Genomic DNA, 55,348 nt, shown 5'->3' with positions numbered 1-55,348 from the left:
GACGAGCATCAGCGTCGACGTCGCGAGAAACGCGCGGTAGATCTGCATCGCGCGACGCACGAACCGCCGCTGCGCGGCGCGCGCGCCGTGCCGGTCGGCGATCGCGCCGTACGCGCTCGCGGTCGCGAAGCCGCCGAGGAACACGAACACCTCGGCCGCGTCGCACAGCGCGAATGCGTGGAGCGTCACGCGCGACACCACGCTCGCACCGATGTGATCGACGACGATCATCAACAGCACGATTCCGCGGAAGAAGTCGACTTCGATCAGGCGGCCGCCGCGCGCCGGCGGCACCGTGGCGGCGGGCGGCAAGCTCAACGACATGGCCGCACCTGCGCGACGACGGCGCGGCACGCACCGGTGGAGGATTCGGCAGGGAGAAGGTGAGCCTGATCGGCGGCGATACGCGTATGCTCGCATCGCGCCAACCCGGCCGGCCCGGCACGGAGATGACCGTTCATGGAAAAGCCGCATACGAAGAGAAGACGGTCAGGTCAGTCTAGCGGCCGGTCGGGGGATACCCTAAGTAACAAAGTGCAACGGAATCTTCTGTTCGATTACAGGCGTGACATCGACGATACGAAGCTGGCGACGCGGCCAGCCTGATGTCAGTGCGTCGCCAGTTCGACGCCAGGATCGCAGGATTCGGCGCAAGGAACGCGCGATGCGCAGCACGTTCCTTGCTGCCGTCGCGCCGCGCGCGACGACGCTCAACGACGTGGGGGCAGGCGCCGCATCAGCATCGCGCTGTGCCACGCGGTCAGCGCGACGGCGACCCAGATCGGCCCGTAGGTCGCGAGCTGCGCGACGCTCAGTGTCTCGCCGAGCAGCAGCAGCGACACCGCGACGAGCAGCACCGGCTCGACGTAGCCGAGGATCCCGAACAGCGCCATCGGCAGCATCCGGCTCGCCTTCAGGTAGCTCGCGAGCGCGAGCGTGCTGAGCACGCCGAGCCCCGGCAGCAGCGCGGCCCATAGCAGCGGATGGCTGGCGACCGGCGTCGGGCTCGTCGATACCATCACGAACGCGACCGGACACAGCAGCGCGATCTCGAACGCGAACGCGGCCAGCGAATCGGCGTTGATCCGGCGGCGCAGCACGAAATACGGCGGATAGCCGAGCGCGACGACGAGCGTCGGCCACGCGAACGCGCGCGTCGCCCACACCTCGTGCGCGACGCCGAGCGCCGCGCACGCGACCGCCGCCCATTGCAGCGGGTCGAGCCGTTCGTGATAGTAGAAGCGGCCGACGAGCACCATCGTCAGCGGCAGCAGGAAATAGCCGAGCGACACCTCGAGCATGCGCCCGTGCAGCGGTGCCCACAGGAACAGCCACAGCTGCAGGCCGAGCAGCGCCGCGCTCGCCGGCAGCGCGATCAGCAGACGCCAGTCGCGCACGCTGCGCCGCACGAGCTCGACGAGGGCCGGCCAGCGGCCGCGCAGCGCGATCAGCGCGAGCGCGCCCGGGGCGGTCCACAGGATGCGCCACGCGAAGATGTCGAGCCCCGTGAGCGGCGCGAGCAGTTTCGCGTAAGCGGACATCAGCGCGAACAGCGTCGACGCCATCACCGACAGCGCGATGCCGCGCCCGGCCTCCGGATACCCCGTCATGTTGTTTTGCCTTACTGCTGCTGGAAGCGCTCGAAACGCTTTTCGACCTTCCGCTCCTCGAACGTGACCTCGGTCACGCGCGCGGACGGCGGCCCGTGGCGCAGCCACGCGAGCATTCGGTCGATCTGCGCGCCGGGGCCCTGGATCATCGCCTCGACACTGCCGTCCTCGAGATTCGCGACCCAGCCGCGCAGCTTCAGCGCGTGCGCCTCGCGCACCGTCGCGTGACGGAAACCGACGCCCTGCACGACGCCGCGCACCCGCACGTAGTAGGTCTCGATCCGTTCGTCCAGTTCATTGCGGCTCATCACGTCGCCCTCCCGTTGCATTCAAGCCCGGCATTGTAGTCGCGTCGGCCGCTTCGCACACGGGCCTGGCGGCCTCGCCATCCGCCGCCGCCGCTGCCCGGCTCGCGTCGCCGTGCGCGCCGACCACGTACAATCTCGCCGACGCACAACCGCCGCGCGGCCCGCGCGCGGCCCTGAAGGAAACGCATGACTGACACTTCCCGCGATCTCGTTCTCGTCACCGGCGCGTCCGGTTTCGTCGGCTCGGCCGTCGCACGCATCGCGCAGCAGAAAGGCTATGCGGTGCGCGTGCTGGTGCGCCCGACCAGCCCACGCACGAACGTCGCGGATCTCGACGCCGAGATCGTCACCGGCGACATGCGCGACGAGACGTCGATGCGCGCCGCGCTGCGCGGCGTGCGCTACCTGCTGCACGTGGCGGCCGACTACCGGCTGTGGGCGCCGGATCCGGACGAGATCGAGCGCGCGAACCTCGAAGGCGCGGTCGCGACGATGCGCGCGGCGCGCGCAGAGGGTGTCGAGCGGATCGTCTACACGAGCAGCGTCGCGACGCTGAAGGTCACGAGCGCCGGCGATCCGTCGGACGAGAACCGGCCGCTGACCGCCGAGCAGGCGATCGGCGTGTACAAGCGCAGCAAGGTGCTGGCCGAGCGCGCGGTCGAGCGGATGATCGCCGACGAAGGGCTGCCGGCCGTGATCGTCAACCCGTCGACGCCGATCGGCCCGCGCGACGTGAAGCCGACGCCGACCGGCCGCATCATCGTCGAGGCCGCGCTCGGCAAGATTCCCGCGTTCGTCGATACCGGCCTGAACCTGGTGCACGTCGACGACGTCGCGCACGGCCACTTCCTCGCGCTCGAGCGCGGCCGGATCGGCGAGCGCTACATCCTCGGCGGCGAGAACCTGCCGCTGCAGCAGATGCTGGCCGACATCGCGCAGATGACGGGCCGCAAGGCGCCGACGATCGCGCTGCCGCGCTGGCCGCTCTACCCGCTCGCGGTCGGTGCGGAGGCCGTCGCGAAGTTCACGAAGAAGGAACCGTTCGTGACCGTCGACGGGCTGCGGATGTCGAAGAACAAGATGTATTTCACGTCCGCGAAGGCCGAGCGCGAGCTCGGCTACCGCGCGCGTCCGTACCGCGAAGGCCTGCGCGACGCGCTCGACTGGTTCGGCTCGGCGGGCTACCTGAAATAGCACAATGCGGCGTGTTTCACGCCGCATTGCGCACTTTGTTACACGTCGCTGACGGACCGGCACCGGCGCAGCGGTTAAAATCGCGGGTCTTACGCAGAGAAGACACGCATGAACCTGAACGAACAGATCGATTCGCTCAACGCGGGCGTCGATCAGCTCCTCCACGATCACCACGCCGCACAGCAGGCGGCACGCAGCGCGGAAGCGTTCGCGCGCGCCGCCGCGGCGGAAGCCCAGGCCGCCGCCGAACGTCACGCCGTCGCGGAGACCGAGGCACAGGCCGCCGCGCAACGCCACACGGCCGCAGCCGCCGACGCCGATGCCGCGCAGCAGCGCCACGCCGACGCCACCGCCGCGGCCGAAGCCGCCGCCCAACGCCACACCGAAGCCACCGCGCAGGCTGAAGCCGCCGTCCAGCGGCACACCGAAGCCACCGCGCTGACCGAAGCGCTCGCGCAGCGTCACGCGGATGCCGAAGCCGCGTCGCAACGCCATGCGGCCGCGATCGCCGAAGCCGAGGCCGCCGCGCAGCGTCATCACGCCGCCGCGACCGAAGCGGATGCGGCCGCGCAGCGTCATGCAGCCGCCACCACGGAGGCCGAAGCCGCCGCGAAGCGCCATGCGGAAGCGACCGCCGACGCCGAGGCCGCGACGCAGCGCCACGCGGCCGCGGTCGCCGAGGCCGAGGCACTCGCGCAGCGTCACACGCAGGCGATCGCGGAAGCGGAAGCCGCCGCGCAGCGCCACGCCGATGCGATCGCCGAAGCCCAAGCCGTCACGCAGCGCCACACCGAGGCGATCGCGCAAGCCGACGCGGCCGCGCAACGCCACGCGGAGGCAACTGCTGCGGCAGAGGCCGTCGCGCAACGCCATGCCGAAGCGATCGCACAGGCCGAAGCGGCCGCCGAACGTCACGCGAAGGCGATCGCCGACGCGGAAGCGCTGGTCGAAGCCGTCGTGAAGGACGCCGCGACGCACGCGGCAGCTGTGGCAACCGGGCCGGCCGTCGCGGCTGAAGTCGTCGAACCGGTTGTCGAGTCCGCCGTCGAGCCGGTGGTGGACGCAGCCGCGCCGGTAGTCGTCGATGAAGTCGTTGCAGCGCCGGCCGACGCGACCACCGCCGTCGTCGCGACGAACGCCTCAGACACCGCGATCGAAGTCGCCCCCGCCGACGCAGCGGACGTCCCCGCGGACAAGGCGACGCTGCACGTCGCGCGCCCGTCGCAGAACGAACTGACGCTGACCGTCAACGGCCAGTCGATCACGCTGAACCCGGAGCAGCTGGGCCAGCTGATCGAGGAACTCGCGCACGCGCGCGCGTCGATGCAGCCGGAACCGCCGCCGGGCATCCCGGCCGGCTGGCGTTTCGTGACGACGAAGAACCCGATGATGGCCGTGCAGAAGCAGTCGAACGGCGACCGCCTGCTGGTCGCGCGCCACACCGGCTACGGCTGGGTGCCGTTCACGTTCTCGCCCGACGTCGTGATCCAGATGTACATGATGCTGACCCAGCGATAAGCACGCTCGGCCCCGCCGCAAACGAAACAGCCCGATCGGCTCGCACCGATCGGGCTGTTTGCTTTCCGGGGTCCGGCGTGACGGCCGGCATTCGCCGGCGTCGTCCGGTTCAGCGCTCCACCGGCGCCTGCACGCGCGCCTTCCACTGGCCGCCCTTGCCGCGCCAGTAGCGCCACGCGGACGCGAACGTCGCGCCGACATAGAACAGCGCGACGAGCGGCAGCACGGGTGCCCACAGCGGCGAGCGGCGGTAGTAGCGCAGCATCGGCGCATACGCGGTGCACATCGACGCCCATGCGAGCCACGCCGGCCAGGCGCGCGCGCCGTAGACCAGCGCGGCCACGGGCGGCACGAGATAGATGATCGTCATCCCGAGCAGCGTGCCGGCGAGCAGCAGCGGCGAATAATGGAGCTGCGTGAACGCGGTGCGCGCGATCATGTTCCAGATGTCGCGCCAGCTGTCGTACGGACGCAGCGACACGCTGCGGTCGGCCAGATCGAGCCGGATCGGATGCCGGCCGCTGCCGCGATGCTTGATCTGCGCGGCGAGGCTGCAGTCGTCGATCAACGCGCCGCGGATCGACTCGATGCCGCCGGCTTCCTCGAGCGCGCTGCGCTTGACCAGCATGCAGCCGCCCGCGGCGCCGGCCGTCCGGTTGCGCGGATTGTTGATCCACGAGAACGGATAGAGCTTCGCGAAGAAGAACACGAACGCCGGGATCAGCGCCTTTTCCCAGAACGAATCGCAGCGCAGCCGCACCATCAGCGACACGAGATCGCGCTGCTCGGCCTGCGCGCGCGTGACGAGTTGGGCGACGGCGTCGGGCGGATGGCCGATGTCGGCATCCGTCAGCAGCAGGTAGTCGGCCGGCAGCCCGAGCGTGCGCACCGCGGCGATGCCTTGCGACTGCGCCCACACCTTGCCCGACCAGCCGGCCGGCAGCGGCTTCGCGGCCAGCACCGTCAGCCGGTCGGCGCGATTGATCGCGAGCGCGGCCGCGCGGGCCGCGTCGGCCGTGCCGTCGTCGCTGTGGTCGTCGACAATGATCAGATGAAAGTCGCCCGGATAGTCCTGCTCGAGCAGCGACGTCGCCGCGCGGGCGATCACGTCGACTTCGTTGCGCGCCGGCACGACCGCGACGACGGCCGGCCAACCGGCCTCGGCGGCCGCGCCGCGCGCCTCCGGCGGCAGGGCCCGCGCGGGCCGCGCGCGCCAGAAGCCGCCGCGCGCGACGAGCAGCACGATCCAGATCAGCAGCGACAGGCCGGACACCAGGAACGTAATCGCCAGCATCATCGGCACGTCTCCTGCCGGATGCCGGCGCGAGCGGCCCGGCCGCCCGCGGCGCCGGATCGGTCGATCACAATCAGGGTCGGAGTGAAAACACCCATGACCGCACGAGCGGCAGGGCAATACGCGTAAGAATCGACGGTCATCGAATGGCCTTGAAATGAGCGCGACGCCGGGTGGCCGGACAGGCTGCCCGCGAAACCGCGCAGTTTACCGGGTTCCGCACACGCGAGCGCCGACGCGGTTCTGCGGCGGATGCAACACGGTCGATACAGCACCAGAGCAAGGACGGCCCGATAGGGTTAAAATGCGCGATTAATTCGGGGTTCCGGGGCCTGGCCTGGCCGGTTCGTTTCCTGCCTTCATAACATCAAGCCGGGGCGAGCGAGCAGTGCCAGCTCCTCGAACCCCGGCGTCTGTCGTCGGAGTTCGCTCACTTATGCGAGTCATCCTTGCCCAGCCCCGCGGCTTCTGTGCGGGGGTTGTCCGTGCGATCGAGATCGTCGATCGCGCGCTGCAACAGCACGGCGCGCCGGTCTATGTGCGTCATGAGATCGTGCATAACCGGCATGTCGTCGAAAACCTGCGTAATAAAGGGGCGCGATTCGTTGAGGAGCTCGACGAGGTGCCGCACGGCGCCGTGGCGATCTTCAGCGCGCACGGGGTCGCCCAGACGGTCGAACGCGACGCTGAAACGCGCGGGCTCGACGTGCTGGACGCCACCTGCCCGCTCGTCACGAAAGTGCACGTGCAGGGCCGCCAGTACGTCGCGGCGGGCCGCCGGCTGATCCTGATCGGCCATGCGGGCCATCCGGAAGTCGAGGGCACGATCGGCCAGATTCCGGCCGAGGTGATCCTCGTGCAGAGCGAGGCCGAGGTCGATACGCTGACGCTGCCGGTCGACACGCCGGTCGCGTATGTTACGCAGACGACGCTGTCGGTCGACGACACGCGCGGCATCATCGAAGCGCTGCAGCGCCGGTTCACCGACATCGTCGGCCCGGACACGCGCGACATCTGCTACGCGACGCAGAACCGCCAGGCCGCCGTGCGCGAGCTGAGCGGCCAAGTCGACGTGCTGCTGGTCGTCGGTGCGACGAACAGCTCGAACTCGAACCGCCTGCGCGAGATCGGCACCGAAAGCGGTGTACCGAGCTATCTCGTCGCCGACGGCTCGGAAGTGAAGGCCGAATGGTTCGCGGGCGTGCAGACGGTCGGCCTGACCGCCGGCGCGTCGGCACCCGAGGAAATGGTTGAGGATGTAATCGGCGCGCTGCGCGCGCTGGGGCCCGTCGATGTCACGACGATGGCGGGCCGTGAGGAAAAAGTCGAATTCAAGTTGCCGGCGAAGCTTACGCAAGCTGTCGCCCGCGAAGTTTAAGGAGGACAACTCTTGTCTATTCCGCTGCTCCAGCAAGTCCGCGTCGGCGCATACATCATGCGCCAACACCTGTCCGGCAACAAACGCTATCCGCTCGCGCTGATGCTCGAGCCGCTGTTCCGCTGCAACCTCGCGTGTAACGGCTGCGGCAAGATCGACTATCCGGACCCGATCCTGAACCAGCGCCTGTCCGTCGAGGAATGCCTGGAAGCCGTCGACGAGTGCGGCGCGCCCATCGTGTCGATCGCCGGCGGCGAGCCGCTGCTCCACAAGGAGATGCCGGAGATCGTCAAGGGCATCATGAAGCGCAAGAAGTTCGTGTACCTGTGCACGAACGCGCTGCTGATGGAAAAGAAGATGGACGACTACCAGCCGAATCCGTACTTCGTCTGGTCGGTCCACCTCGACGGCGACAAGGACATGCACGACCATTCCGTGTCGCAGGAAGGCGTGTACGACAAGGCGGTCGCGGCCATCAAGGAAGCGAAGCGCCGCGGCTTCCGCGTGAACATCAACTGCACGCTGTTCAACGATGCGATCCCCGAGCGCGTCGCGAAGTTCTTCGACACGCTGGGGCCGATCGGCGTCGACGGCATCACCGTGTCGCCGGGCTATGCGTACGAGCGCGCGCCGGATCAGCAGCACTTCCTGAACCGCGACAAGACGAAGAACCTGTTCCGCGAAATCCTGAAGCGCGGCGAAGGCGGCAAGCGCTGGTCGTTCAGCCAGTCGTCGCTGTTCCTCGACTTCCTGGCCGGCAACCAGACGTACAAGTGCACGCCGTGGGGCAACCCGGCGCGTACCGTGTTCGGCTGGCAGAAGCCGTGCTATCTGGTCGGCGAAGGTTACGTGAAGACCTTCAAGGAACTGATGGAAGACACGAACTGGGACAACTACGGCGTCGGCAACTACGAGAAGTGCGCGGACTGCATGGTCCACTGCGGCTTCGAAGCCACCGCCGTGATGGACACGATCGCGCATCCGCTGAAGGCGCTGCGCGTGAGCAAGAAGGGCATCAAGACCGACGGCCCGTTCGCACCGGACATCTCGATCGCGAAGCAGCGCCCGGCCGAGTACGTGTTCTCGCGCCACGTCGAGATCAAGCTCGAGGAAATCCAGCGCGCCGGCAAGGGCAAGCTGCAGAAGCCGGCGAAGCCGGCAACGGCGGCTTAAGCGCGTGTCGCTGCGCGGGGGCTCGCGCCTCCGCATCGGCCGGCATCGAAGAAGCGCCACGGAGTTCGCTCCGTGGCGCTTTTGTTTTGTCGGACGTCGTCCTTGCAGTTTCTGAAATGACGTACTGCCGATGCGATTTCGGCCGAAGCACCGGCTGGCGCGGCTTTCGGCGCGATGCCGCACATGCGGACACGAACGGGAAATGCTTCGTCCAACGCACCGGTTTCCCTGACACGCGACAAATCTACCGCACCGAATCACCGCTCCGCGACAAGACGTGTCCGACGAGTCAGCGCGATAATTACGCATCGGCCGTCAGGCACGGCTCTCATCCCTTCCTCTATTATTCTCTCGAGTTCCGCCATGGCTGCCATCGACACCACCGCCATCGACAGTTGGCACGCACACGTCTACTTCGACGCCGCGAGCCGCGACGCGGCCTGGGCGTTTCGCCTCGTCGTCGAAGAGCGGTTCGGCACGATCATCGAGCTCGGCCGCTTTCACGAACGCCTCGTTGGCCCGCATCCGGCCTGGTCGTACCAGATCGCGTTCGGCGCCGCGCAATTCGACACCATCGTGCCGTGGCTCGTGCTGAATCACGGCGCGCTCGACCTCTTCCTGCATCCGAATACGAACGACGAACTGCGCGACCATCGCGACAGCGGGGTGTGGATCGGCAAGTCGCATGAACTGAACCTCGGCGCGCTGGGGGGCTGAGGCAGACGGTGGTACGCGGTCGCGCCCGGCACACTCGACATCCACGTTTCGGCCTGGGGTGAAACGTCCGGCGGCGTGGCGTCGATACAGTGGTGCCGTTATCCACGCTTGCCGGAACCCGCCATGACCCACGCCGACACCGTTGCGCAACGCATCCATCGAGACTGGCACGCCGCCGTCGTCGCACGCGACCTCGACGCGCTGATGTCGCTGTACGCGGATGACGCGTTCCTCGAAACGCCACTGATCGTCGTCACGCTGCCCGACCACGGCTCGGGCGTGCTGCACGGCAAGGACGCGATCGGCGCGTTCTTCGCGGCGGGCTTGCGCAATCCGGAGAACAAGCTCGGACGCTGGTATCGGACAGGGCTGTTCTTCTCGAACGGCCGACAACTCACGTGGGAATATCCGCGCGAAACGCCGGAAGGCGATCAGGTCGATCTCGTCGAGGTCATGGATCTGCGCGACGGGCTGATCGCGCATCATCGCGTCTACTGGGGATGGGTCGGGTTCAAGGCGCTGTGCGGCGCGGCTCAGGCTGCCGATCGCGAATGAGATCCGCCGTGCCGCCCCCGCCCACGCTCACGCGACATACATCGCGACACTGACGAACTGGCACAGGCTGCCGGCCAGCACGAAAAGGTGCCAGATACCGTGCCCGTGGCGGATGCGCTCGTCGTTGATGAAGAAGTAGATCCCCGCGCTGTAGATGATGCCGCCGGCCACGAGCCAGACGGCACCGACCGGCGGCAGCGCATGGATCAGCGGGCGGATCGCGACGAGCGCGAGCCAGCCCATCAGCACGTACAGCACCATCGACACGATACGCGTGCGCCGTCCGAGCGTGAGTTCCTGCGCGATCCCGAAAGCCGCGAGCCCCCAGCTCACACCGAACAACGACCAGCCCCACGGGCCGCGCAGCGTGACGAGCGTGAACGGCGTGTAGCTGCCCGCGATCAGCAGATAGATGGCCGAATGGTCGCACTTCTGCAGGATCGCCTTGAGCCGTGGGTTGCGCACGCTGTGATACAGCGTCGAGATCGCGTAGAGCAGGATCAGCATCGCGCCGTACACGCTGAAGCTCACGATCTTGTAGGGATCGCCTTCGAGCGCGCCCATCGTCACCAGCGCGACCAGCCCTGCCACCGACAGCACCGCGCCGACGAGATGGGAAATGCTGTTGAAACGCTCACCGACATGCACGACGGGTTCTCCTGCGCGGATTCATCGAAAAATGATGAGTCATATGATACTGGTGGCCGGACGTTGCCGCGCTGAACGAAGTCAAACGCCGCGGTGACGGGCACCTCGCGCGCGCCGCCGCGGCCCGCCAAAGAAAAAGCGCCGCGAATGCCTTCGCGGCGCTTCCCGGTCCGTCACCGGACCACCCTACCGGCCGGCTGCGCCGGCCCGGTTCAGCAACACTTCCCCGCCCCCGACCCGTACCGCGCATTCTGACGCTCGCGGAAGAATGCCTCGTACGTCATCGGCTCGCGGTCCGGATGGGTTTCGCGCATGTGCGCGACGTAGGTGTCGTAGTCGGGCAGGCCGACCATCAGCCGCAACGCCTGCCCGAGGTAACGCCCCGCGCTGCGCAGGTCGCTGCCGAGATCGCTGAACATCGCGGCCTCCCGTTATCGTCCGCTGCCGAGCGCCTGCGCGGCCGGCATCGGCTCGTACGGCGTCTCGCGCACGGTCGGCCTCGACTCGCGGCGCGCGCGCAGCACGGCGATCACGCCGTACGCCGCGATCGCCACGACGACGAAGATGAACAGGCCGGCCAGCGCCGCATCGATGTAGTCGTTGAAGATGATCCGCTGCATCTGCGCGATCGACTTCGCCGGTGCGAGCACCTTGCCTTCGTCCACCGCGGCCTGCAGCTTCGCGGCGTGCGCGAGGAAGCTGACCTTCGGGTTCGCGTCGAAGATCTTCTGCCAGCCGGCCGTCAGCGTGCAGATCAGCAGCCATGCGGTCGGCACGATCGTCACCCATGCGTAGCGCTCGCGCTTCATCTTGAACAGCACGACGGTGCCGAGCACCAGTGCGATCGCGGCGAGCATCTGGTTCGAGATGCCGAACAGCGGCCACAGCGTGTTGATGCCGCCGAGCGGATCGACCACGCCCTGGTACAGGAAGTAGCCCCACGCGGCCACGCACAGCGCGGTGGCGACCAGGTTCGCGGGCAGCGACTCGGTGCGCTTGAGCGCCGGGTGGAACGTGCCGAGCAGGTCCTGCAGCATGAAGCGGCCCGCGCGCGTGCCGGCGTCGACGGCCGTCAGGATGAACAGCGCCTCGAACAGGATCGCGAAGTGATACCAGAACGCCATCATCGCTTCGCCACCGATCACCTGGTGCAGGATGTGCGCCATGCCGACGGCCAGCGTCGGGGCGCCGCCCGCGCGCGCGATGATCGTCGTTTCGCCGACGGCCTTCGCGGTCTGCGTCAGCATGTCGGGCGTCAGCACGAAGCCCCATTGCGTGACCGTGTTCGCGACGGCTTCCGGCGTCGAGCCGAGCACGGCCGCCGGCGCGTTCATCGCGAAATAGATGCCCGGCTCGATCACGCACGCGGCGACCAGCGCCATGATCGCGACGAACGATTCCATCAGCATCGCGCCGTACCCGATGAAGCGTGCGTTGGTTTCGTTGTCGATCAGCTTCGGCGTCGTGCCCGACGAGATCAGCGCGTGGAAACCCGACACCGCGCCGCACGCGATCGTGATGAACAGGAACGGGAACAGGTTGCCCGACCACACCGGGCCCGTGCCGTCGACGAACTTCGTCAGCGCGGGCATCTTCAGTTCCGGTGCAACGACCAGGATGCCGATCGCGAGGCCGAGGATCGTGCCGATCTTCAGGAACGTCGACAGGTAGTCGCGCGGCGCGAGCAGCAGCCACACCGGCAGCACCGATGCGACGAAGCCGTAGCCGATCAGGATCCACGTGAGCTGCGTGCCGCTGAACGTGAACCAGGCGGCGAGCGTCGGCGAATCGTGCACGTGCTGGCCGAACGCGATCGACGCCATCAGCAGCACGAAGCCGATGATCGACACTTCGCCGATGCGGCCCGGACGGATGTAGCGCGTGTAGACGCCCATGAACAGCGCGATCGGAATCGTCGCGGCGACGGTGAACGTGCCCCACGGCGAATTCGTCAGCGCCTTCACGACGATCAGCGCGAGCACCGCGAGGATGATCACCATGATCAGGAACGCGCCGAACAGCGCGATCACGCCGGGCACCGTGCCGAGCTCCATCTTGACGAGGTCGCCGAGCGAGCGGCCGTCGCGGCGCGTCGAGATGAACAGCACGATGAAGTCCTGCACCGCACCGGCGAACACGACGCCGGCCAGGATCCACAGCATGCCGGGCGTGTAGCCCATCTGCGCGGCGAGCACGGGGCCGACGAGCGGCCCGGCGCCGGCGATCGCGGCGAAGTGATGGCCGAACAGCACGTACTTGTTGGTCGGCACGTAGTCGAGGCCATCGTTGAACTTGACCGCCGGCGTCATCCGCAGCCCGTCGAGCTGCATGACCTTGCTGGCGATGAAACGGCTGTAGAAGCGATATGCGATCAGATACACGCAAACTGCGGCGATCACGATCCAGAGCGCGCTGACGCGTTCGCCGTGCGCAAGTGCGATCGTCCCGAACGCGAACGCGCCGAGCAGCGCGACCGCGATCCAGAGCAGGGTACTGGAAGCCCGATTCATGGCGTCTCCTGGTCTCCAATGTGGTTTTGAGTGGATCCGGCGACGCGCCGAACCCGCGTGACGTCGATGCGTCGTGCCGCGTCTCGTGGAAGCCGCGGCATTGGGCCGTAGTATTCCGTGCGACGGGGGCGGCTTACAAGCGCACAACTACGTATGCGGGGCTACGTAGAATTACGTAGAGGTGGGTCGTGGACGAGGGAGCGAGGCCGTGATGGATCGGCGCGGTGGCCGGCGGTCGGCGGACGGCCGGGCCCGGCACATCGCGCGCCGGGCCGCGTGCATCAGTGCTGCTCGTCGACCTTCTTCGGCTTCGGCGGCGACGGCACCTTCGTGTACTGGAACGCCGGCGTGGCCTTCAGCGCCTCCTTCGTCGCGCCCGGCAGATAGATGTTGCCGTTGCGCACGTCGAGCGACGCGATCGGCACCGCGACGTCATGCGCGGCCACGCCGAGGAAGCCGCCGGCCGACACGATCGCCGCCGACACCGAGCCGTCCGGCGCGACGATCAGGTCGCGCACAGTGCCGACCTTCTGGTTCGCGTCGTTGTACACGGCCTTGCCGAGCACGCTCTTCTTCACGCTCCAGCCTTCGAGCAGCGCCTGCGATTGCTCGACGGTCACGCTGAGCGGCTGCGCGCCGGCGATCTGCGCGTGCGCGCTGACGCTCGATGCGAGGACGGCTGCCGCGATGAGGGTCTTGTAGAACTTCATGTGTATCGCACTCCGGTTCGGTTGTTGTTGATTCCGGGAGCGAAGCGACGCGGGCGCAACGGCTGATCGGTGAGCACCCCGCGCTTCGTCGGTCGCATGGCGGCCGGCTGCGCCGCCCCTGCGTGTATGCATGACGGGCCGGCATGGCCGGGCCGCAGTGCAACACGGCGTTCACGGTAGCGGCATTCGCCGGATCGTGCGTTCGGAGTGCGACGGGACAGGCGGGACAGGCCTGATGAAGATCATCGATCGTGCGGATGGACGGTGCGCGCGGCGCGAAAAATAGGCGCCATGGCAGTCGATCGGGAGAACATGGCAGGTAGGCAGCCGATCTTCACCGGCGCATCAAACTACGCGGCGGACGCCACTCCGCCACGCAATCACGCTGCGTCACGCATTCCGCGAATACACCCTGCGATGCCGCACCGCCTCCGCCAGCACGTCCAGCACCGGCTCCGTCTGCGACCAGCTCAGGCACGCATCGGTGATCGACACGCCGTACTGCAACGGCACGCCCGGCTTCAGGTCCTGACGCCCGGCCTCGAGATGGCTCTCGACCATCACGCCGACGATCCGGTGCTCGCCTTGCGACAGCTGCCGCGCGAGATCCTGCGCGACGTCGATCTGCCGCTCGTGCGACTTGTTCGAGTTCGCATGCGAGCAATCGACCATCACCTGCTCGCGCAACCCGCTCTTGCGCAGCACCGCACAGCTCGCCTCGACGTGCTCGGCGTCGTAGTTCGGCCCGTTCTTGCCGCCGCGCAGGATCACGTGCGCGTCGTCGTTGCCGCGCGTCTCGAAGATCGCGGCCATCCCCATCTTCGTCATCCCCATGAACGCGTGGCTCGCGCGTGCGGCGACGATCGCGTCCGACGCGACCTGCACGCCGCCGTCGGTGCCGTTCTTGAAGCCGATCGGGCAGCTCAGCCCCGACGCGAGCTGACGATGGCTCTGGCTCTCGGTCGTGCGCGCGCCGATCGCGCCCCATGCGATCAGGTCCGCGATGTACTGCGGGCTCAGCAGGTCGAGGAATTCGGTCGACGCAGGCAGGCCGAGCGCGTTGATGTCGAGCAGCAGTTGCCGCGCGGCGCGCAGCCCTTCGTTGATGCGGAAGCTGCCGTCGAGGCGCGGATCGTTGATGTAGCCCTTCCAGCCGACCGTCGTGCGCGGCTTCTCGAAGTACACGCGCATCGTGATCAGCAGGTCGTCCTTCAGCGCATCGGCGGCGGCCTTCAGGCGACGGGCGTACTCGAGCGCCTGGTCGTGATCGTGGATCGAGCACGGGCCGACGACGAGCAGCAGCCGGTCGTCGCGGCCATGCAGGATGTCACCGATCGCGCGGCGCGTGTCCTCGACGAGCGTCTGCGTGGCGGCCGGCACCGGCAGTTCGTCCTGCAGCAGCGCGGGCGAGATCAGCGGACGCACGGCGCCGATGCGGACGTCGTCGATGCGCGTGGTGTCCTGCGTCGCGTCGGCGCTGCCTACCTCGCGATCGTGGGAAGGATTGTCGAGGTTCTGCATGGGGATTCTCCGGGGGACGTCTGGAATGATGTGCAGGCTCGATTATGGCACTCGCGCAAGACGGCAGCGAGGCGCGACGCGATCCGAGGCCGCCGGCCATTCGGCCGAGTGGTCGCGTGTCACCGACGTGCCGTAGGATCGTGGCTGTCCGCTGCCGATGCGGTCCGTCGTTCGACGCAGGCGGCACGACGCACCCTCCGTCCGTGATTGATCGTTCGCAACTTGACCCGACCCGCCAAGATGACCGTATCCGAACTGCTCAGCGCCATCCGCCAGCCCTACGTCGACCTGCTCGCGCAAGCGGCAGCGCAACCGGCAGCCGTCGTCGAACCGGCCTACCGGAAAGCCGACGGCACGCTGGCCACCGAAGGCCCGCTCGCGCTGCCGTGCCGCGCCGACATCGTTCACGCCGAAGGCGAATCGGCCGGCCAGCCGTCGATGGTCGACTCGACCGCGCAACTGGATTTCGAGCCGTTCGCGTTCGAACTCGAAACGGCGGCCGTGTCGATCCGGCCGTTCGTGTGGGACTGGGCGACGATCGAAGCCGACGGCCTCGGCGAGGCCGCCACCGACGCGTTCAAGACATGGTTCTTCGCGTGGTTCGACGCCGACGACGAAGGCGTGCCGGCCGAAGACGGCCTGCACGGCATCGTGCACTATCTGTCGGAGCCGGCGCGCACGGAACAGGGATGGCGCATCAACGCGGATCTCGGTTCGGCGCCGGGCGCGGCCGTCGAGGACCTGCTGTTCCGGCTCGTCGATGCGGGCGCGACGCGGATCGGCATCGGCTGAAGCGCCCGTCCATCACTCACGCACCATCATGAAAAAAGCGCTCGCCGCATCGCTGCTGTGCATCGCATTGCCCGCGTCGGCCGAAGTCAGCACGGAAGTGCTGTGCTTCAGGACGACCGGCGACAAACCCGTGCGCTTCGAGTTGCGCACGTATTACGACGACGTCGCCAAGTGGCAAGGCGGTGTCGTCCGCGATGAGAAATCGAAGACGGCGATTCCGCTGCTGCTCAAGCACGTGGATCAGGAAGAACTCGCGGAAGGCCGCCCGTACCAGTTCACGACCACGTGGTGGGAAATGGTCGGCGGCAAGATCAACGGCTAATACGAGATGATGAGCCAGGGTGCGATCGTCTATTCGATGACGTACACCAATGCGCGCACCGGCAAGAAGACCGATTTCGCGTGGGCGCAGGACGTCGATGCGTCCGCGAAGACGGGGTGCCGCTGGTAGCGCGGATTCGGGCCGCGGCGGGAGGCGGGTTCGTCACCCGGCGCGCCCTCACGCGCGCTGGCGCCGCGTTGGCCCGGCCCGCCCGTCAGCCCGCGTCGCCCGGCACGTCGACGTCGATCCCGAGTTCGGTCGCCATCCGCTGAACGAGTGCGTTCAGCCGCGCCACTTCATCCGCGAGCCGTTTCTGCTCGGCCTTCAGCGCCTCGAACTCGGACGGCGGAACGGAATCCGCGCCGCTGCCCGCACCGCCCCCCGTATCCGCACCGGCATAGTCGGCGACGTTCACCTCGCCGCACATCAGATGCATCCAGCGGTTCTCGCGCGCACCGGGCGCGCGCGGCAGCCGGACGACGAGCGGTTGCGCACGCGCCGCCAGTTCGTCGAGGAAGGCCTCGACCGACGAGATGTCCGCGAAGCCGTGCAGGCGGGCGCTGTTCAGGCGCAGTTCGGCGGCCGTCTGCGGGCCGCGCAGCAGCAGGATCGTCAGCAGCGCGATCGCCTGGCTCGGGATCCCGAGCACGCGGTTCACGTTGTGCTCGAAACGCGGCACGCGGCTGCTGCTGCCTTCCATCACGAGGCTCAGGTGCTTGAGTCCGTCGAGCGCGGTCGTGACTTCGTCGTCGCTGACGTTCATCACCGGCGAGCGCGCGGTTTTCTGGTTGCAGCCTGCGGTGAGTGCATTCAGCGACAGCGGGTAGGTGTCCGGCACCGTGTGCTGCTTCTCGACGAGCACCCCGAGAATGCGGGCCTCAAGGGGCGTGAGTTCGCGCAGGGCGCGTGGCGTGGGCATGTCCGGCGTGGTGTTCATGGTGGCGTCGCAGCGTGCAGCAGGTGAAGGGAAACGGTCGCGGCCCGTCCGGCGTCGCGTACGGGCGAGCCATATGATAGCTCGCGACGTCGGGCCCGGCGCCACTCGCCACGACGGCGCGCGCACTTGCCGCAGCCGGCTTTCGTCCAACGTATCGGCCGTGCGGCGGCGCGCGACGAGGCCTGCGTTCGGCAGCGCGAACGCACGCTCCGCACTCACGCGCGGCAGCGCCCCGCGTTTGCGCGTCGCGCAGGCCGGCGCTACGATAAGCGTTCATCCGGGAGACGCGGCGCCATGCGGGCCGCCTTCGCACGCCACGCCAACGCCGCGCATCACCCCTGTCCCGCTCGCCGTGCCGCCGCGCCTGCGCGCCGCGCTCGTCAACACGGTTCATCCGTTCACTCATTCACCGCCATGACTGCCTCCTCCTTAGCGCCGAACGTGCGCGCCATCGTCACCGGACACACACGCGGCCTCGGCGCGTCGCTCGCCGAACAACTGCTGCAGGAAGGCATCGCCGTGCTTGGCGTATCGCGCAGCCGTCATCCGTCGCTCGCCGCGCAGGCCGGCGACCGCTTCGCCGAAATCGAACTCGACCTGTCGGATACGTCGGCCGTCGCGACCTGGCTCGCCGGCGACACGCTGCGCCGCTTCGTCGATGGTGCGTCGATCGCGCTGCTCTTCAACAACGCGGGCATCGTCGACCCGATCGGACCGCTCGACGCGCAGGACCCGGCGCTCGTCGCGCGCGCGGTCGGCCTGAACGTCGCGGCGCCGCTGATGTTGTCGGCCGCGCTCGTGCAGGCGGTATCGGCCCCGACCGAATGCCGGATCCTGCACGTGTCGAGCGGCGCCGCGCGCAACGCATACGCGGGCTGGAGCGTCTATTGCGCGACCAAGGCCGCGCTCGATCATCACGCACGCGCCGTCGCGCTCGACGCGAACCGCGCGCTGCGGATCTGCAGCGTCGCGCCGGGCGTCGTCGATACGGGCATGCAGGCGACGATTCGCTCGACCAGCGAAGCGAACTTCCCGATGCGCGAGAAATTCGACCAGTTGAAGGCGAGCGGCGCGCTGTCGACGCCCGAGGCCGCCGCGCGGCAGCTGATCGGCTACGCACTGAGCGACGCGTTCGGCGCCGAGCCGACGGCCGACGTGCGGAACCTGCCGGCCAGGTGAGCCGCGCAGGCGGCCCGTCATCCTTCGAGCCGTTTCGTCCAGTCTTCGACCTGCCGCTCCGCCCGGCGCCTTTCGAGCATCTTGCGCCAGCCGGGCGGCAATACCGGAACGTCGCACAGCGCGTCGAGCGCGGCCATGTCGAGCGTGCGCCGGTACAGCACATCGAGCACCGTCGACAGCGGCCATTGCGGATACCGGCGCTCGTGCAGCGCCAGCACATCGCCCGGCGCCACCCAGCCCTCGTGCAGCACGCGGTAGTACCAGCCGGTCCGGCCACTTTGCTGCACGAGCGCCGCCATGCGCGGATGATCGAAGCGCGCATTGAGCTTCCAGCACGGCTGCCGCGACTGCGACACCTGCAGCACGGCGTCGCCCAGCATGAACACGTCGCCGAGACACACGTCGCGCTCGGTCACGCCGCGCGTCGACAGGTTCTCGCCGAATGCGCCCGGCCGCGCGAGCACGTCGCGCGCGCCGATCTGCGCGGACCACCACGCATAGTGATCGTGCGCATAGTGATGAACCGCCTTGTCGGGCCCGCCGTGATGCCTCGCATCGGCCTGCTCGTCGCCCGCAAAGCCGAGCGCGCCGAGCCAAAGACGCGCATCGACCGGCTGCTTGTCGATCGCACTCGCGTGCGGCGTGCCGGCCAGCGGCCGGCGCGTGCCGACCCGCACCGCGGCGATGGCGGCCGCAACCGTCGGCCGTGCGTCGTCGCTCATGCCGGCACGCCTTCCGGCAGTGCCGCAAGCACGCGTTCGAGCTCGCGCGTGCGCACGTCGCCGAGCGGCAGCAACGGCCGCCTCGGCTCGCCCGCATCGAAGCCGCGCAGCCGCAACCCAGCCTTCACGGTCACCGGCAGGCCGCCGTTGACGATGAATTGCAGCAACGGCAACTGCGCGTGAAACACCGCCCTGGCGCGCGCCAGGTCACCCGCGCGCATCGCGTCGACCAGCGCAATCGGCAACGCGGCATTGAGGTTCGGCGCGGCCGTGCACCATCCTGCCGCGCCCGCGGCCAGCGCGGCAAGCGCCATCGGGTTGCTGCCGTTGTAGAACGGGATCGCCCCGTCGCTCAACTGCGCGAGCCGGTGCATCCGCCCGATGTCGCCGGTGCTCTCCTTGACCATCGTCACGTTGTCGACGGCCCTGCAGATCGTCACGATCAGGTCGGGTGACATGTCGACGCCGCTCGTCGCGGGGTTGTTGTACAGCATGATCGGGATGCCGACGGCGTCGCCGATCGCGCGGTAGTGCGCGACGATCTCGTCGCTGCCGAGCTTCCAGTACGCCACGGGCAACACCATCACCGCATCGGCGCCGGCCTGTTCGGCAAAGCGCGCACGGCGCACCGCACCGGCAGTCGTGAGATCGGAGATACCGACGACGGTCGGCACGCGCCGGCGCACCGCGCGAATCGACGCGGTGGCGACCGACTCCCATTCGGCATCGGACAGGTACGCGCTCTCGCCGGTACTGCCCAGCGGCGCAATCGCGTGGACGCCGTCGGCGATCAGGCGCTCGATCAGCGCGTCGAGCGCCGGCAGGTCGACGCCGCCGTCGGCGGAGAACGGTGTAACCGGGTAGGCGATAACGCCTTGCAACAGGATGGACACGATGTGGATTCCTCAATGATGAATTGAAACGATGGACGCTGCGCGCCCGTTCATGCGACGCAGTCTCGATGCGTGCGCAATGCGCGGCGCGCGTAATAGTCAAACGTCACGGCGTCGCGCTTCGGCTTCGAAATCCAGTCGTGCGCTTCCCGCGCCAGCGCCGGCGGAACCGGCCTGATCTCGCCGGCCGACATCGCAAGCAGTTGCAGCTTCGCGGCCCGCTCGATCAGCAGCGCGAGGATGCAGGCTTCCTCGATCGTCCTACCGACCACGAGCTGACCGTGATGCGACAGCAGGATCGCACGCTTGCTGCCGAGCGCCTTCGAAATGATCTCGCCCTCCTCGTTGCCGACCGGCACGCCGGGCCAATCCTTCAGGAACGCGCAGTCGTCGTACAGCGGGCAGGTGTCCATGTGCGACACGACCAGCGGCTGCTCGAGCATCGACAGCGCCGCGACGTGCGCCGGATGCGTATGGATGATGCAGTTCACGTCCGGGCGCTCGCGATAGATCCACGTATGGAACCGGTTGGCCGGATTCGGAATGCCCTCGCCGTCGACGACGTCGAGATCCTCGTTGACGCGCAGCAGGTTCGCGGCCGAGATCTCGTCGAAGCCGAGCCCGAGCCGCTGCGTGTAATACGTGCCGGCGTCGCCCGCGCGGCAGGTGATCTGCCCGGCCAGCCCCGAATCGTGACCGGCGTCGAACAGGATCCGGCACGTGAGCGCGAGCTTTTGCCGCGCGGACCAGCCGCTGTCGCCCACCTCGTTCTCGAGACGCCGCTCCGCCAGCGCAACCAGCGCCTCCTTCGTCAAATTCAGCGTTTCCGCCATGTTCACCTCCTGGATGGATCGGATGTGTCGCGTCGCTCGCCGCCGTTTCGCAAGAATCCGCGAAGACGAGCCGTGACACTCGATCCATTATAGGACACTTTGTGTCATGCGTTACAATCGGTTTTTCGAAGGACACTTGGTGCCCCATGACGATTCGCCTGAAGCTGCTCAGAAAACAGAAGGGCTGGACGCTCGATGTGCTGGCCGACGAGACGGGCCTGACCAAGAGCTACCTGTCGAAAGTCGAGCGCGGCATGAGCGTGCCGTCGATCGCGGTCGCGCTGAAGCTGTCGAAGGCACTGAACGTCGACGTCGAGCAGCTGTTCTCGGAAAGCCACAACCGCGAGCTGATCACGGTCACGCGCGCCGGCGAGCGCACGGCAATGGGTGCTGCGGCCGACAGCCACGCGCACCGCTTCGAAAGCATCGCGGCCGGCGTCGCGCCGAAGAAGATGCTGCCGTTCGTCGTGCATCCGCCGCACGAATTCGTCGCGTCGACGTTCCGCGAACACGAAGGCGAGGAATTCCTGTTCGTGCACAAGGGGCGCGTCGAAATCGAATTTCCGAACGAGACCGTGCAACTCAAGACCGGCGATTCAGTCTATTTCAACGCCCTCATCCCGCACCGCACGCGCAGCCTCGGTGCCGCGCAGGCGGAGATCCTGGTCATCGTCAGTCACGACGACTAGCCTCGTCACCTCTTCGCGCAAGGATCCCCCGATGGTCACAAAGGCCACCGCACCGTTCCAGCAAATCAAGGCGCTCGTTCGCCAGAACGTCGATGCGGGCGACTGGCGCCCGGGGGACCGCATTCCGTCCGAACTCGACCTCGCCGCGCAATTCGGCGTCGCTCGCATGACGGTCAACCGCGCGCTGCGCGAGCTGACCGAGGAAGGCGTGCTGAAGCGCATCGCGGGCGTCGGCACCTTCGTCGCCGAAGCGAAGCCGCAGTCGAACCTGCTGATGATCGCGCACATCCGCGACGAGATCCGCGCGCGCGGCCACGAGTACCGCTGCCGCGTGCTCAGCCAGTCGCGCGAACCCGCGTCGTTCGACGTCGCGGCCGCATTCGGGCTGGCGGTCAATACGCCGGTCTTTCACGTGGTGTGCGTGCACGAGGAAAACGGCCGCCCGATCCAGCTCGAGGATCGCTACGTGAACCCGGCCGCCGCGCCCGACTTCATCGATCAGGATTTCCAGGTCGAGCCGCCGTCCGAATACCTGTTCAACAACGTGTCGCACTACGAACTGGAAATCGAGCACGTCGTCGACGCGTCGCTGCCGACCAGCGAACAGGCGCGACTGCTCGACATGCGCGCCGACGAGCCGTGCCTCACGCTCACGCGCCGTACCTGGACGAACGGGCTGCCGGTCACGTTCGTGCACTTCCTGCATCCGGGCAACCGCTACCGGCTCGGCTCGCGCTTCAAGCCGGGCGCCGGACGTCACCAGACCTGAACCTCCCCCGACGCTCGAAAAAGACCGCGTGCGGCGGCTGCTTCATCGCGAAACGGCCGCCGCGCGTGTGACGTCACGTGACGTCGTCGCTGTCCGCCGCTCAGATCGCCCCGACCTGCCCCGCGTCGCGCGACCACACGACCGGAAACAGCGCATGCTCGAGCGGCGCGCCGTCCGGCAGCTCGTCCGCGAGCCCCGGGAAATCGGGCGACGTCTTCCAGCGACGCGGCGCGTGACGGATATCGTCGCCGACGAAGCGGATCGAGAACGCGCGCCGGCGGTTCTGCGTCCCGCCCGACGCATGCAGCGTCAGCATCCGGAAGCACACCATGTCGCCCGGCTCGAGCGCCCAGTGGCGGATCGGGAACGCGGAACGATCGGCCTCGATGTCGGGCAGGTCGGCGAGGCTGCCTTCCGGGAACCACTTCGCCTCCTTGTCCATGAACGTGCGCGGCATCAGCCACGGCCCCTGGTGCGAACCCGCGACGAATTCCAGCGTCGATTCGAGCGGCACCGGATCGACCGGAATCCACATGCTGACGTTGTCGTCGCCTTCGATGTTGTAGTACGGCTGGTCCTGGTGCCACGGCGTGCGCTGCCGCGTGCCGGGCTCCTTCACGAGCAGGTGGTCGTGATGCAGCCGCACGGTCTGCGTGCCCATCAGCGCGGCGGCCACCGATGGCGCGGGCGAACGCACGATGAAGTCGCGGTACGCGTCGTTGTGCCGCCAGTTGCAGAAGTCCTCGAAGAACCAGCCGGGATCGTCGGGCCGGCTCGCCACCTTCGCGCGCTCGCTCGGCTGTGCGAGGTTCGCGTCGATGCCGGCACGCAGCGCGGCCACTTCGTCGGGCGAGAAGATGCCCTTGATGTATACCGCGCCTTCGTCGCGGAAGGCGGCGATCAGTTCGGGCGTCACGGCTTTCGCGACGCGGTCCTGGATACTCGTCATGGCTTGCCTGTCGATGGGATGAATCACGGGGTCATGGGGGGTCATGAGGTCACGGCGCGGCGGTCAATTGCTGCTTCGCGCCGTAGATGTCGAAGTCGAAGTATTTCGCGGCGATCTTCTGGTACGTGCCGTTCGCGCGGATCGCGGCGATCGCGTCGTTCAGGCGCTTCTTCATGTCGGCGTCGCCCTTGCGCACGCCCATCGCGACGCCGTAGCCGGTGATGCGCACGTCGGTCACGTCGGGGCCCGCGAACGTGTAGCCCTTGCCGCGCGGCGTCTTCAGGAACGAATAGCCGGCCTGCGTCTTGTCCTGGAAGGTCGCGTCGAGACGGCCGTTCACCAGATCCTGATACACCTGGTCCTGATTCTGGTACGACACGATCGTCACGCCCTTGGTCGCCCATTCGGCCTTCGCGTACGCCTCCTGCGTCGTGCCCTGGTCGATCCCGATGCGCTTGCCGGCGAGCGACGCCGCGGTCGGCAGCAGCGTCGAGCCAACCGGCGCGACGAGCGCGCCCGGCGACGCATACAGCTTGTTCGAGAAGTCGATCTGCTTGAGCCGCTCGTCGGTGGCCGTCATCGCGGACATGATCACGTCGAACTTGCGCGCGCGCAGCGCCGGAATCATTCCATCGAAACCCTGCTCGACCCACACGCATTTCGCGTGCAGCTGCTCGCAGATCGCATTGCGCAGGTCGATGTCGAAGCCGGCGAGCGAGCCGTCGGGCTGCTTCGCCTCGAACGGCGGATAGGTGGGATCGATGCCCCAGCGGATCGTCGCCGTGTCCTGCGCGAACGAGACGAGCGGCGCGAACGCCAGCGCGGATACGACGAGCTTTGCAGTGCGGTTCATGGTTGTGTCCTTGTGGTCTCGACGTGGCGGGCAAGCGCCGGGCGTCCGTTGGGGAGCGTCGTGCCGGCAGGCCCGGCGCGGTACGCGAAAGACGGGGACTTCGATGAAACTGCGATGCAGTCTAGACCGCTCAATTCTTGAGCGCAAGCGGGGGAAGTGGCGGCGGAACGGATTGGGAAGAGTTGAGCTGAGAAATCGCGCAGTAAGGACGGGATAACAATCGCTACAGGATGATTTAGCTTAAATTGCCGAATTTTCCGGTGTTTACCCGATGGGGTGCACAGTCGGTCGAGAGTGTGTTTTGCCGGATATCCACAGGGCAGGGTTTCGATATCCGACAGGCACTCTGGCACTCTACCGAATGGCTCCCCGAAATCGCCACACCAGTCTATACCACACTGGCAATCGCCTGAGCAGAATCTGCCTTACATTCGACACTCCCGGTGTCAGGAAATCGACATGCAGCTCTATGAAATCGGCCAGGCCGTCGCCAAACGAAGGACGGAACTCGATCTAACTCAGCACCAGCTGGCAAAACTCGCCGGCGTGTCGCCCCTTACCTTGAGCCAGCTCGAAATCGGCACGATCAGCGACGTCGGGATCAGAAAGCTTATCCGACTGCTCGGCGTACTTGGCATCGAAATCACGGCGCATCCGCGCAAGAATCACAACGGGCTCTACAAGGCCGTCATCAGCGCGAACGTCAGCTACAAGGGCGAGTTGACCGAGCGACTGCTGGCCGACGCGTTGACCACGGGCCGGATTCCGGCAGGATTCGAGTCGCAGTTCTCCGTCATCCTCGACGAAGTGCCACTGCCCGTTGTGGTCAAGGCCGCCGAAGAAGCCGCGGCACGCTCGGGCACGCCGCTTCGCGCGATCTGGACGCACCTTGCGGCGTGATCGAAGGCGCTTCGTCTCTATCGGAAAGTTTGGGCCTGACCGCAGCGCCGCCGCTAACCCTATCGCCCTCCCGCAGCTACCAGAATCCGCTCGATCGGCGCATGCCCGCGGCAACGCGCATGCTGCAGCGGCGTCTCGCCGTTCGAATCGGCGAGGTTCACGTTAGCCTTCTCGTCGACCAGCAACTGCACGATCCGCACATGGCGCTCGCTGCTTTCGCCGAGCATGATCCCCGCCCTTCGAGCGCACCACCGTCGGCGGCCGCGACAGCCGTGGTAAGCGTCGTCAACGCAAACGAGCCGACGATCGCCATCCGTTGGAAAAGCATCCGGCGTCCTCCTTGCTATGCGCCCGCGCAGCCGCGCCGGGTCCGGCGAAACCGCGATTGCCCGCGGGCTCGGGCCATGTTAAAAGTCGTCGCACGCATTTGGAAATGAAATGCTCGAATCCAGAAAAGTGCAGAAATGAATAGACCTTTGTTCGACCTCGACCTGTTGCGGGCGCTCGTGATGGTCGCCGACTGCGGCAGCTTCACGACCGCGTCCGCGCGCCTGCATTCGACGCAGTCGACGGTCAGCCAGAAGGTGCGGCGGCTGGAGGAGATCGCCGGGCATCGCCTGCTCGATCGCGGCACGCGCGACGTGCGGCCGACCGACGCCGGCGTGACCGTGTTGAGCTACGCGCGGCGCATGATCGCGCTGAACGACGAGATGCTGGAAGCGCTGTCGGGCGCGACCGTCGCGCTGACGATCCGGCTCGGCGTACCCGACGATTTCGCGGCGGGCCGCACGACCCATGCGCTCGCCGCGTTCAAGCGCGATCATCCGCAGGTGAAGCTCGAGGTGATGTGCGGGTTGAGCCGCGACATCTGCGCGGCCTACGATCGCGGCGAACTCGATCTCGTGCTGATCAAGCAGCGGCGCGACAGCCGCGAGGCGGTGGTGCGCTGGCCGGAGAAGCTGCGCTGGATCGACAGCGCGCAACATCCGACGATCGAGCTCGACCCGGTCCCGATCGTCGTGTTTCCGCCGCGCGGGCTCTATCGCGACGACATGATCAAGGCGATCGAGGAACGCGGCCGCCGCTGGCGGATCAGCTTCACGACGTCGAGCCTGAGCGGCATCCAGGCGGCCGTCGCGGACGGGCTCGGCATCAGCGTGCTGCCGGCGCGCGTGGTGACCGACGACCACGTGGTGCTGACCGAGGAGCACGGCGGCTTCGCGCCGATCGAGAACATGGACATCGCGATCCTGCATCGGCCGACGGCCGATCCGATGGTCAGCGAACTGACGAAGGCGCTCGCGGCGATGCTGGAGCACGAGCGAGAATGAGCGCAGGCGGCGCGATAAGGCGCTCGGCTCAGACCAGCGCGCCGTCGCGCGCGACGATCTTCCCCGACGACACGACGAGCCGCCGCGTCGGCCGTGACACGACGGCCTCGGCGAACGTCAGCGCATCGACGAGGACGACGTCCGCACGCTTGCCCGCTTCCAGGCCGTAGTCGGCGAAGCCGCAACCGCGTGCCGCGCTGTGCGTCACGCAGTCGAGCGCGATTTCGAGCGCGTCGTCGCGGCGGAAATCGTTGCGCATGCCGATCAGCATCGCGCGTTCGAGCATGTCGGGCGAACCGTACGGCGTCCACGTATCGCGTACGCCGTCGTTGCCGCCGATGACAGTCACGCCGGCCGCACGGCAGGCGACGACCGACGGCACCGGCACCGCGGCCGGCGCGGTCGTGACGATCGCGACGCCGAGTTCGGCCATCCGCGCGAGCAGCGCGTCGCGCTCGCGTTCAGCGATGTCGCCGAGGCAGAAGCCGTGGCTGATCGTGACCTTGCCCTGCATGCCGAGCGCGGCCGTGCGCTGCAGGATCAGGTCGAGCGAGTACGCGCCCATCGACCCGCGCTCGTGCAGGTGCAGATCGAGCCCGCGACCGTGGCGCTCGGCGATCCCGAACAGCACGTCCACCGCCTCGACCGGATCGCCTTCGATCGCGCACGGGTCGAGGCCGCCGAGCAGGTCGGCGCCCGCGCGCAGCGCGTCGGACAGCAGCGCGGCGGTGCCGGGCCGCTTGAGCACGCCCGACTGCGGAAACGCGACGATCTGGATGTCGACCTGGCCGCGCAGCGTCTCGCGCGTCGCGAGCACGCCGTGCAGATGCCGCAGCCCGGCCTCGGTGTCGACGTCGACGTGCGTGCGGATGCGCGTCGTGCCGGCCGCGAGGAATGCGCGCGACAACGCGAGCGACGCGACGCCCGCGTCGTGGCCGCTCGTCGCGCGGTAGTGGCGCTCGTTCTCGATGCGGTCGACGAGGCGCGGCCCCACCGCGTTGCGATACCACGGCATTCCCCAATGGGTCTTGTCGAGATGCGTGTGGCTCTCGACGAGGCCGGGCAGCGCGAGCGCGCCCGCGCCGTCCTCGATCGCGCAGCCGGCGGCCACGTCGAGCGACGGGCCGACGCGCGCGATGCGCTCGCCTTCGATCAGGATGTCGAGCGCCTCGTCGGCGTGCGTGCGGACGTTACGGATCAGCAGGTTCGTCATGTCGGTTCCGGTGTGGTCGGTCAATGCAAGGCCGTGACGATGCGCGCACCGTCACGGCGGTCAGGTCGTTATCGCGCGAAGCGCAGTGCCGGCGCGAACGGCGCACCGGTATCGCTTTCGCCTCGGCGGAACACCCAGCGTTCGGCCGGCACGCCGGCGACGGCGGCCGCCGCATTCGGCGCGCGCACCGCGACGAAGCTCGCGTCGCAGCCGACCGCGATGCCGTAGTTGGCCTTGCCGATCGCGCGCGCGCCGGCGTGCGTCGCCATGTCGAGCGCGATGCCGAGCGCTTCGTCGGTATGAAAGCCCGAGCGGTAGCCGACCATCATCGCGCGCTGCAGCATGTCGCCGTTGCCGTACGGCCACCACGCATCGCGAATGTTGTCGTTGCCGGCGAACACGTGCACGCCGGCATCGCGCAGCTCCCGCACCGGCGGGAATGCGCAGTCGCCCGGTGCGTTGGTCAGGATCGACACGCCGGCGTCGGCGAGTGCCGCGGCCGCACGCTCGACGTCGCCATGATCGACCTGGCCGAGCGCATACGCGTGGCTCACGTTCACGCGGCCGCCGAGGCCCGCCGCGCGCGTGCGCGCCGCGATCCGCAGCAGTTGCGCGATGCCGGTCTCGCCCGGTTCGTGCAGGTGGATGTCGATCTTCGCGCCACGCTTCTCGGCGATGCCGAACACGATGTCGAGCTGGCCGTCCGCGTCGCCGTCGAGCGTCGTCGGGTCGATCCCGCCGACCACGTCCGCGCCTTCGCGCACGGCCGCGTCGAGGATCGCGGCGGTGCCCGGGCACGTCACCACGCCGGCCTGCGGAAACGCGACCAGTTCGATGTCGACGATCCCGCGCCATTGTTCGCGCACGGCCATCACGGCCTGCAGGTTCGACAGGCCCGTCGTCGCGTCGACGTCGACGTGGCTGCGCATCGCGATCGTGCCGAACGCGGCGGCCTGCTCGATCAGCGCATTCGCGCGCGCGACGATCGGCGGCGCGGCCGCGAGCTGGCGCTTCTCGACCGCGAGCCGCTCGCGCAGCGAGTCGACCGGTTCATGCGGCACCCAGCGGTCGCCGACGAAGCTCTTGTCGAGATGAATGTGGCCGTCGACGAAGCCGGGCAGCACGACGCGCCCGCCGAGGTCGATCGTTTCGGCACCGGGCGCGGCGGTGCAATCGGCGCCGATCGCGACGAAGCGGCCGTCACGGACGACGAGGTTGACGGGCTGGCCGCCGGCATCGACGGCGTGGGTGAAGAAGCGATCGGTCATGACTCGGAATGTGGATGGGGCGGTCGCTGCGCGACGCCGACGCGGACAGGGGGAAGAAACCGCGGCCGGCGCGGCGCGACCGTTGCCAGGGAATGCGGTCACGATATCGGACGGGGCGGCCAGTGGCCAATTAAATGTCGCGATGCCGCGCATTCGATTTCGCGATGCGCGGCGCGCATGCTCGCCGGGTCTGGCGCGATGACGGGGCGGGATCGCGGTGGGCGCGGTGGGTGCGGTGCAAGCAGCGAAAGCGGCGAAAAGACCAACGACCCCGCAAGCGCGCAGCGTCACCGGAGACAGGCACCCGGATGCCCCGTCGCGCCGTTGCCGGCGCTCGCTTCAGCGCCCCGCCGGGCCGGCGATTTGCGCGGCAACAGACTTTACACGTTGTTACCCGGCCGCACCGGACGCGCATCCGCCCTTTCCTTATACTCACGCCGAGTTCGCCACCCGTCCCGGAATTCGTCGGCGAACACGTTGCCGATGCAGGGAACCACCATGATGCGCATGCCTTCCACGAAGACCGTCCTGTTCGCCACGCTCGTCGCCGTGGCGGCGCTTCCGCTGACCGCCTGTGTCGCGCCGGGCTACTACGGCGCGCAACCGGGCTATCCGCAGCAACAATACGCGACGCCCGGCTATGCACAGCCCGCGTATTCGCAACCCGGCTACGTGCAGCCGCAACAGCCGGCGTATCCGAGCCAGGCGCCGCAGTACGACCAGTACGGCAACCCGCAGCCTTACGGCGGCCAGTACGGCAACGGCTACGGCACGCAATACGGCACCGTCGCGAACATCCGGCCGGTCAACGGCTCGGTCGGCACGTCGGGCGTCGCCGGTACCGTCGTCGGTGCGCTGGTCGGCGGCCTGGTGGGCAACCAGTTCGGCCGCGGCCACGGCCGCGATGCGGCCACCGTGATCGGCGCGCTCGGCGGCGCCGTCGCCGGCAACCAGATCGGCCAGCAGATGGGCGCGGCCCAACCGCCGAGCAGCTATCGGATCGACGTGCAGGTCAGCGACGGCTCGACGCGCTCGTTCGACGTGCAGTCGCCGGGCGACCTGCACCCGGGCGATCGCGTGCAGATCAACGGCAATCAGTTGTCGCGGTATTGATCCGGCTCGCATGCGCCTGAGCTGATCGGGCGCGTATCCACGATTTCGCGCGTTCCACGCCGTGCGCCGCTTCGGCGCGACGGCGGGCGCGCGTCGCTTCATCCCCTTCCTTTAGTCTCCTTCAGGCAACGCGGCACGCTTGTCGCGTACGGTCCTTCACCGTCATCTTCCGCACACGGTCGACGCTCGCACGAGCAAACGCGTTTCGACTTAGCATTGTCGATGCCCTGCCGCGCATCGCGCCGCAGATTCCGACCACCCGGCAAGCCGACAACGACAACTCCGACCGATGATCACGATCCGCCTGCTCGACGCCGCCGACGCGGCGCAATTCCAGTCCGTCCGCCTCCGCGCGGTCGACACGTCGCCAACCTCGTTCCTGCCGACCCACGACGAAGAAGCCGGCGTCCCGGTCGATGAATTCGCGACGCGCATCACCGCCACCCATGAGCGCGCCGTGTTCGGCGCATTCGACGACGCATCGCTCGTCGGCATCACGGGCGTGCGCCGCGATGCGCGCGCCAAGGTCGCGCACAAGGCGACGATCTGGGGCGTGTTCGTCGACCCGGCGTATCGCGGGCGCGGCATCGCGCAATCGCTGCTCGACAGCGCGACCGCGCATGCATCGCAGGCGTGGCAGTGCAAGCAACTGGTGCTGTGCGTGAACGCGATCAACGGCACCGCGGAACGACTGTACGCGTCGCAAGGGTTCGCCCGGTTCGGCACGGAACCGCGCTCGCTGTTCGTCGACGGCCGCTTCTACGACGAACACCACATGGCCAAGACGCTGGCGTAACGCGTTCGCATTCAGCCTCGCGTTCGCGTGCATCGATCGGCCGCACGCGAACGCTCTCCTCCCCCGTCACTTCACCGCTTGTCGGTGATCGTCGTATTGACCGCCTGCCCGGCGATCGTCACGTTCGCCAGCGTCATCGCGCTCACGTTGAACGCGTAGATCGGCCCCGGCGACGTGACCGTCGGCGTGCCCGACGCGACCGGCGTGCCGAAGTCGCAGTTGCTGATCATCACGCCGGAGATCGGCTGCACGGCGGGTGTCGGCGGCGTGCCGTTGTAGTCGAACGCGACCGGCCCTTGCGCGACGATCGCCTGGAAGCACGACGCGGTCACGCCGTTCAGCGTCACGTTGCTCGCCTTCACGTCCGAGATCGTCACGTTCTGCACGACCGGCGGCCGCGTGCGCACCGCGTCGTTCGCGGGCTGGTAGTCGCAGTCGAACGTGACGACGCCGCCCTGCGCGGCCGACGGATTGCCGGCCGCCGGCGTGACCACGCCGAGCGGCACGCTCGCGTTGATCGGGCTGCCCGCGAGCAGCGCGCTGCCGTAGCCGCCGCCCTTCAGATTCACGCCGTTCGGCAACGTGACGCCCTTCACGTGGAAGTCCTTCACATAGCCGCCGCGGTTCATGTTCGTCTTCACGCGAATCGCGATGTTCAGCGGGTTGGTCTGCCAGTTCGCGTTCAGCATCGACAGATTGGTCGCATAGATCTGCTCGACGCCGCCGCCCATCTCGCTGCCGAGCGTGATGCCGCCGTGCCCGCTGTTCATCGTGCAGTTGCGGATCAGGTGCCGCTTCGCGGGGCCGTATTCGGTGTCGCGGTCCTTGCCCGACTTGATCGCGATGCAGTCGTCGCCGGTGTTGAACGTGCAGCCTTCGCACAGCACGTCGGTGCACGCGTCCGGATCGAAGCCGTCGTTGTTCGGGCCGATGCTGTTCGTCGTCACGCCGCGAATCACGACGTTGCGTGACGCGGTCGGATGGTGCTGCCAGAACGGTGTGTTCTGCGTCTGGTAATTCTCCATCAGCACGTTGGTGCAGCCGATGAATTCGACCATGCACGGCCGCAGGTAGTGGCCGAGCCCGAAGATGCGCTGCTCGACCGGCACGCCGGCTTCCGACAGCGCGGGCAGGTAGTTCTGGTCCTGCTGCCACGGCGTGACCGGCGACGTGAGCAGCGCATAGAGCGCGTCGGGGATCGCGGGCGCGACGATCCGCAGGTCGACGTTGTTCGGGTTTGCGTAGGCCTGGCTCGGCACCGTCGCGCTCGCGCCGTAGGCGCCCGACGAGCCCTTGTAGGTCCACCAGCAGATGCTGCCCGCGCCGCTGCCGGAGAACGGTGTCATCGCCTGACCGTTGAGCACCGACGTCGGGCCCTCGCCCGTCAACGCGATGTTCGTCGCGTTGCGCGCGTAGACGGGCGCGCCGTAGTTCAGGCAGTCGTTCGCCTGCCAGCGGCTGTAGTACAGCCGGCCATTCGCGCCGCAGTCGACCGGGCCGTCCTTCGCGTAGTCGGCCGGGTTCGGGCTGAAGTAGATCGTGCAGTTCGCACTCAGGTGGAAATTCACGTTGCTCTGCAGCACGATCGGCCCCGCGCAATACCAGGTGCCGGGCGGCACGACCACGCGGCCGCCGCCTTCGCGCACGCATGCGTCGATCGCGGCGAGAAACGCCGGGCGCGAGTCGAATGAACCGGGCGCGGTCGTCAACTCCGAACCGGGGCTGACCGGCGATTTCGCCACCGGGTACGGCGACGTCTGCGCGACGGTCGCGCACACGCGCGCGCCGTAACGCGTGACGTCGAAGTCGTGCCTGCGGAACGCGAGCCGCGACACATGCGCGAGCGATGCCGCGATGCGCGCCGCCGCACCATGCTCGCCCCAGATCAGGTCGACCGCCGCATGGGGCGCGGTGCCGGCCGCAAACGCCCGGGTGGCCGCGAGCGGTCCGCCGAGCACGGCGCCGCCGGCGAGCGCGCCAGTCCAGCCGATGAAGTCGCGGCGCGACACCCGCTTCGGCGAAAGCGATCGGACGGACGAAGACGAACGGCGGCGGGTTGCGGCCATGGGCACTCCTTCAGTGGTTGGGATATCGACGCGCACCGGACGGCGGATTGCTATTCATACGTCGTCGTACTACATCGCGAAGTCTAGACGCGATCGAAGCCGAGGATGTATCTGTCGTTTACCCTGTTTTTGCCGACATGTCGGCCAGTATGTGTGCGCACACTCACTTTCCGATCGCCCTCCAAAGATATACGTTGTCGTATCTTTATGCGCAAAAACTCCATGTCTGACGGATACGCGGCCGGGTCCGAATCGACCGCGTGCATGGAATATGACAAGCTCACGGAGGCATCACCCGCCCGTTCAAACCCGTTACAGGAGCCTCAATTGCAGACCCGCCACGGAGTCGACCTCATCCGCGCCCGCGCGCTGTTCGATCGCGAGCGCCGTGCATTCACCGAAGCCATGCCGATCTCCCGCGCATTGTCCGCGGAAGCGGCCGAGCATCTGCTCTTCGGTGTGCCGTTGCACTGGATGCAGGACTGGTCGACGCCGTTCTCGCTGGTCGTGAAGGAAGCGCGCGGCGCGACCTTCAGCGACGTCGACGGTCATCGCTACGCCGACTTCTGCCTCGGCGACACGGGTGCGATGTTCGGCCATGCGCCCGAGCCGGTCGCGCGCGCGCTCGCCGAACAGGCGACGCGCGGCTACACGACGATGCTGCCGAGCGAGGACGCCGCCTGGGTGTCGCGCGAACTCGCGCGCCGCTTCAAGTTGCCGGTCTGGCAGTTCGCGCTGAGCGCGAGCGATGCGAACCGCTTCGTGCTGCGCTGGGCGCGCGCGGCCACCGGCCGCAACACGATCGTGGTGTTCAACGGCTGCTATCACGGCACGGTCGACGACGTGTTCGTCGATCTCGTCGACGGCCGCCCGGTTCAGCGCGACAGCCTGCTCGGGCAGTCCTACGACCTGCTCGCGAACACGCGCGTCGTCGAGTTCAACGATCTGGCCGCGCTCGAAGCGGCGCTGAAGGACAGCGACGTCGCGTGCGTACTCGCCGAGCCGGCGATGACGAACATCGGGATGGTGCTGCCGGAGCCGGGTTTCTGGGAAGCCGCACGTGAACTGACGCGCCGCTACGGCACGCTGCTCGTGATCGACGAAACCCACACGATCAGCAGCGGCCCGGGCGGCTACGCGGCCGCGCACGGTCTCGAACCGGACGCGCTGGTGGTCGGCAAGCCGATCGCGGGCGGCGTACCGTGCGCGGTGTACGGCTTCAGCGCCGAATTCGCGGAACGCGCGAAGCAGGCGAAGCTCAACGCGCCGCCCGGCCATTCCGGGATCGGCACGACGCTCACCGCGAACATGCTCGCGATGCATGCAATGCGTGCGACGCTCGCCGAAGTCGCGACCGACGCCGCGTATGCGCACATGTTCGAACTGGCCGCGCGGCTCGCCACCGGGCTCGAACGGGCGATCGCGAAACACGGGCTGCCGTGGTGCGTGACGCGCATCGGTGCGCGCACCGAGTTCCAGTTCACACCCGCGCCGCCGCGCAACGGCACGATCGCGGGCGAACAGCTCGACAGCGAACTCGAGCACATCGTGCATCTGTACCTGCTGAACCGCGGCGTGCTGATCACGCCGTTCCACAACATGATGCTCGTGTGTCCGCAGACGACGGCCGACGACGTCGACACGCTCGTCGCGCGGTTCGACGCGTGCCTGGGCGAGCTGGCGTGATGTGACGAGCGGCACGTCCGGCTCGCCAGCACGCGTGAGCCGGACGCATGCACCCAGGCTACTTCGGCAGATCGGTCGGATCGACCTGCGTGCCGGGCACCCCTGCGGAGCGCGCGCTCACTTCAAGCTCGTCGCGCAGCGCCGCACGCGTATCGCCGCCGCCGGAACCCTGCCCTGACGCAGCGCCGCCGTCGAGCGCCGGCAGGATGTAACCGTTCACCATCCGGCGGAACAGCTTCACGTTCTCCGCATCGCGCAGCCCGCCGTCCACCGGCAGCACGCCCGTCATCACGATCACCGCATTGCGCTTCGGCAGCACCGTGATGAATTGCCCCTTGAAACCCATCGCGTCGAATTCCGGCTCCCTGTCGACGATGTTGTTGATCCACCAGTAGTAGCCGAAATGCGGCGACACGCGCGGCGCCGTCATCTGCGCGATCCACGCTTGCGGCACGACCTGCCGCCCCTGCCAGCGCCCGCCGTCGAGCACGAGCATGCCGATCTTCGCCATGTCGACCGCGCGCAGCCGCAGCCCCCAGCCGGCCGACACGAGCCCGGTGCGGTCCGCGCGCTCCCACGCCGCGCGCTTCATGTCCAGCGGGGTGAACAGGTGCGTTTGCGCATAGCGCTCGACGGGTTCGCCCGCCGCCGCGCTCAACGTCGCCGACGCGAGGATCGGATTCACGTCCGTGTAGTCGAACGCGGTGCCGGGCGCGACCTTCGGCACGGCCGACGCGGCGAGCTTCAGCCGGTCCGGCGCGGTGTAGTAGATCGGATCGTCCTTCGGGCTGAAGTCGTAGTGGAGGCCGCTCGACATCGACAGCACGTGCTTCAGCGCGATGCCGCGCTTGTCCGCGAGCGCGCCGCCGAGGTCGGGGCGCCACGCGGCGAGCCGTGCTGCCACCGGCTCGTCGAGATGCACGGCCCCGCGATCGACCAGGATGCCGGCGACGAGCGACGTCACGGCCTTCGTCACCGAGTACAGCTCGTAGGTCGAATCACGCGACGCGTTCGCACCGTAGCGCTCGAAGATCAGCTTGCCGTCCTTCACGACGAGCAGGCTGTACACATCGAGCTTCTGCTCGCGGATCCAGCGCGACAGGTCGACGAGCTTGCGCGAATCGACGCCGGCGTCTTCGGGCGCGGCGGCCGCAAGGCCGGTTTCACGCAGCGGCGGCAACGCGTCGCCCGCTTGCGCCGCGGACAGCACCGGCATCGATGCCGACGCCAGCGCACCACCGCCGATCACCAGCGCCGCCACCCGCGCGAGCAACCGGCGCACGAAAGGCGCCGCAGCGCGGCGCGCAGCGGGATGCGATGTAGACGAATGATCAATGACGTTCGTGATCCTCATCAAATCTCCGGTTCATCGTTGAACGCGGCGGCGGTACCGGGCACGCCCTTCGTCTGCCGGCTGCGCGCCAGTTCGTCGCGCAGCGCCTGCGTGGCCTCCGTGCTTTCGACCGGCGGCCGCGCGGGCGTAAGCGCCGGCAGGATGTAGTCGCCGACCATGCGCCGATACAGGTTCAGATAGGTCGCATCGCGCAAGCCGCCATCCGTCGGCAACAGGCTCGTCATCACGACGACCGCACGCTGCGCGGGCAGCACCGTGATGAACTGCCCCTTGAAGCCCATCGCGCCGAATTCCGGCGTGCCGTGCTCGACAACGTGACTGATCCAGCAGTAGTAGCCGTAATCGGCCGCGGCCGGCGACGGCGTCGTCATCTGCCGGACCCAGCCGGCCGGCACGACCTGCTTGCCGTTCCAGCGGCCCTGGTCGAGCAGCAGCATGCCGATCTTCGCCATGTCGACGGCACGCAGCCGCAGGCCCCAGCCGCCCGCCACCGCGCCGGCGCCGTCGGCGCCGCTCCAGCGGTAATGCGCGAAGCCGAGCGGCTCGAACAGCCGCCTGCGCGCGAAGTCGTCCTCGCGCTCGCCCGCGGCGATCGACACGGCCGTGCCGACCAGCACCGGGTTCACGTCGATGTAGTCGAAATGCGTGCCGGGCGGCCGCGCGGCCCGACTCGTCACCGCGACGCGCAGCCGGTCGGGCGCGTCGTAGTACAGCGGATCGGTGCCTTCGCGCGTCGTGTAGCGCAAACCGCTCGACATCGACATCAGGTGCCGCAGCTCGATGTCCTGCTTGTCCGCGAGTTCGCTCGCGAGATCGGGCCGTGCCGCCGCGATCAGCGGCGCGACCTTCGTCGACGGGCCGAGCCTGCCCTCGCCGTCGAGGATGCCGGCAAGCAGCGCGGTGATCGTCTTCGTCACCGAATACAACTCGTAGTTGTTGTCGCGCGTGAGGCCGTCGCCGTAGCGCTCGAACACGATCCTGCCGTCCTTCACGACGACCAGGCTGCGCACGTCCATCCGGTCGCGGCGCAGCCATTCGGACATCCGCACGAGCGGCGCCGAATCGACGCCGACCGATTCGGGCACGACGCTCGGCAGGTCCTGCGGCGCGCCGCCCGCGGCCAGCGCCGGGCCGCCGCACGACCCGGCGACGATCGCGGCGGCCGCGATGCCGCGCATTGCGTGGGAAACGCTCATCGGAATGTGCTCCTGTTGAAACCCTCACCCGCCGTTTCCGGCCGGCCGTCACATCGAATCACGTGAAATCAGTCGAGACACGGTTTGCCGGCCGGCAGGAACTGCCCGCGCCCCGGCTCCGCGGCGAGCAGCCGCCCATCCTCGACGAGCAGCTCGCCGCGCGACAGGCAATGACGCGGCCAGCCCGTCACCTCGATCCCTTCATAAGGCGTGTAGTCGACCGCATGATGCAGCGACGCATTCGCGATCCGCACGCGCTTGTCCGGGTCCCACACGACGATATCCGCATCGGCGCCGACCGCGATCGTGCCCTTGCGCGGATACAGCCCGTACAGCTTCGCGGGCCGCAGCGACGTCAGCTCGACGAACTGGTGCAGCGACAGGTGCCCCTTGCGCACGCCGTCGAACAGCAACGGCAAGCGCGTCTCGAGCCCCGGAATGCCGTTCGGGATATGGTCGAACGACACGGCATGCCCACCCGGATGCTTGCCGCACGGATCGTCGTAGTTGAACGGCGCGTGATCGGACGAGAATACCGAGAACACGCCCTGCTTCAACGCCTTCCACACGGCCTGCTGGTTCGCCGGATCGCGCGGCGGCGGGCTGCACACGCACTTCGCGCCCTCGTAGCCGTCGTGACCGCCATGGCCGAGATCGGCGGCCGTCAGGTACAGGTACTGCGGGCAGGTTTCGGCCAGGATCGGCAACCCGCGCGACTGCCCCCAGCGGATCTGCTCGATCGCCTCGGCGCCCGACACGTGCACGATCAGGATCGGCACGTCGACCAGCTCCGCGAACGCGATCGCGCGATGCGTCGCCTCGCGCTCGACCACGGCCGGTCGCGCATGCGCATGGAAATGCGGCGCGACGTGGCCGTCGCCGAGCAACCGCTCGGTCAGCCAACCGATGCAGTCCGAGTTCTCCGCATGCACCATCACGAGCGCGCCGTGCGCGCGCGCGACCGACAGCACGTCGAGCATCTGCCGGTCGTTCAGCTTCAGGTCGTCGTAGGTCATGTACACCTTGAACGACGTATAGCCGTTGGCGATCAGCCGCGGCAGTTCCTCGGCCAGCACGTGCGGCGTCGGATCGGCGACGATCAGGTGAAAGCCGTAGTCGATCAGCGCACGCCCTTGCGCGCGCCGGTGATAGTCGTCGACGGCCGCCTGCAGCGACTGCCCCTTCGCCTGCGCGGCGAACGGCACCACGGTGGTCGTGCCGCCGCACAGCGCGGAGCGCGTGCCGGACAGGAAGTCGTCGGCCATCTTCAGCCCGTCGGGCATCGGCTGGTCGAGATGGCAGTGCGCATCGACGCCGCCCGGCATCACGAGCATCCCGGCCGCATCGAGCTCGCGCGGCGCGCGCGGCAGCCCGTGGCCGAGCATGGCCACGCGCCCCGCGCGGATGCCGATGTCGCACGAGAACCGGTCCGCCGCCGTCACGACGTCCGCGTGACGGATCACGAAATCGAGATCGTTCGACATGGCGCGCGCCTCAGATCACGTCGCTGAAGAGGCGGCCCCAGCCCTTCACCTGCCGCGTGTCGTAGTCGGCGAGCTGCAGCGATTTCCACACGACGGTGGAGATCGTGTCGTAGATCGGAATGCCCGTCTCTTCCTCGAGCGCGGGCACCAGGTGCGCGGCATTCAGGTTCGTGCAGAAGATCGAGATCGCGCGCGGACCGGCCTTCGCGACTTCGCGCACCATCCCGCCGATCTGGTCGCCCGTCACTTCGGAGAACGAGAAATTGACCTTCAGGTTCAGGTGACGCTCGGCGATGCAGTTCAGCCCCGAGCGGCGGTAGTTGTCGACGATCTGCGTCTGCACGTCGTCGAGGTACGGCGTGACGAGGCCGAACTCATGCGCGTGGGTCTTCTTCAGGATCTCGTTGAGCGCGAGCACGGAGGTCGTGGCGGGAATCCCCGTCGCTTCGGTGATGCGCTGGCACAGCCGCTCGTCGGCCTCGAAGCCGAGCCAGCCGGACGACGTGCCGTTCCACGCGATCACGTCGACATTCGCGTCGGCGAGCAGCATCGCGGCCTGAATGATCTTGTCGTCGTCGAACTGGCCGAGCGCCTGGCCCGTCAGCGAGATCTCGGTGACCGGGAAGCGCGCGAAGTGCGCGGACACGCCCGGCAGGCCGGCGACCATTGCGCTCGTCAGCGGTTCGAGCGACGTGTTGGACGACGGGGTGAGCATGCCGAGCAGGGTACGTTTCTTCATGATGGATTTCTCTTTACCAGTGAACAGTGAATGCAGTCGATGCGGTGAAAGGGGTCGGTCAGACCGGGAGCTTGTTTTCGTAGTCGATCGCGCTGGAGCACACGAGCAGGCCGACGCCGGCCGCCGCGAACACCATCAGCGCAAGGAAGTAGGAGCCGGTGAACTGCACGATCGCGCCGACGAGGATCGGCACGGTAATGCCGCCGATGTTGCCGCCGAGGTTCATCAGGCCGCCGAGGAAGCCGATCTTGTTGCGCGTGCCGAGCGACGACGGGATGCACCAGTACAGCCCGCACCAGCGCAGGAAGAACAGCGTCGACGACAGCAGCGCGACGCACACGACCGGGCTCTTCACATAGGCGACGGAAAAGATCGACACGGTCGCGATCACCGCGGCGATGCCGAACAGCGTGCGCATCACGACGTTCGGACGGCCGCCCGCGGCCTTCCACTTGTCGGCGATCCAGCCGCCGAGCAGTTCGCCGATGAAGCCGCAGAAAAAGATGATGAAGGTCGAGCCGCCCATCTGCTTGATGTCGAAGCCGTGCACCTTGTGCAGGTAGTTCGGCATCCACGTGAGCAGCCCGTAGAACACGCTGTTGAAGCACATCCAGCCGAAGAACATGCACCACACCGAGCGGTACTTGAAGAAGTCGCGCGAGCGGCCCGACGCACCGGCCGGCTCGGCCGCGAGGTCGCTCGCGTGCGACGCCTCGATGTAGTCGGCTTCGAGATCGTTGACGCCCGGATGCTCGCGCGGCGTGTTGCGGATGTAGTACCACGCGAGGAAACCGGCCAGCACCGTGCCGACGCCGGCCACCGCGAACGCGAGCCGCCACGAGCCGAGCAGCGCGATCAGGCCGGCGATCAGCACCGCGCCCAGGGCCGCGCCGAGCGGCGCGCCGCCGTCGAGCAGCGTGGCGCCGCGGCCGCGCTCGGTCTGCGTCATCCAGATCGCGTTGAGCTTGCCGCCGGCCGGGTAGATCGGCGCTTCGGACGCGCCGAGGCCGAGACGCGTGAGCAGCAGCGACGGCGCGCTCGTGCACAGCGCGGCGATCGCCTGGAAGAAGCCCCAGAACACCGTCGCCGTCGCGATCACGATACGCGGCTTGAACCGGTCGGCCAGCATCCCGCCCGGGATCTGCATCACCGCATAGGTCCAGAAAAACGAACTGAGGATCAGACCCTCCATCGCCGGCCCGATCTTGAACTCCTGCGAGATGTAAGGCATGGCGACGGACAGCGACGCGCGATCGACGTAGTTGATCGCGATGAGGCTCAGCATGACGACGAATATCTTCCAGCGGACGGCGGATTTGCCGACCGTCAGGCCGGCGACACCGGAGGTTGAAGACATGGACGGACTCCAGGAGTGAACGAGGATGGTCAGGACGTCGCGCAACGTTGAGCCGAGTATAGGATTAGAAATTTATAATTACCGTTAGCGTAAACGCTTGGTTTCATTGAATTTGTTTTGTCACTACGATGGTGCAGGGTAAGCCCCGATATCGTGATAAGCTCGCACCATCATGAGCCAGACACCCCGCAATCCCCTGCTTCTGCGCACCCGCGGCATGGCCGCGGAGATCGCCGCGCGCCTGCGCGTGATGATCGACGAGGGCGAACTGCCGCCCGGCGCTCGGATCGACGAAAAGGAACTGAGCCTCGCGTTCGACGTGTCGAAGACGCCGCTGCGCGAGGCGCTGAAGGTGCTCGTCGCGGAAGGCGCCGTCACGCATCGCCAGTACATCGGCTATCGCGTCGCGTCGATCGACATCGACGATCTCGTATCGACGTTCGAACTGCTGCACGGGCTCGAGGCAATGGCGGGCGAATTGCTGCGCCAGCGCATCGGCGCGTCGACGCTCGCCGCGCTGCAGGCGAAGCACCGGAAGATGGTCGAATGCCATGAAGCAGGCAAGCGCGTCGAGTATTTCCGGCTGAACCAGCAGATTCACCAGATGATCGTCGACGCGGCCGGCAATCCCGTGCTGTCGGGCATCTATGCGTCGCTGATGTCGAAGGTGCACCGCGCGCGCGGCGCCGCGAACACGGACACGCTGCGCTGGGCCGAATCGCTGCACGAGCACGACGAGATCATGGCCGCGCTCGCCGATCCCGACCATACGCGGCTGCCGCAGGTGCTGCGCAGCCATTCGGAGAACACCGCGCGCGAAGTGCTGGCGATCCTCGATCGCACCAGCACGGCCGACGCGCCGGGCAAGCGGGCGGCCGAAGCGTAACCGCTCGCCCGAATCAGCGAACCGGCCGCGTAGCGGCCTGCTGACGGCGCGCTACGCAGCCTTCAACGCGCGCCGCGCCACTTCCGCGAAATAGCGCGCGCCGACCGGCAGGATCTCGTCGTTGAAATCGTACGTCGCGTTGTGCAGCGGCACGCCGCCGCGCCCGGCGGTTTCGCCGTTGCCGATGAACACGAAGTTGCCCGGCGCCGCCTGCAGGAACGCGCCGAAGTCTTCCGAGATCATCATCGGCTGCACGTCGGCGTTCACCGCGTCGGCGCCCGCGACATGCGCGGCGGCCTGCACGGCCGTATCGACCCATTCCGGAGAATTCACCGTCGGCGCGAACTCGTGCGTGTACGCGAACGTGCAGGTCGCGCCGTGCGTGCGGCAGATCCCTTCGCTGATCTCGCGCATCCGCGTTTCCAGCAGCGCCTGCACGTCGCGCGAATAGCTGCGCGTGTCGCCCTTGATCGTCACCGTCGACGGCAGCACGTTGCGCAGCCCGTCGGTGATGAACTCCGTGCACGAGATCACGGCCTGCTGGCCGGGATCGAGATTGCGCGACACGATCGTCTGCAGCGCGAGCACGATCTGCGAGCCGATCACGATCGGATCGATGCCCATGTGCGGGCGCGCCGCATGCGTGCCGCGCCCGTCGATCCGGATCACGAAGTTGTCCTCGCTCGCCATGATGCCGCCCGCGCGCGTCGAGAACGTGCCGGCGCGCATGCCCGGCATGTTGTGCGCACCGAAGATCACGTCCACCGGAAAGCGCTCGAACAGGCCGTCGGCCATCATCGCCTTCGCGCCGCGGCCATGTTCCTCCGCCGGCTGGAAAATGAAGCGCACCGTGCCGTCGAAGTCCTTGCGCTCGGCCAGCAGCTGCGCGGCGCCGAGCACCATCGACATGTGGCCGTCGTGCCCGCACGCATGCATCTTGCCCGGCGTGCGCGACGCGTGTTCGCGGCCCGGCGCGTGCTCGGCGATGTTCAGCGCGTCCATGTCCGCGCGGATGCCGATCGCGCGCGTGCCGGTGCCGACCGTCAGGTTCGCGACGAGGCCGGTGCCGCCGATTCCGCGATGCACGTCGAGCCCGAGCGTCGTCAGGATCCGCGCGACGTAGTCCGACGTGTTCACTTCCTCGAAACCCGTCTCCGGGTGCTGGTGCAGATGCCGGCGCCAGGTCTTCAGTTGCCCCTGCAGCGTGCTTTCCGCCGCTGCGTCCAGTGCGTCCATGGTGCTTGCCTCGTCGATCGTCATGTCGTTGGGTTCGCTCAGGCCATCGCGGCCGCGCGGTTCAGCCAGTCGCGCTGGCGCGCCAGCACCGCGTCGGCCGTCTCGCCGACGCACTGCCGGTAGACGGACGGCGCGGTCGCGCCTTCCGTGTTGATTGCCAGCACGCGCGCGTTCGCATCGAGCCCCGCCTGCCGCGCCAGCGCCGGGTAGCGCATCAGCACGGTCAGCCCCGCGATGCCCGCCGCGCCCGATTCGCCGGACACGAACGGCACGTCGCGTTCGCTGCCGGCGGCAAGCGCGCGCATCGCCCGCACCGCGTCGTCGTCGTCGATCAGCATGAAGTGGTCGATGCTCGGCTCGAGGAAATCCCATGCGAGCGGCGACGCCTCGCCGCACGCGAGCCCGGCCATCACCGAATCGACGCTGCCGGTCGCCTTCGTCGCGCGCCCGGCGAGCGCGCTCTGGTACAGGCAATCGGCCTGGCGCGGCTCGACGACGATGAAATGCGGCCGCTGCACGCCAGCATGCTCCCACAGATAACTCGCGATACCGGCCGCAAGACCGCCGACGCCGCCCTGCAGGAAGACGTGCGTGAACGGCCGGCCGCCGTTGTCGTCGTCGCCCGTCTGCTGCGCGAGCGCTTCGGCCGCGATCACGCCATAACCCTGCATCACGTCGCGCGGAATCGCCTCGTAGCCGTCGTACGACGTATCCGACACCACGTGCCAGCCGTTCGCGTCCGCGAGCTGCGCGGCGTGCACGACCGATTCGTCGTAGTTGCCGGCGATCCGCACGATCCGCGCGCCGTGCGCGGCGATCGCCTGCTCGCGCTCCGCGTCGACGTGCGCGTGCAACACGATCACGCAGCGGCAGCCGATCGCGCGCGCGGCGGCGGCCAACGCGCGGCCGTGATTGCCGTCGGTTGCGCTGATCACCGTCAGGTCGGCCAGCGACGCCGCGTAGCGGCCCGTGACGAGCCCCTGCGGATCGAGTTCCTCGTTGCCCCGCAGCCGCTTCACGAGCCGCATCAGCGCGATCGGCGCGCCGAGCGCCTTGAAGCTGCCGAGCGGCGAGCGGCATGCCTCGTCCTTCACGCTGACGCTCGCGACGCCGAGCCGCGCGGCCAGGTCGGGCAGCGCGCGCAACGGCGTGCGTGCGGCGCCGACGAGCGGCCAGTGCGACAGCCACGCGCCGCTCTCGTCGGCCGCGGCGATGTTCATGACGCGTTGCAGCGTGTCGGGATAGTCGGTGCGCGACGCGCGGGGATTGGCGATCAGCATGGCGGGAAGGGCTCCGGAAAAGGGGCGCGCGAGCGGCCCGTCGGTGGATGCGGTGCGGGCGCATACGGGTTGCGCTCGCCGTCGGTCCGAAAAATAATATTGCGCATGCCGGTCAAAAAAATCGCCAAATCGGCGGTCCGGACGCAAAAATTTCTCATTCTTTCGAGGCTGCCGCACCATCATGCCCACCCCACTCGATGCGTTCGATCGCAAGCTGCTGATGGAAGTCCAGCGCGACGCGAACACGCCGCAGAACGAACTTGGCGCCCGCGTGAACCTGTCGACCGCCGCCGTGAACCGCCGCCTGCGGCGGCTCGCGGAAGACGGCGTGATCGAGCGCTACACCGCCGTCGTCGCGCCGGAGAAGGTCGATCATCCGCTGACGATCGTCGTGAACGTCGAGGTCGAGAGCGAGCAGATCGACCAGCTCGACGCGATGAAGCGGACCTTCGAGCGTTGCCCGCAGATCCAGCAGTGCTACTACGTGACCGGGGAATGGGATTTCGTGCTGATCCTGGCCGTGCGCAACATGGATCAGTACAACGCGCTCACGCGCGAGCTGTTCTTCGCGAACAACAACGTGAAGCGGTTCAAGACGCTGGTGAGCATGAGCCGCGTGAAGGTCGGACTCGAGGTGCCGGTCGATCTCGGCGAGTGACGGCCGACTCAAGGTGCCGGTGGATCCCGACGCGTGACGGCCGGCTCGAGGTGCCGGTGAACCTCGGCGAGTGACGACCGGCGTCAGCCGCTCTCAGCGGGCGCCGGCGGCCAACGACCCGAAGAACGTCGCGACCTTCGCCTTGCTCGTCGTCTGCAAGCGCGACATGAGCCCGTGATCGATGTGCCGCACCCCGTACGTCTCGCCGATGTCGCGCTGCAACCGGCACCACAGATGGCTCGCGATCTCCGCATCGACCATCGCGCGGTGAGCACGGCCCGCCTGCGGCAAGCGCAGCATCTCGGCCAGGCTCGACAGCCGGTGGCTTTGCGCGTGCGGGTAGATGCGCCGCGCGACGAGCAGCGTGCACGCGAACGCATGATCGGCCGCCATCCCGAGCATCCCGAGCTCGGCCTGCCAGAAGCGCTTGTCGAAGCCTGCGTTGTGCGCGACGACCGGATGGCTGCCGACGAACGCGGCAGCTTCCTTCATCACCTTCGCCACCGGCGGCGCCGACGCGATCATCTCGTTCGTGATCCCGGTGAGCGCGACGACATCGGACGGAATGCGGCGCCCCGCGTTCATCAGGCTCTGGTAGCGGTCGACGATCTCGCCGTCGCGGAGAAGGATCACGGCGATCTCGGTCGCCCTGTCCCCCATGTTCGGAGAAAGCCCGGTTGTTTCGAAGTCGAGTACCGCTACGGTTTGCATGGTCGAATCAGAGGAAAGATACCTGGCGTGGAACGTCCGTCAGGACGTGTCGCGCCGACGAGAAAGCGCCATAGTATCTCCGGTTGCCCCGTTTGGCGGCAAACGCCGTCGCCATGCGTGGCGCATCCCCGGTTCCGTTGAGCCGACAGGCACATTCGCCCCATCCGCTGCAGAACAACGGCAAAGGTACCGATGCCCCCGCGCATCGGTACCTTCACACACCGACTACGTCAACGACAACTGAAGCTCGCCGCCGAATTCACGTCGCCCGAGCCGTTGTAGCGCGCGACCTGCGGATACGGGCACAGCGGCCGCGTGCGCCCCGCCCCCCACGACGTCGGCACGTCCGCGTTCGGCACCGTGTTCGTCGTGTCGCGCGCGGCGGCAACGATCGCCGCCGGCGCCTGCCCCTGCTCGACCCACGCGACGAGCGGCGTCAGCATGTCGAACTGGTCGGCCGCCGGCCCGCCCGAGCAATGGTTCATCCCCGGCACCGGATAGAAACGCGCGAAGCCCGACGCGTCGCCGCCGTTCGCCTGCGCGAGCCGCCCATACCAGTCGCTCGTGTCGTTGAACGAGAACACCGGGTCGCCGGTGCCGTGATACACGAGCAGCTTCGCGCCGCGCGACTTCAGCGCGGACAGGTTGGTCTCGTCGGGTGGCGTCATGAACGACCACGCGGATTGCGTGTACACGCCGTTCGTCGCGAAGATCGCCGGTGCGTCGTTGTCCATGTCGAAGCCGAGCGCGAAGCCGGCGAGGTTCGCGAGCGTCGCGGCGGTCTTCGGCGGCGTCATGAACGTGAACGCCATCGCAGCCGGGTCGAGGACGACCGAATTCGACTGCTTCCACGCCGCCCAGCCGGGGCCGGCGATGCCCGGATCGTACGGAAAGCTCGCATAGAGCGCCGTGCCCGCGCTGTTGCGCGCGCCTGCGAACACGTTCTCGAGCGCACCCTTCTGCGCGGTCGTCAGGCAGGAACCGGTGCGCGTGCCGTTCGCGCAGGTCGGGATGTCCGTCTCCACGCTGAAATGCGCCTGGCACGCGGCGACGTCCTGCACCATCCCGTCCGTCGCGCCGTCGAGCGCATCGCACTTGTCCAGAATCTTCGCGCCGACGAACTGGCGTTCCGCGTCGGTAAAGCCGCTGCGGATGTCCGGCAGCCCGTTCGTCCCGGTCGCCGACGCGATCTTCGCGAACTGCTGCGCGCCGTACATCTCGCCGATCGCCGCCTTCGGCAGATGGAAGCCCGGGTCGCCCGCGATGATCCCGTCGTAGTCCCCCGCATTGCGCACGGCCGTGACCATCGCGTGACGGCCGCCGTTCGAGCAGCCACCGAAATAGCTGCGGTCGGGCGTCTTCCCGTATGCGAGCCGGATCACCTGCTTCGCCATCGGCGTGAGCGCATCGACGGCGCCGTAGCCGTAGTCGAGCCGCGCCTGCGGATCGAGGCCGAACAGCGGGTTCTGTGCGGCGCCGTGCCCGGCATCCGAGCTGATCACCGCGAAGCCCATGTTCAGCGCGTCGGTCAGCGGCCCGCCGCCGCCGATCTCGCCGGTCGCGGTCACGATATTGCCGTCGAGCCCGCCGTTCGCCTGGTAGAAGAAGCGGCCGTTCCACGCCTTCGGCAAGCGCATCTCGAAGCCGATCGCGTAGGTCTTGCCGTCCACCGCGCTCACGCGCTCGTTCATCTTCCCTTCGATCACGCAGTGCTCGGCGATCGGCTTGCCGGCCACCTTCAGTGCGCCCGCGGCCGCGGTCGTCACCGACGTGAACGACGTGTTCGCATACGACAGCTTCGCGGCGAGCGCGTCGCAGGTCTGCGCCATCGCGGCCGGCGTCGCGGCGCTCATATGCGTCGGCGTCGAGTTGACCGAATCGTCGCCGCCGCAGCCGGCGAGCATGGCCGCGGCGGACAGCGGCGCAATGCAGAGGAATGCAGATTTCCTGTTCAAGATATCTCCCGTTCGTCAGGCTGCCGGATCAGAACATGTGCCGGACGCCGACCATCGCGCCGAGTTGCCCCATCCCTGCGCCGGGCGTCGTGCCGGCCCCGCCGCCGCTGACCGCGTAGCGCGCATGCGCGCTGTTCCACAGATACGACGATTGCGCATAGACGGCCGTGCGCTTCGTCAGCAGATAGGTCGCGCGCAGCGTGGCCATCGTCGCGCGCGTGTCGTGCGCGCTGTTGACGATCCGGTAGCCTTCGCCGTCGACGACGAAATCGGGCTTCACGGCATACGACGCGCCGACGAAGAACAGATCCGAATGCGCGCCCGGCGCGGCCGGCGAACCGGTCGACACGCGCCGCCCGATCCAGCCCGCGCCGATCCGCGCGCCCGCCCCCTGCGCATACGCGCTCACGTGCGTGCGCGCGTCCTTGCCGCCGCTGCTCGTGAAGGCGACCGGCGCGATGCCGTCGAAGAAGTTCGCGGCCGCACCGGTGCCGCCGCGCTGTTCCTCGTACGACGCCGCCGCACCGAAGTACGCGCTGTCGTACTTGAGCATCACCGACCAGTCGCGGCATTGCGTCGCGTCGCCCGGCACCTGCCCCGCGCACGTGCCCTGCCCCGGCGAGTTGCCGGTGCCCGCGCCGTCGCGGCCGAACGAATACGCGGCACCGAGCGTCACGCCGCGATACGTGCCGACGTAGGTCACCGCGTTGTCGGTACGGCCGTTCGGCACGTACGCGTCGAACGAGCCGAGCCCGTAGATGTCGGGGCCGATGATGTCCGCGCCCTGCAGCGCGAGATAGGTCATCGTGTACTGGCGGCCGAACGCGAGCGTGCCGAAGCCGCCCTTCAGCCCGACGAACGCCTGCCGCCCGAACAGCCGGCCGCCCTGGCCGAGATCGCCGCCGCGCACGTTGAAGCCGCTTTCGAGCGTGAACACCGCCTGATAGCCGCCGCCGAGATCCTCGGCGCCGCGCAGCCCCCAGCGCGACGGCAGTTCGCCGGTCACGCCCGGCATGCGCACGACGTGGTCGCCGGCCGCGTTCGCGTGCGACACGAACTCGACGCCCGTGTCGATGATCCCGTACAGCGTCACGCTCGACTGTGCGTGCGCGCCGGTCGCGGCCAGCGCGCATGCGCCGGCCGCCAGCAAGGCTTTGGTGTGCTTCATGGTGTTCGTCTCCAGACCTGCGTCGTAATCGCGCTCTACCGGCGCTCGTGGTTGAAAGAGTAAGAGGTCAGTCGTGTGCCTGCGGGCGCCGGATCAGCACCAGCGCGGCGACGGCGGCGACGAGCGTGACGGGGATGCTCGCGCCGATCACGACCGGCGCGCTGCGCCCCATCGCGAGCAATTCGGCGGCGGCGAGCGGCCCGACCACCGAGCCGAGCCGGCCGACGGCGACGGCGGAGCCGACGCCGGTGCCGCGCATCGCGGTCGGGTAATAGATCGCGGCCAGCGCATACAGCACCGACTGGCCGCCGACGACGAACATCCCGGCCGCGAACGCGGCGGCAGACAGCCACAGGAGTCCGGGTGCGATCGCCAGCGCGGCAAGCGACAGCACGATCCCCGCATACATGCCGCCGACCACACGCGACGGACGCAAGCGGTCCATCGACATGCCGATGCCGAGCACGCCAAGGCCGCTGCCGATGTTGAAGAAGATCTGCACGATCCCGGCCTGGCTGCGCGCGAGCCCCTTCGCGGCCATCAGCGACGGCAGCCAGTTCAGCAGGAAATACAGCACGATCAGCGTGCAGAAGTAGCTGAGCCACAGCGCCAGCGTCGTGCCGGTGCGCGAGCCGCCGAACAGCGTCTGCGCGACACCCGGGCGCGTCGCGCCCGACGCGCTGACGTCGAGGAACGCACGCGATTCAGGCAGCAGTGCGAGCAGCAACGGCGCGAGCAGCAGCGGCCCGACGCCCCCGACATAGAAGATGTGCCGCCATTCGGCGTCGCCGGCGAGCAGCACGCCGATCAGCGACGCGATCACGCCGCCGAACGGAATCCCGCAGTACATCACGGCCACCGCGCTGCTGCGCGAGCGTGCGTCGACCGCTTCGGACGACAACGCAATGAGGTTCGGCATCGCGCCGCCGAGGCCGAGGCCGGTCAGCGCGCGAACGGCGACCAGCATCGCGAAGCTCGACACCTGTGCGGTCGCGATCGACAGCAGCCCGAACAGGCAGACCGACGCGATCAGCACATGCTTGCGGCCGATCCGGTCGGCCAGCCAGCCGCCCAGCATCGCGCCCGGCAGCAGGCCGAACGTGCCCGCGCTGAACGCGAGCCCCATCTGTGAAACCGAGAGCCCGAATTCGTGGGCCATGCGCGGTGCCGCGACGCCGACCGACTGCAGGTCGAGTCCCTCGAGGAGTGCGACCGCGAAACACAGCGCGAGCGTGGTCGCGACCGTGGGTTTTTCGGCAACGTAAGTGTTCATCGTGTCTCCAGTCCCATGTCTTGTAGTCGGTCGGCCCTGCAACGGCCGCCGCGCGCCGCCGCCGGCCAGTGGCGAAGCGGCGCGCGAGGTGTCGTCCGAACGGTCGCCTTTATCAGGCAACCTGATTTACTGGCCGCAAGAATGCCTGCCGGTATCGTGGCCGGCCGGTCGTTATGCCTGCCTGTTCCTGCCTATGTTTGCTTGTGCTGCCTACGCGTGAATCACATCGGGATCGCGCCGCGCCGGGTCATACAGCGCGTCGATTGTCGCCACGCGATGCTTCTGCACGGCCGCCTGGTTCAGCGAGCCCTTGTCGGTCACTTCGCCGAGATCGAGCGACGGCGGCGTGTCGATCAGCCGGATGCGCGCGACGAACGTCGACCCGCCGCTCGCGTGCCGGTTGAGCACGGCAAGCCAAGCCGCGAACGCCGCACGCACGGCCGGCGCGCGCAGCACGTCGGACACCGGCACATCGGCAGCGAGCCCCGCGAGCGCGCGGCACGCGTCGACGCGCGGAAACACCAGCAGCCCGATGTCGTCGCGATTGATCCCGGTGACGACCACGTCCTGCACGTACGGCGCGCCACTCGACACCGCGTTCGCGCGCAACGGCCCGACGCTCACGAACGTGCCGCTGCTCAGCTTGAAATCCTCGGTCAGTCGCCCGTCGAACAGCAGCCCGAGTTCCGGCCGCTCCGGATCGGCAAAGACGCCCGCGTCGCCGCTGCGGTAATACCCTTCGTCGTCGAACACGTCGCGCTGATCGACGTCCGCATGCCAGTAGCCACGCATCACGTTCGGCCCCTTGAAACGCAGTTCGAGCTTGCCGCCGCACGGCACCAGCTTCGCGTCGCAGCCGGGCGCGGGCAGCCCGATATAGCCGGCGCGCATCAGCGGGCCCGTCGTGAACAGGCACGACGGCGACGCCTCCGTCATCCCGAGGCCGGCCATGATCCGGATCCGTTCGCCGCAATGCGCGTGAGTCACGCGGTCGAGCCGGTCCCACGCGGCCTGCGACAGGCCCGCGCCGCCGAAGAAATACAGCTTCACGCGCGAGAAGAACGTGTCGCGCAGCACGGCATCGCGTTCGAGCGCGGCGGTCAGTTCTTCCCAGCCCTTCGGTACGTTGAAGTAGATCGTCGGCGCGATCTCGCGCAGGTTGCGCACGGTTTCGTCGAAGCGGCCCGGCACCGGACGGCCGTCGTCGATGTACAGCGTGCCGCCGTTGTACAGCGCGATGCCGAGGTTATGACTGCCGCCGAACGTGTGATTCCACGGCAGCCAGTCGACCAGCACCGGCGGCTCGCGCGTCAGCTCGGGCATCGTCTGGCGCAGCATCTGCTGGTTGCTGCACAGCATCCGGTGCGTGGTCGGCACGGCCTTCGGCTGCTTCGTCGAACCGGACGTGAACAGGATCTTCGCGAGATGATCGGGGCCGACCGCCGCATGGATCGCGTCGATCGTGCGCGGGACGGTGGCGAGCAAGCGCGACAGCGACACCGCGCGGCCTTTTCCGTCGGCGTCGGCATCTTCGTCGCGTGCGACGAGCAGCGCCGCATCGGCCGGCAACGTGGCGTCGAGCGCACGCGCGAACGGCGCGCGTTCGGCGACGAACACGGCGCCCGGCTTCAGCACGCCGAGCGTGTGACGCAGCTTGCCGTAGTCGGTCGACACCAGCGAATACGCGGGCGAGATCGGCGAGTACGGCACGCCGGCCAGCATCGCCGCGAACATCAGTTGCAGATGCTCGAGATCGTTGCCGGACAGCACCGCGAGCGGACGCTCGGCCGACAGCCCGAGATCGGCGAGACCCTGGCCCAGCGCGCGGGCGCGTTCGAGCATCCGCGCGTAGGTGATCTCGATCCAGCGGCCGTCGGCGCCGCGCCGCGCGGCCAGCACGCGGTCGGGGTGCGCTTGCGCGCCGCGCACGAGGCAATCGGTCAGGCGCGTCGGGTAATTGCCGAGCGGCTCGCGCGAGCGTAGGTACCACGCGCCGTTTTCCGCGCGACGAATCTCCGCCGCGCCGACCGCGACGGCGGCCGCGCGATAGCGCACGCCGCCCGTGTCGTTTACCGGCCCGCTCACGGGCTTCGATGCATTCATCGTCGGCTCGCTCATATCGGGTAGTGACGCGGCGTGGTCTGCACGGTGATCCAGCGCAGCTCGGTGAATTCGGCGATCGACGCGCGGCTGCCGAAGCGGCCGTAGCCGCTCGCCTTCGTGCCGCCGAACGGCATCTGCGCCTCGTCGTGCACGGTCGGCCCGTTGATGTGGCAGATCCCCGATTCGATCCGGCGCGCGACCGTCATCGCCCGTGCGACATCGCGGCTGAACACGCTCGCCGACAGCCCGAACTCGCTGTCGTTCGCGAGCGCGACCGCTTCGTCGTCGCTGTCCGCGCGCAGGATCGCCACCACCGGCGCGAACGATTCCTCGCGATAGAGCCGCATGTCGCGCGTCACGCCGTCGACGATCGCCGGCTGCATCGTCGCGCCCTCGATCCGGCAGCCGAGCGGCAAACGCGCGCCGTGCGCACGCGCGTCCTCGACGAGCGACGCCGCACGCGCGGCGGCCGCCGCATCGACCATCGTGCCGAGCGGATGGCCCGCGCGCGGATCGCCGGCGACCAGCGTGCGCGCCTTCTCGGTCAGCCGTTCGACGAGCGCATCGGCGATCGGCCGCGCGGCGATCACGCGCTCGGTCGACATGCAGATCTGCCCCTGGTTGAAGAACGCGCCGAATGCGATCGCGTCGACGGCCGCATCGAGATCGGCATCGTCGAGCACGAGCACCGGCGCCTTGCCGCCGAGTTCGAGCAGCACGGGTTTCAGGTGCGCGGCCGCATGGCGCGCGATGATGCGCCCGACATGCGTCGACCCGGTGAAGTTGATCCGCTTCACGTGCGGATGCGCGATCATCCGCTCGACGAGTTCGGGTGCGTCGGCGGCCGCGTGCGTGATCACGTTGACGACGCCCACGCCGAGCCCGGCGTCATCCAGTACCGCGCCGATCAGCGCGTGCACGCCCGGGCACGCTTCGGACGCCTTCAGCACGACCGTGTTGCCGCACGCGAGCGGCATCGCCAGCGCGCGCGTGCCGAGGATCACCGGCGCATTCCACGGCGCGATGCCGAGCACCACGCCGCACGGCACGCGCATCGCGAGCGCGAGAATGCCGGGTATGTCGGACGGGATCACGTCGCCGTCGATCTGCGTCGTCATCGACGCGGCCTCGCGCAGCATGTTCGCCGCGAGCGTCACGTTGAAGCCGAGCCAGCCGGGCGTCGCGCCGGTTTCGGCGACGCCGGTCGCGATGATCTCGTCGATGCGCGCGTCCATCAGGTCGGCCGCCTTCAGCAGCCGGCGGCGCCGCTCGGTCGGCGCGAGCGCCGCCCATGCGGGGAACGCGCGATGCGCGGCGTCGATCGCCGCGTCTGCGTCGGCCGGGCCGGCCGCCGGCGCGCGCGACGCGAGCGTGCCCGTCGCGGGGTTGAAGCGGTCGAAGGTTCGCCCGTCGCGGGCGGTGCACCACTCGCCGGCGATCAGCATCCGTCTGTCGGTCATGTCGTCTCCTGCCTTGCCTGTCTCTTGCGGTTGCGTTGGCCGTTGCGTCGGCGCTTGTATCAGCGCTTGTATGCCTGCAGGCCCGGCTTGATCGTCTTGTCGTCGAGGAACTGCTTCAGCCCCTGCTCGCGGCCGCGCTCCGGATCGCGCAACTGCGCCTGGTCGAGCTTCGCATACAGGTAATCCTCGCACTGCTCCCACGTGAGTTCGCGCGAACGCTTGAAGCCGTGTTTCGCCGCGCGCAGCACGACCGGGTTCTTGTCCATCAGCCGCGCGGCCAGCGCGATCGTCGCGTCGCGCAGGCCGGCGAGCGGCACGCTGCTGTTCACGAGGCCCATGTCCGCGGCTTCCACGCCGGTGAACGTGTCGCCGGTCATGATGTAGTGCAGCGCGCGGCGATGCCCGACCGTGTCCGCCATCGCCTTGCTGACGAGGTTGCCCGGCGGGATGCCCCAGTTGATCTCCGACAGCCCGAACACGGCTTCGTCCGCCGCGATCGCGAGGTCGCACGCGACGAGCGGCGAGAACCCGCCGCCGAAACACCAGCCGTTCACCATCGCGATCGTCGGCTTGTTGTACATCCGCAGGCGGCGCCACTGCCATTCCGATGCGTCGCGGCGCACCTTTTCCTGCAGCGCGTCGGAACCGCCGTCGATCTCGCGGAAATATTCCTTCAGATCCATGCCGGCCGTCCACGCGGCGCCCGCGCCGGTCAGCACCAGCACCTTCGCCTCGTCGTCGAATTCGACCGCGTCGAGGACCTCCAGCATCTCACGGTTCAGCGTCGGGCTCATCGCATTGCGCTTGTCCGGGCGGTTCAGCATCACCCACGCGATGCCGGCCTCCACGTTCACTTCAACGGTCTGCCAGCGGTTGTCGTACTTGCTCATGTCGGTTCCTGTCGTTCGTTCCTGTGCGATTCGGTGCGCAGCATTCCTGCTGCGGACGGCTTCATTTAATATCAGGCTACCTGATATTGCAAGCGGCACGCGCGCCGGTGTAAACCCGGAGCGGACGGGTGGAGGAAACGACGGAATCGGGGAACGGTCAGGCGACCGGCAAAGCGAAAGCGGGCCGCACGGGCCCGCGCCGGGAAGGTTCGGGAAGGAGTCAGCCGCGCAGGTTGCGCGAGAACAGTTCGAGCGCGCGCTGCACGTGCGCGGCGTCGTCGGCGGAGATGTCGCCGAGCATGCGCTTCTCGAGCGGGCGCAGCACGGCTTCGCATTCACGCAGCATCGCCGCGCCTTCGTCGGTCAGCGTCAGCAGGATGATGCGGCCGTGCGAGGGATCCGCTTCGCGCGTGACGAAGCCGCGGGCGGCCATCACGCTCATCACCTCGTTCGCCGATTGCGGCGTGATCCACGAGCGCTCGGCCAGTTGCGCATTCGACGACGCGCCGCGCGCCTCGAGCACCGACAGCGCCGTGTATTGCGCGAGCGTGATGCCGAGCGGGGCGAGCGCGTCGGTCATATGCCGGCGCAGCAGCCGGTCGAGACCGCCGATCACGTAGGTCAGGCGTTGCTGCACGCGCGCCTTCGGCTTGTCGCCCGTCGCGCGGGTGGCGTTCTTCGCAGCGTTCTTCGGCTTCGCGGGCTTGGTCGGGGTGGAGCTCATGGCGCGGGCAGGATGGGATTGCGGGCCATCTTACCAGCAGGTCGGGGGGCGGATTGCATCGTCGTGACATCGATCTCAACGCGCGCTCTATTCACGATGGACTCGTATAAGTACGAATACATCCATCGTTTTACTAATCAAATTATCGAAAACCATCGATTTCCATCTTGAAAATTGCGCTGGACTTCGGAGCGAGATAAAAGAACGTCTTCATTCCTCGCACGAGTCACCGATGAAGAACGCTCAAAATCACGAAATGGTTTGCCTGGGAGACGTCACCGATCATGGCGGCACCGTCACCGAAGCCGCCGGTGATCTCAAGCATCTCGGCATTGGTGTGGCGCTGGGCGGCCATGGCGTGACGTGCCCGAAATGCGGCGGCGTTTTTCCGCTGCTGGCAAGCGGCCCGCGCACGCACCGTGGCCGC

Annotated in this window: 54 protein-coding genes (1 of these 54 cut by a window edge); 20 read left to right on the top strand and 34 right to left on the bottom strand. The window is 68.1% G+C overall.

The window, feature by feature from the left end; all coding sequences use genetic code 11:
* The 3 genes from DIE23_RS29595 to DIE23_RS29585 form a co-directional block, all read right to left on the bottom strand.
* A protein-coding gene (locus tag DIE23_RS29595; RefSeq protein WP_124615355.1) for an OpgC domain-containing protein crosses the window boundary here: on the bottom strand, positions 1-324 show its 5' portion. Its footprint begins 801 nt before the window's first position; only the first 324 of its 1,125 coding nucleotides appear in the window; its start codon is at positions 322-324; its stop codon lies beyond the left edge, outside the window.
* A 386-nt stretch (positions 325-710) separates the two neighbouring features.
* Positions 711-1,610, bottom strand: a complete 900-nt coding sequence (gene rarD / locus DIE23_RS29590) for an EamA family transporter RarD (protein WP_124615354.1) — start codon at positions 1,608-1,610, stop codon at positions 711-713.
* 11 nt (positions 1,611-1,621) lie between these two features.
* Positions 1,622-1,918, bottom strand: coding sequence for an acylphosphatase (locus DIE23_RS29585; protein ID WP_124615353.1), 297 nt, complete (start codon positions 1,916-1,918; stop codon positions 1,622-1,624).
* Between the two features lie 186 nt (positions 1,919-2,104).
* On the opposite strand from DIE23_RS29585, the gene hpnA reads away from it, so the two are divergent.
* A complete protein-coding gene (gene hpnA, locus DIE23_RS29575; protein WP_057925559.1) occupies positions 2,105-3,112 on the top strand; it encodes a hopanoid-associated sugar epimerase in 1,008 nt (335 codons plus the stop codon).
* A 108-nt stretch (positions 3,113-3,220) separates the two neighbouring features.
* On the top strand, positions 3,221-4,630 hold the full coding sequence (locus DIE23_RS29570; RefSeq protein WP_124615352.1) for a phage tail protein: 1,410 nt from the start codon (positions 3,221-3,223) through the stop codon (positions 4,628-4,630).
* A gap of 109 nt (positions 4,631-4,739) precedes the next feature.
* Here the strand turns inward: DIE23_RS29570 and DIE23_RS29565 are convergent, their stop codons facing one another.
* Entirely contained in the window at positions 4,740-5,927 is a 1,188-nt protein-coding gene (locus tag DIE23_RS29565; RefSeq protein WP_124615351.1) for a glycosyltransferase, read from the bottom strand.
* A gap of 433 nt (positions 5,928-6,360) precedes the next feature.
* Here DIE23_RS29565 and ispH point away from each other — a divergent pair, with 433 nt between their 5' ends.
* From ispH to DIE23_RS29540, 4 genes are all read left to right on the top strand, one after another.
* Positions 6,361-7,302 (top strand): 4-hydroxy-3-methylbut-2-enyl diphosphate reductase, encoded by a 942-nt coding sequence (ispH, locus tag DIE23_RS29555; protein WP_044844980.1) that lies wholly within the window; start codon positions 6,361-6,363, stop codon positions 7,300-7,302.
* A 12-nt stretch (positions 7,303-7,314) separates the two neighbouring features.
* Positions 7,315-8,475 (top strand): adenosyl-hopene transferase HpnH, encoded by a 1,161-nt coding sequence (gene hpnH, locus DIE23_RS29550; protein ID WP_124615350.1) that lies wholly within the window; start codon positions 7,315-7,317, stop codon positions 8,473-8,475.
* A 363-nt stretch (positions 8,476-8,838) separates the two neighbouring features.
* Positions 8,839-9,192, top strand: coding sequence for a DOPA 4,5-dioxygenase family protein (locus tag DIE23_RS29545; RefSeq protein ID WP_124615349.1), 354 nt, complete (start codon positions 8,839-8,841; stop codon positions 9,190-9,192).
* Positions 9,193-9,315: 123 nt separating this feature from the next.
* Positions 9,316-9,747, top strand: coding sequence for a nuclear transport factor 2 family protein (locus tag DIE23_RS29540; protein ID WP_124615348.1), 432 nt, complete (start codon positions 9,316-9,318; stop codon positions 9,745-9,747).
* Positions 9,748-9,774: 27 nt separating this feature from the next.
* On the opposite strand, the gene trhA is transcribed toward DIE23_RS29540, so the two are convergent.
* The 5 genes from trhA to DIE23_RS29515 all read right to left on the bottom strand — a co-directional run bounded on the left by trhA (position 9,775) and on the right by DIE23_RS29515 (position 15,136).
* Positions 9,775-10,395 (bottom strand): PAQR family membrane homeostasis protein TrhA, encoded by a 621-nt coding sequence (gene trhA / locus DIE23_RS29535; protein ID WP_124615347.1) that lies wholly within the window; start codon positions 10,393-10,395, stop codon positions 9,775-9,777.
* A gap of 212 nt (positions 10,396-10,607) precedes the next feature.
* Positions 10,608-10,814 (bottom strand): YbdD/YjiX family protein, encoded by a 207-nt coding sequence (locus tag DIE23_RS29530; protein ID WP_014900797.1) that lies wholly within the window; start codon positions 10,812-10,814, stop codon positions 10,608-10,610.
* 12 nt (positions 10,815-10,826) lie between these two features.
* A complete protein-coding gene (locus DIE23_RS29525) occupies positions 10,827-12,905 on the bottom strand; it encodes a carbon starvation CstA family protein (protein ID WP_124615346.1) in 2,079 nt (692 codons plus the stop codon).
* 281 nt (positions 12,906-13,186) lie between these two features.
* Positions 13,187-13,615, bottom strand: a complete 429-nt coding sequence (locus DIE23_RS29520) for a PRC-barrel domain-containing protein (RefSeq protein ID WP_124615345.1) — start codon at positions 13,613-13,615, stop codon at positions 13,187-13,189.
* Between the two features lie 390 nt (positions 13,616-14,005).
* The gene (locus DIE23_RS29515; RefSeq protein ID WP_124615344.1) at positions 14,006-15,136 is read right to left on the bottom strand and encodes a 3-deoxy-7-phosphoheptulonate synthase; all 1,131 of its coding nucleotides are present in this window, start codon (positions 15,134-15,136) and stop codon (positions 14,006-14,008) included.
* A 240-nt stretch (positions 15,137-15,376) separates the two neighbouring features.
* On the opposite strand from DIE23_RS29515, the gene DIE23_RS29510 reads away from it, so the two are divergent.
* Genes DIE23_RS29510 through DIE23_RS40440 form a run of 3 tightly spaced genes read left to right on the top strand, consistent with a single transcriptional unit; the run spans position 15,377 to position 16,379 of the window.
* Positions 15,377-15,928 carry a hypothetical protein gene (locus DIE23_RS29510; protein WP_124615343.1) on the top strand — a complete coding sequence of 184 codons (552 nt, stop codon included), beginning with the start codon at positions 15,377-15,379 and terminating at the stop codon, positions 15,926-15,928.
* A 28-nt stretch (positions 15,929-15,956) separates the two neighbouring features.
* Complete coding sequence (locus tag DIE23_RS29505) at positions 15,957-16,250, top strand: hypothetical protein (RefSeq protein ID WP_260436206.1); 294 nt, start codon at positions 15,957-15,959, stop codon at positions 16,248-16,250.
* Between the two features lie 6 nt (positions 16,251-16,256).
* Positions 16,257-16,379, top strand: a complete 123-nt coding sequence (locus DIE23_RS40440) for a hypothetical protein (protein ID WP_260436205.1) — start codon at positions 16,257-16,259, stop codon at positions 16,377-16,379.
* Positions 16,380-16,464: 85 nt separating this feature from the next.
* Here DIE23_RS40440 and DIE23_RS29500 read toward each other — a convergent pair whose 3' ends face one another.
* Complete coding sequence (locus DIE23_RS29500) at positions 16,465-17,187, bottom strand: YceH family protein (RefSeq protein ID WP_124615342.1); 723 nt, start codon at positions 17,185-17,187, stop codon at positions 16,465-16,467.
* A gap of 414 nt (positions 17,188-17,601) precedes the next feature.
* Here DIE23_RS29500 and DIE23_RS29495 point away from each other — a divergent pair, with 414 nt between their 5' ends.
* A complete protein-coding gene (locus DIE23_RS29495) occupies positions 17,602-18,366 on the top strand; it encodes an SDR family oxidoreductase (protein WP_124615341.1) in 765 nt (254 codons plus the stop codon).
* A gap of 17 nt (positions 18,367-18,383) precedes the next feature.
* On the opposite strand, the gene DIE23_RS29490 is transcribed toward DIE23_RS29495, so the two are convergent.
* The 3 genes from DIE23_RS29490 to DIE23_RS29480 are packed head-to-tail and all read right to left on the bottom strand — an operon-like array spanning position 18,384 to position 20,814.
* Entirely contained in the window at positions 18,384-19,088 is a 705-nt protein-coding gene (locus DIE23_RS29490; RefSeq protein ID WP_185646556.1) for an MOSC domain-containing protein, read from the bottom strand.
* Positions 19,085-19,981 carry a dihydrodipicolinate synthase family protein gene (locus DIE23_RS29485; protein WP_124615340.1) on the bottom strand — a complete coding sequence of 299 codons (897 nt, stop codon included), beginning with the start codon at positions 19,979-19,981 and terminating at the stop codon, positions 19,085-19,087. Before DIE23_RS29485 ends, DIE23_RS29490 begins: the two co-directional genes overlap by 4 nt.
* A gap of 50 nt (positions 19,982-20,031) precedes the next feature.
* A complete protein-coding gene (locus DIE23_RS29480) occupies positions 20,032-20,814 on the bottom strand; it encodes an aldolase (protein ID WP_124615339.1) in 783 nt (260 codons plus the stop codon).
* A 146-nt stretch (positions 20,815-20,960) separates the two neighbouring features.
* Between DIE23_RS29480 and DIE23_RS29475 the strand changes: the two genes are divergently transcribed.
* A complete protein-coding gene (locus tag DIE23_RS29475) occupies positions 20,961-21,503 on the top strand; it encodes a helix-turn-helix domain-containing protein (RefSeq protein ID WP_124615338.1) in 543 nt (180 codons plus the stop codon).
* Between the two features lie 31 nt (positions 21,504-21,534).
* A complete protein-coding gene (gene hutC / locus DIE23_RS29470; RefSeq protein WP_124615337.1) occupies positions 21,535-22,272 on the top strand; it encodes a histidine utilization repressor in 738 nt (245 codons plus the stop codon).
* Between the two features lie 100 nt (positions 22,273-22,372).
* Here hutC and DIE23_RS29465 read toward each other — a convergent pair whose 3' ends face one another.
* On the bottom strand, positions 22,373-23,221 hold the full coding sequence (locus DIE23_RS29465) for a phytanoyl-CoA dioxygenase family protein (RefSeq protein ID WP_124615336.1): 849 nt from the start codon (positions 23,219-23,221) through the stop codon (positions 22,373-22,375).
* Positions 23,222-23,270: 49 nt separating this feature from the next.
* On the bottom strand, positions 23,271-24,074 hold the full coding sequence (locus DIE23_RS29460; protein ID WP_124615335.1) for an ABC transporter substrate-binding protein: 804 nt from the start codon (positions 24,072-24,074) through the stop codon (positions 23,271-23,273).
* Positions 24,075-24,533: 459 nt separating this feature from the next.
* Here DIE23_RS29460 and DIE23_RS29455 point away from each other — a divergent pair, with 459 nt between their 5' ends.
* Positions 24,534-24,974 carry a helix-turn-helix domain-containing protein gene (locus DIE23_RS29455; protein WP_124615334.1) on the top strand — a complete coding sequence of 147 codons (441 nt, stop codon included), beginning with the start codon at positions 24,534-24,536 and terminating at the stop codon, positions 24,972-24,974.
* A 59-nt stretch (positions 24,975-25,033) separates the two neighbouring features.
* Here the strand turns inward: DIE23_RS29455 and DIE23_RS29450 are convergent, their stop codons facing one another.
* Entirely contained in the window at positions 25,034-25,201 is a 168-nt protein-coding gene (locus DIE23_RS29450) for an ankyrin repeat domain-containing protein (RefSeq protein ID WP_260436204.1), read from the bottom strand.
* 237 nt (positions 25,202-25,438) lie between these two features.
* Here DIE23_RS29450 and DIE23_RS29445 point away from each other — a divergent pair, with 237 nt between their 5' ends.
* Positions 25,439-26,305, top strand: coding sequence for a LysR family transcriptional regulator (locus DIE23_RS29445; protein ID WP_124615333.1), 867 nt, complete (start codon positions 25,439-25,441; stop codon positions 26,303-26,305).
* Between the two features lie 28 nt (positions 26,306-26,333).
* Here the strand turns inward: DIE23_RS29445 and DIE23_RS29440 are convergent, their stop codons facing one another.
* Both DIE23_RS29440 and DIE23_RS29435 read right to left on the bottom strand, forming a co-directional pair.
* The gene (locus DIE23_RS29440) at positions 26,334-27,518 is read right to left on the bottom strand and encodes an amidohydrolase family protein (protein ID WP_124615332.1); all 1,185 of its coding nucleotides are present in this window, start codon (positions 27,516-27,518) and stop codon (positions 26,334-26,336) included.
* Between the two features lie 68 nt (positions 27,519-27,586).
* Positions 27,587-28,786, bottom strand: a complete 1,200-nt coding sequence (locus DIE23_RS29435; RefSeq protein WP_124615331.1) for an amidohydrolase family protein — start codon at positions 28,784-28,786, stop codon at positions 27,587-27,589.
* A gap of 498 nt (positions 28,787-29,284) precedes the next feature.
* Between DIE23_RS29435 and DIE23_RS29430 the strand changes: the two genes are divergently transcribed.
* Together DIE23_RS29430 and DIE23_RS29425 are read left to right on the top strand one after the other, a co-directional pair.
* Positions 29,285-29,899, top strand: coding sequence for a glycine zipper 2TM domain-containing protein (locus DIE23_RS29430; protein WP_124615330.1), 615 nt, complete (start codon positions 29,285-29,287; stop codon positions 29,897-29,899).
* Between the two features lie 289 nt (positions 29,900-30,188).
* Positions 30,189-30,695 (top strand): GNAT family N-acetyltransferase, encoded by a 507-nt coding sequence (locus DIE23_RS29425; protein ID WP_124615329.1) that lies wholly within the window; start codon positions 30,189-30,191, stop codon positions 30,693-30,695.
* 71 nt (positions 30,696-30,766) lie between these two features.
* Here the strand turns inward: DIE23_RS29425 and DIE23_RS29420 are convergent, their stop codons facing one another.
* The gene (locus DIE23_RS29420; protein WP_124615328.1) at positions 30,767-32,761 is read right to left on the bottom strand and encodes a glycosyl hydrolase family 28 protein; all 1,995 of its coding nucleotides are present in this window, start codon (positions 32,759-32,761) and stop codon (positions 30,767-30,769) included.
* A gap of 327 nt (positions 32,762-33,088) precedes the next feature.
* Between DIE23_RS29420 and DIE23_RS29415 the strand changes: the two genes are divergently transcribed.
* Positions 33,089-34,447: an aspartate aminotransferase family protein gene (locus DIE23_RS29415; protein WP_124615327.1), complete on the top strand. Its 1,359-nt coding sequence runs from the start codon at positions 33,089-33,091 to the stop codon at positions 34,445-34,447.
* Between the two features lie 58 nt (positions 34,448-34,505).
* On the opposite strand, the gene DIE23_RS29410 is transcribed toward DIE23_RS29415, so the two are convergent.
* The 5 genes from DIE23_RS29410 to DIE23_RS29390 all read right to left on the bottom strand — a co-directional run bounded on the left by DIE23_RS29410 (position 34,506) and on the right by DIE23_RS29390 (position 40,577).
* Positions 34,506-35,801, bottom strand: coding sequence for a serine hydrolase (locus DIE23_RS29410; protein ID WP_124615326.1), 1,296 nt, complete (start codon positions 35,799-35,801; stop codon positions 34,506-34,508).
* Positions 35,801-36,997 (bottom strand): serine hydrolase, encoded by a 1,197-nt coding sequence (locus DIE23_RS29405; protein WP_124615325.1) that lies wholly within the window; start codon positions 36,995-36,997, stop codon positions 35,801-35,803. Before DIE23_RS29405 ends, DIE23_RS29410 begins: the two co-directional genes overlap by 1 nt.
* 68 nt (positions 36,998-37,065) lie before the next feature.
* The gene (gene hydA, locus DIE23_RS29400; RefSeq protein WP_124615324.1) at positions 37,066-38,481 is read right to left on the bottom strand and encodes a dihydropyrimidinase; all 1,416 of its coding nucleotides are present in this window, start codon (positions 38,479-38,481) and stop codon (positions 37,066-37,068) included.
* Positions 38,482-38,491: 10 nt separating this feature from the next.
* On the bottom strand, positions 38,492-39,220 hold the full coding sequence (locus DIE23_RS29395) for an aspartate/glutamate racemase family protein (protein ID WP_124615323.1): 729 nt from the start codon (positions 39,218-39,220) through the stop codon (positions 38,492-38,494).
* A 58-nt stretch (positions 39,221-39,278) separates the two neighbouring features.
* Positions 39,279-40,577: an MFS transporter gene (locus DIE23_RS29390; protein WP_124615322.1), complete on the bottom strand. Its 1,299-nt coding sequence runs from the start codon at positions 40,575-40,577 to the stop codon at positions 39,279-39,281.
* Positions 40,578-40,749: 172 nt separating this feature from the next.
* On the opposite strand from DIE23_RS29390, the gene DIE23_RS29385 reads away from it, so the two are divergent.
* Positions 40,750-41,463: a GntR family transcriptional regulator gene (locus DIE23_RS29385; protein ID WP_124615321.1), complete on the top strand. Its 714-nt coding sequence runs from the start codon at positions 40,750-40,752 to the stop codon at positions 41,461-41,463.
* 51 nt (positions 41,464-41,514) lie between these two features.
* Here DIE23_RS29385 and DIE23_RS29380 read toward each other — a convergent pair whose 3' ends face one another.
* Both DIE23_RS29380 and DIE23_RS29375 read right to left on the bottom strand, forming a co-directional pair.
* Positions 41,515-42,699, bottom strand: a complete 1,185-nt coding sequence (locus DIE23_RS29380; protein WP_124615320.1) for a M20 aminoacylase family protein — start codon at positions 42,697-42,699, stop codon at positions 41,515-41,517.
* A gap of 38 nt (positions 42,700-42,737) precedes the next feature.
* Entirely contained in the window at positions 42,738-43,979 is a 1,242-nt protein-coding gene (locus tag DIE23_RS29375; RefSeq protein ID WP_124615319.1) for a diaminopropionate ammonia-lyase, read from the bottom strand.
* Between the two features lie 181 nt (positions 43,980-44,160).
* Here DIE23_RS29375 and DIE23_RS29370 point away from each other — a divergent pair, with 181 nt between their 5' ends.
* The gene (locus DIE23_RS29370; protein ID WP_124615318.1) at positions 44,161-44,637 is read left to right on the top strand and encodes an Lrp/AsnC family transcriptional regulator; all 477 of its coding nucleotides are present in this window, start codon (positions 44,161-44,163) and stop codon (positions 44,635-44,637) included.
* Between the two features lie 93 nt (positions 44,638-44,730).
* On the opposite strand, the gene DIE23_RS29365 is transcribed toward DIE23_RS29370, so the two are convergent.
* The 8 genes from DIE23_RS29365 to DIE23_RS29330 all read right to left on the bottom strand — a co-directional run bounded on the left by DIE23_RS29365 (position 44,731) and on the right by DIE23_RS29330 (position 54,921).
* Positions 44,731-45,348: a PolC-type DNA polymerase III gene (locus DIE23_RS29365; RefSeq protein ID WP_124615317.1), complete on the bottom strand. Its 618-nt coding sequence runs from the start codon at positions 45,346-45,348 to the stop codon at positions 44,731-44,733.
* A gap of 230 nt (positions 45,349-45,578) precedes the next feature.
* On the bottom strand, positions 45,579-47,303 hold the full coding sequence (locus DIE23_RS29360) for a tannase/feruloyl esterase family alpha/beta hydrolase (RefSeq protein WP_124615316.1): 1,725 nt from the start codon (positions 47,301-47,303) through the stop codon (positions 45,579-45,581).
* Between the two features lie 28 nt (positions 47,304-47,331).
* Entirely contained in the window at positions 47,332-48,471 is a 1,140-nt protein-coding gene (locus DIE23_RS29355; protein WP_124615315.1) for a porin, read from the bottom strand.
* A gap of 67 nt (positions 48,472-48,538) precedes the next feature.
* Entirely contained in the window at positions 48,539-49,744 is a 1,206-nt protein-coding gene (gene mhpT, locus DIE23_RS29350; RefSeq protein WP_124615314.1) for a 3-(3-hydroxy-phenyl)propionate transporter MhpT, read from the bottom strand.
* A gap of 210 nt (positions 49,745-49,954) precedes the next feature.
* Positions 49,955-51,862: a feruloyl-CoA synthase gene (locus DIE23_RS29345; RefSeq protein WP_124615313.1), complete on the bottom strand. Its 1,908-nt coding sequence runs from the start codon at positions 51,860-51,862 to the stop codon at positions 49,955-49,957.
* Positions 51,859-53,307, bottom strand: coding sequence for an aldehyde dehydrogenase (locus tag DIE23_RS29340; protein WP_124615312.1), 1,449 nt, complete (start codon positions 53,305-53,307; stop codon positions 51,859-51,861). The genes DIE23_RS29345 and DIE23_RS29340 overlap by 4 nt, the downstream gene beginning before the upstream one ends.
* A gap of 59 nt (positions 53,308-53,366) precedes the next feature.
* Complete coding sequence (locus DIE23_RS29335) at positions 53,367-54,197, bottom strand: p-hydroxycinnamoyl CoA hydratase/lyase (protein WP_124615311.1); 831 nt, start codon at positions 54,195-54,197, stop codon at positions 53,367-53,369.
* A gap of 220 nt (positions 54,198-54,417) precedes the next feature.
* Entirely contained in the window at positions 54,418-54,921 is a 504-nt protein-coding gene (locus DIE23_RS29330) for a MarR family winged helix-turn-helix transcriptional regulator (RefSeq protein ID WP_124615310.1), read from the bottom strand.
* Positions 54,922-55,153: 232 nt separating this feature from the next.
* On the opposite strand from DIE23_RS29330, the gene DIE23_RS29325 reads away from it, so the two are divergent.
* Positions 55,154-55,348, top strand: a 195-nt coding sequence (locus tag DIE23_RS29325) for a PAAR domain-containing protein (protein ID WP_148093476.1), incomplete at its 3' end; no start/stop codon positions are given.

The sequence above is a fragment of the Burkholderia sp. Bp9143 genome (assembly GCF_003853645.1).
Taxonomy (GTDB): Bacteria; Pseudomonadota; Gammaproteobacteria; order Burkholderiales; family Burkholderiaceae; genus Burkholderia.
This window is presented reverse-complemented; position numbering and strand designations above follow the sequence as displayed.

What these genes read in the sequence shown, in the direction of transcription:
- rarD (WP_124615354.1), bottom strand. Translation starts at nt 1,610, where the DNA reads ATGACGGGGTATCCGGAGGCCGGGCGCGGCATCGCGCTGTCGGTGATG.
- DIE23_RS29585 (WP_124615353.1), bottom strand. Translation starts at nt 1,918, where the DNA reads ATGAGCCGCAATGAACTGGACGAACGGATCGAGACCTACTACGTGCGG.
- hpnA (WP_057925559.1), top strand. Translation starts at nt 2,105, where the DNA reads ATGACTGACACTTCCCGCGATCTCGTTCTCGTCACCGGCGCGTCCGGT.
- DIE23_RS29570 (WP_124615352.1), top strand. Translation starts at nt 3,221, where the DNA reads ATGAACCTGAACGAACAGATCGATTCGCTCAACGCGGGCGTCGATCAG.
- DIE23_RS29565 (WP_124615351.1), bottom strand. Translation starts at nt 5,927, where the DNA reads ATGATGCTGGCGATTACGTTCCTGGTGTCCGGCCTGTCGCTGCTGATC.
- ispH (WP_044844980.1), top strand. Translation starts at nt 6,361, where the DNA reads ATGCGAGTCATCCTTGCCCAGCCCCGCGGCTTCTGTGCGGGGGTTGTC.
- DIE23_RS29545 (WP_124615349.1), top strand. Translation starts at nt 8,839, where the DNA reads ATGGCTGCCATCGACACCACCGCCATCGACAGTTGGCACGCACACGTC.
- DIE23_RS29540 (WP_124615348.1), top strand. Translation starts at nt 9,316, where the DNA reads ATGACCCACGCCGACACCGTTGCGCAACGCATCCATCGAGACTGGCAC.
- DIE23_RS29530 (WP_014900797.1), bottom strand. Translation starts at nt 10,814, where the DNA reads ATGTTCAGCGATCTCGGCAGCGACCTGCGCAGCGCGGGGCGTTACCTC.
- DIE23_RS29525 (WP_124615346.1), bottom strand. Translation starts at nt 12,905, where the DNA reads ATGAATCGGGCTTCCAGTACCCTGCTCTGGATCGCGGTCGCGCTGCTC.
- DIE23_RS29520 (WP_124615345.1), bottom strand. Translation starts at nt 13,615, where the DNA reads ATGAAGTTCTACAAGACCCTCATCGCGGCAGCCGTCCTCGCATCGAGC.
- DIE23_RS29515 (WP_124615344.1), bottom strand. Translation starts at nt 15,136, where the DNA reads ATGCAGAACCTCGACAATCCTTCCCACGATCGCGAGGTAGGCAGCGCC.
- DIE23_RS29510 (WP_124615343.1), top strand. Translation starts at nt 15,377, where the DNA reads ATGACCGTATCCGAACTGCTCAGCGCCATCCGCCAGCCCTACGTCGAC.
- DIE23_RS29505 (WP_260436206.1), top strand. Translation starts at nt 15,957, where the DNA reads ATGAAAAAAGCGCTCGCCGCATCGCTGCTGTGCATCGCATTGCCCGCG.
- DIE23_RS40440 (WP_260436205.1), top strand. Translation starts at nt 16,257, where the DNA reads ATGATGAGCCAGGGTGCGATCGTCTATTCGATGACGTACACCAATGCG.
- DIE23_RS29500 (WP_124615342.1), bottom strand. Translation starts at nt 17,187, where the DNA reads ATGAACACCACGCCGGACATGCCCACGCCACGCGCCCTGCGCGAACTC.
- DIE23_RS29495 (WP_124615341.1), top strand. Translation starts at nt 17,602, where the DNA reads ATGACTGCCTCCTCCTTAGCGCCGAACGTGCGCGCCATCGTCACCGGA.
- DIE23_RS29490 (WP_185646556.1), bottom strand. Translation starts at nt 19,088, where the DNA reads ATGAGCGACGACGCACGGCCGACGGTTGCGGCCGCCATCGCCGCGGTG.
- DIE23_RS29480 (WP_124615339.1), bottom strand. Translation starts at nt 20,814, where the DNA reads ATGGCGGAAACGCTGAATTTGACGAAGGAGGCGCTGGTTGCGCTGGCG.
- DIE23_RS29475 (WP_124615338.1), top strand. Translation starts at nt 20,961, where the DNA reads ATGACGATTCGCCTGAAGCTGCTCAGAAAACAGAAGGGCTGGACGCTC.
- hutC (WP_124615337.1), top strand. Translation starts at nt 21,535, where the DNA reads ATGGTCACAAAGGCCACCGCACCGTTCCAGCAAATCAAGGCGCTCGTT.
- DIE23_RS29465 (WP_124615336.1), bottom strand. Translation starts at nt 23,221, where the DNA reads ATGACGAGTATCCAGGACCGCGTCGCGAAAGCCGTGACGCCCGAACTG.
- DIE23_RS29460 (WP_124615335.1), bottom strand. Translation starts at nt 24,074, where the DNA reads ATGAACCGCACTGCAAAGCTCGTCGTATCCGCGCTGGCGTTCGCGCCG.
- DIE23_RS29455 (WP_124615334.1), top strand. Translation starts at nt 24,534, where the DNA reads ATGCAGCTCTATGAAATCGGCCAGGCCGTCGCCAAACGAAGGACGGAA.
- DIE23_RS29450 (WP_260436204.1), bottom strand. Translation starts at nt 25,201, where the DNA reads ATGCTCGGCGAAAGCAGCGAGCGCCATGTGCGGATCGTGCAGTTGCTG.
- DIE23_RS29445 (WP_124615333.1), top strand. Translation starts at nt 25,439, where the DNA reads ATGAATAGACCTTTGTTCGACCTCGACCTGTTGCGGGCGCTCGTGATG.
- DIE23_RS29440 (WP_124615332.1), bottom strand. Translation starts at nt 27,518, where the DNA reads ATGACGAACCTGCTGATCCGTAACGTCCGCACGCACGCCGACGAGGCG.
- DIE23_RS29435 (WP_124615331.1), bottom strand. Translation starts at nt 28,786, where the DNA reads ATGACCGATCGCTTCTTCACCCACGCCGTCGATGCCGGCGGCCAGCCC.
- DIE23_RS29430 (WP_124615330.1), top strand. Translation starts at nt 29,285, where the DNA reads ATGATGCGCATGCCTTCCACGAAGACCGTCCTGTTCGCCACGCTCGTC.
- DIE23_RS29425 (WP_124615329.1), top strand. Translation starts at nt 30,189, where the DNA reads ATGATCACGATCCGCCTGCTCGACGCCGCCGACGCGGCGCAATTCCAG.
- DIE23_RS29420 (WP_124615328.1), bottom strand. Translation starts at nt 32,761, where the DNA reads ATGGCCGCAACCCGCCGCCGTTCGTCTTCGTCCGTCCGATCGCTTTCG.
- DIE23_RS29410 (WP_124615326.1), bottom strand. Translation starts at nt 35,801, where the DNA reads ATGAGGATCACGAACGTCATTGATCATTCGTCTACATCGCATCCCGCT.
- DIE23_RS29405 (WP_124615325.1), bottom strand. Translation starts at nt 36,997, where the DNA reads ATGAGCGTTTCCCACGCAATGCGCGGCATCGCGGCCGCCGCGATCGTC.
- hydA (WP_124615324.1), bottom strand. Translation starts at nt 38,481, where the DNA reads ATGTCGAACGATCTCGATTTCGTGATCCGTCACGCGGACGTCGTGACG.
- DIE23_RS29395 (WP_124615323.1), bottom strand. Translation starts at nt 39,220, where the DNA reads ATGAAGAAACGTACCCTGCTCGGCATGCTCACCCCGTCGTCCAACACG.
- DIE23_RS29390 (WP_124615322.1), bottom strand. Translation starts at nt 40,577, where the DNA reads ATGTCTTCAACCTCCGGTGTCGCCGGCCTGACGGTCGGCAAATCCGCC.
- DIE23_RS29385 (WP_124615321.1), top strand. Translation starts at nt 40,750, where the DNA reads ATGAGCCAGACACCCCGCAATCCCCTGCTTCTGCGCACCCGCGGCATG.
- DIE23_RS29380 (WP_124615320.1), bottom strand. Translation starts at nt 42,699, where the DNA reads ATGGACGCACTGGACGCAGCGGCGGAAAGCACGCTGCAGGGGCAACTG.
- DIE23_RS29375 (WP_124615319.1), bottom strand. Translation starts at nt 43,979, where the DNA reads ATGCTGATCGCCAATCCCCGCGCGTCGCGCACCGACTATCCCGACACG.
- DIE23_RS29370 (WP_124615318.1), top strand. Translation starts at nt 44,161, where the DNA reads ATGCCCACCCCACTCGATGCGTTCGATCGCAAGCTGCTGATGGAAGTC.
- DIE23_RS29365 (WP_124615317.1), bottom strand. Translation starts at nt 45,348, where the DNA reads ATGCAAACCGTAGCGGTACTCGACTTCGAAACAACCGGGCTTTCTCCG.
- DIE23_RS29355 (WP_124615315.1), bottom strand. Translation starts at nt 48,471, where the DNA reads ATGAAGCACACCAAAGCCTTGCTGGCGGCCGGCGCATGCGCGCTGGCC.
- mhpT (WP_124615314.1), bottom strand. Translation starts at nt 49,744, where the DNA reads ATGAACACTTACGTTGCCGAAAAACCCACGGTCGCGACCACGCTCGCG.
- DIE23_RS29345 (WP_124615313.1), bottom strand. Translation starts at nt 51,862, where the DNA reads ATGAGCGAGCCGACGATGAATGCATCGAAGCCCGTGAGCGGGCCGGTA.
- DIE23_RS29340 (WP_124615312.1), bottom strand. Translation starts at nt 53,307, where the DNA reads ATGACCGACAGACGGATGCTGATCGCCGGCGAGTGGTGCACCGCCCGC.
- DIE23_RS29335 (WP_124615311.1), bottom strand. Translation starts at nt 54,197, where the DNA reads ATGAGCAAGTACGACAACCGCTGGCAGACCGTTGAAGTGAACGTGGAG.
- DIE23_RS29330 (WP_124615310.1), bottom strand. Translation starts at nt 54,921, where the DNA reads ATGAGCTCCACCCCGACCAAGCCCGCGAAGCCGAAGAACGCTGCGAAG.